Origin of the sequence: Ruegeria sp. HKCCE4148, from assembly GCF_017872495.1 — a bacterium.
GTDB lineage: Bacteria > Pseudomonadota > Alphaproteobacteria > Rhodobacterales > Rhodobacteraceae > Ruegeria.
This window is the reverse complement of the sequence record NZ_JAEDOS010000007.1, coordinates 1-57671: the sequence shown is the minus strand read 5'-3', so window position 1 is coordinate 57671 and position 57671 is coordinate 1. Positions and strand designations below refer to the sequence as shown.

Annotated in this window: 49 protein-coding genes and 1 pseudogene (1 of these 50 running past the window's edge); 23 read left to right on the top strand and 27 right to left on the bottom strand. The window is 56.5% G+C overall.

The features are described 5' to 3' along the window. The 6 genes in view from I9187_RS16940 to I9187_RS16915 are tightly spaced (at most 56 nt apart) and all read right to left on the bottom strand, a layout consistent with a single transcriptional unit that may run on beyond the window. Window positions 1–1184: the 5' portion of a DUF6638 family protein gene (locus I9187_RS16940; protein WP_209940272.1), read on the bottom strand. The gene continues 154 nt to the left of window position 1, outside the view; 1184 of the gene's 1338 nt are visible here — the first part of the coding sequence; its start codon is at window positions 1182–1184; its stop codon lies beyond the left edge, outside the window. A 30-nt stretch (window positions 1185–1214) separates the two neighbouring features. After that, on the bottom strand, window positions 1215–2135 hold the full coding sequence (locus I9187_RS16935; RefSeq protein ID WP_209940271.1) for a restriction endonuclease: 921 nt from the start codon (window positions 2133–2135) through the stop codon (window positions 1215–1217). Then, window positions 2128–4065 carry an ATP-binding protein gene (locus I9187_RS16930; protein ID WP_209509745.1) on the bottom strand — a complete coding sequence of 646 codons (1938 nt, stop codon included), beginning with the start codon at window positions 4063–4065 and terminating at the stop codon, window positions 2128–2130. The genes I9187_RS16935 and I9187_RS16930 overlap by 8 nt, the downstream gene beginning before the upstream one ends. A gap of 56 nt (window positions 4066–4121) precedes the next feature. Continuing rightward, entirely contained in the window at window positions 4122–5240 is a 1119-nt protein-coding gene (locus I9187_RS16925; protein WP_209940270.1) for a hypothetical protein, read from the bottom strand. Between the two features lie 33 nt (window positions 5241–5273). Then, entirely contained in the window at window positions 5274–5648 is a 375-nt protein-coding gene (locus tag I9187_RS16920; RefSeq protein WP_209940269.1) for a hypothetical protein, read from the bottom strand. A gap of 6 nt (window positions 5649–5654) precedes the next feature. Next, window positions 5655–6734 (bottom strand): hypothetical protein, encoded by a 1080-nt coding sequence (locus tag I9187_RS16915; protein ID WP_171238830.1) that lies wholly within the window; start codon window positions 6732–6734, stop codon window positions 5655–5657. Between the two features lie 267 nt (window positions 6735–7001). Between I9187_RS16915 and I9187_RS16910 the strand changes: the two genes are divergently transcribed. From I9187_RS16910 to I9187_RS16900, 3 genes and pseudogenes are all read left to right on the top strand, one after another. Next, a complete protein-coding gene (locus I9187_RS16910) occupies window positions 7002–8477 on the top strand; it encodes an NAD-dependent succinate-semialdehyde dehydrogenase (protein ID WP_171181076.1) in 1476 nt (491 codons plus the stop codon). Between the two features lie 128 nt (window positions 8478–8605). Then, window positions 8606–10789: pseudogene (locus I9187_RS16905) on the top strand (esterase-like activity of phytase family protein). 214 nt (window positions 10790–11003) lie between these two features. After that, a complete protein-coding gene (locus I9187_RS16900) occupies window positions 11004–11360 on the top strand; it encodes a hypothetical protein (RefSeq protein WP_209940268.1) in 357 nt (118 codons plus the stop codon). Between the two features lie 261 nt (window positions 11361–11621). On the opposite strand, the gene I9187_RS16895 is transcribed toward I9187_RS16900, so the two are convergent. The 6 genes from I9187_RS16895 to I9187_RS16870 form a co-directional block, all read right to left on the bottom strand. Then, on the bottom strand, window positions 11622–12089 hold the full coding sequence (locus tag I9187_RS16895) for an Hsp20 family protein (RefSeq protein ID WP_171236348.1): 468 nt from the start codon (window positions 12087–12089) through the stop codon (window positions 11622–11624). A 124-nt stretch (window positions 12090–12213) separates the two neighbouring features. Next, entirely contained in the window at window positions 12214–13029 is an 816-nt protein-coding gene (locus I9187_RS16890; protein WP_171181067.1) for a trypsin-like serine protease, read from the bottom strand. After that, entirely contained in the window at window positions 13026–13817 is a 792-nt protein-coding gene (locus tag I9187_RS16885; protein ID WP_348540128.1) for a trypsin-like peptidase domain-containing protein, read from the bottom strand. Before I9187_RS16885 ends, I9187_RS16890 begins: the two co-directional genes overlap by 4 nt. 118 nt (window positions 13818–13935) lie before the next feature. Next, window positions 13936–15249 carry a glycolate oxidase subunit GlcF gene (gene glcF, locus I9187_RS16880; protein ID WP_171238828.1) on the bottom strand — a complete coding sequence of 438 codons (1314 nt, stop codon included), beginning with the start codon at window positions 15247–15249 and terminating at the stop codon, window positions 13936–13938. A 4-nt stretch (window positions 15250–15253) separates the two neighbouring features. Then, on the bottom strand, window positions 15254–16372 hold the full coding sequence (locus I9187_RS16875; protein WP_171181063.1) for an FAD-binding protein: 1119 nt from the start codon (window positions 16370–16372) through the stop codon (window positions 15254–15256). 61 nt (window positions 16373–16433) lie between these two features. Continuing rightward, entirely contained in the window at window positions 16434–17873 is a 1440-nt protein-coding gene (locus I9187_RS16870) for an FAD-linked oxidase C-terminal domain-containing protein (RefSeq protein ID WP_209940267.1), read from the bottom strand. Between the two features lie 82 nt (window positions 17874–17955). On the opposite strand from I9187_RS16870, the gene I9187_RS16865 reads away from it, so the two are divergent. Both I9187_RS16865 and I9187_RS16860 read left to right on the top strand, forming a co-directional pair. Continuing rightward, window positions 17956–18666, top strand: coding sequence for a DUF599 domain-containing protein (locus I9187_RS16865; protein ID WP_171096663.1), 711 nt, complete (start codon window positions 17956–17958; stop codon window positions 18664–18666). A 35-nt stretch (window positions 18667–18701) separates the two neighbouring features. After that, the gene (locus tag I9187_RS16860) at window positions 18702–19049 is read left to right on the top strand and encodes a hypothetical protein (protein ID WP_171181234.1); all 348 of its coding nucleotides are present in this window, start codon (window positions 18702–18704) and stop codon (window positions 19047–19049) included. Window positions 19050–19052: 3 nt separating this feature from the next. On the opposite strand, the gene I9187_RS16855 is transcribed toward I9187_RS16860, so the two are convergent. The 4 genes from I9187_RS16855 to I9187_RS16840 form a co-directional block, all read right to left on the bottom strand. Further along, a complete protein-coding gene (locus tag I9187_RS16855) occupies window positions 19053–19538 on the bottom strand; it encodes an NAD(P)H-dependent oxidoreductase (protein ID WP_171181058.1) in 486 nt (161 codons plus the stop codon). A 1-nt stretch (window position 19539) separates the two neighbouring features. Next, complete coding sequence (gene rlmH, locus I9187_RS16850; protein WP_171181056.1) at window positions 19540–20010, bottom strand: 23S rRNA (pseudouridine(1915)-N(3))-methyltransferase RlmH; 471 nt, start codon at window positions 20008–20010, stop codon at window positions 19540–19542. A gap of 44 nt (window positions 20011–20054) precedes the next feature. Beyond that, window positions 20055–20414 carry a ribosome silencing factor gene (gene rsfS, locus I9187_RS16845; RefSeq protein WP_171181054.1) on the bottom strand — a complete coding sequence of 120 codons (360 nt, stop codon included), beginning with the start codon at window positions 20412–20414 and terminating at the stop codon, window positions 20055–20057. Between the two features lie 164 nt (window positions 20415–20578). After that, entirely contained in the window at window positions 20579–21931 is a 1353-nt protein-coding gene (locus I9187_RS16840) for a mechanosensitive ion channel domain-containing protein (protein WP_171181043.1), read from the bottom strand. 90 nt (window positions 21932–22021) lie between these two features. Between I9187_RS16840 and I9187_RS16835 the strand changes: the two genes are divergently transcribed. The 7 genes from I9187_RS16835 (at window position 22022) to I9187_RS16805 (ending at window position 29026) form a co-directional block, all read left to right on the top strand. After that, window positions 22022–22129, top strand: a complete 108-nt coding sequence (locus I9187_RS16835) for an isopropylmalate isomerase (RefSeq protein ID WP_171181041.1) — start codon at window positions 22022–22024, stop codon at window positions 22127–22129. A 43-nt stretch (window positions 22130–22172) separates the two neighbouring features. Continuing rightward, entirely contained in the window at window positions 22173–23576 is a 1404-nt protein-coding gene (gene leuC, locus I9187_RS16830) for a 3-isopropylmalate dehydratase large subunit (RefSeq protein WP_171181038.1), read from the top strand. Window positions 23577–23613: 37 nt separating this feature from the next. Continuing rightward, the gene (locus tag I9187_RS16825; protein WP_171181036.1) at window positions 23614–24159 is read left to right on the top strand and encodes a DUF308 domain-containing protein; all 546 of its coding nucleotides are present in this window, start codon (window positions 23614–23616) and stop codon (window positions 24157–24159) included. Window positions 24160–24201: 42 nt separating this feature from the next. Next, window positions 24202–24807, top strand: a complete 606-nt coding sequence (leuD, locus tag I9187_RS16820) for a 3-isopropylmalate dehydratase small subunit (RefSeq protein ID WP_171181033.1) — start codon at window positions 24202–24204, stop codon at window positions 24805–24807. A gap of 333 nt (window positions 24808–25140) precedes the next feature. Continuing rightward, window positions 25141–25971, top strand: a complete 831-nt coding sequence (locus I9187_RS16815) for a hypothetical protein (protein ID WP_209509743.1) — start codon at window positions 25141–25143, stop codon at window positions 25969–25971. After that, window positions 25968–26996: an endonuclease/exonuclease/phosphatase family protein gene (locus I9187_RS16810; protein WP_171712184.1), complete on the top strand. Its 1029-nt coding sequence runs from the start codon at window positions 25968–25970 to the stop codon at window positions 26994–26996. The genes I9187_RS16815 and I9187_RS16810 overlap by 4 nt, the downstream gene beginning before the upstream one ends. A gap of 182 nt (window positions 26997–27178) precedes the next feature. Further along, window positions 27179–29026, top strand: a complete 1848-nt coding sequence (locus tag I9187_RS16805; protein ID WP_348540127.1) for a dihydroxy-acid dehydratase — start codon at window positions 27179–27181, stop codon at window positions 29024–29026. 190 nt (window positions 29027–29216) lie between these two features. On the opposite strand, the gene I9187_RS16800 is transcribed toward I9187_RS16805, so the two are convergent. Next, window positions 29217–30140, bottom strand: coding sequence for an epimerase (locus I9187_RS16800; RefSeq protein ID WP_171236341.1), 924 nt, complete (start codon window positions 30138–30140; stop codon window positions 29217–29219). A gap of 84 nt (window positions 30141–30224) precedes the next feature. Here I9187_RS16800 and I9187_RS16795 point away from each other — a divergent pair, with 84 nt between their 5' ends. Beyond that, complete coding sequence (locus tag I9187_RS16795) at window positions 30225–31118, top strand: LysR family transcriptional regulator (protein WP_171236340.1); 894 nt, start codon at window positions 30225–30227, stop codon at window positions 31116–31118. Window positions 31119–31121: 3 nt separating this feature from the next. On the opposite strand, the gene I9187_RS16790 is transcribed toward I9187_RS16795, so the two are convergent. Beyond that, on the bottom strand, window positions 31122–31649 hold the full coding sequence (locus tag I9187_RS16790; protein ID WP_209509741.1) for a redoxin domain-containing protein: 528 nt from the start codon (window positions 31647–31649) through the stop codon (window positions 31122–31124). Window positions 31650–31740: 91 nt separating this feature from the next. Between I9187_RS16790 and leuB the strand changes: the two genes are divergently transcribed. Beyond that, window positions 31741–32844 (top strand): 3-isopropylmalate dehydrogenase, encoded by a 1104-nt coding sequence (gene leuB / locus I9187_RS16785; protein ID WP_171181021.1) that lies wholly within the window; start codon window positions 31741–31743, stop codon window positions 32842–32844. A gap of 53 nt (window positions 32845–32897) precedes the next feature. On the opposite strand, the gene I9187_RS16780 is transcribed toward leuB, so the two are convergent. Then, on the bottom strand, window positions 32898–35072 hold the full coding sequence (locus I9187_RS16780; RefSeq protein ID WP_209940266.1) for a PBP1A family penicillin-binding protein: 2175 nt from the start codon (window positions 35070–35072) through the stop codon (window positions 32898–32900). A gap of 258 nt (window positions 35073–35330) precedes the next feature. Here I9187_RS16780 and I9187_RS16775 point away from each other — a divergent pair, with 258 nt between their 5' ends. Next, window positions 35331–35669, top strand: coding sequence for a P-II family nitrogen regulator (locus I9187_RS16775; protein ID WP_058273036.1), 339 nt, complete (start codon window positions 35331–35333; stop codon window positions 35667–35669). Between the two features lie 33 nt (window positions 35670–35702). After that, entirely contained in the window at window positions 35703–37013 is a 1311-nt protein-coding gene (locus tag I9187_RS16770; RefSeq protein ID WP_171181017.1) for an ammonium transporter, read from the top strand. A gap of 47 nt (window positions 37014–37060) precedes the next feature. Here the strand turns inward: I9187_RS16770 and I9187_RS16765 are convergent, their stop codons facing one another. From I9187_RS16765 to I9187_RS16745, 5 genes are all read right to left on the bottom strand, one after another. Next, window positions 37061–37357, bottom strand: a complete 297-nt coding sequence (locus I9187_RS16765; RefSeq protein WP_171181015.1) for a YciI family protein — start codon at window positions 37355–37357, stop codon at window positions 37061–37063. 137 nt (window positions 37358–37494) lie between these two features. Next, window positions 37495–38679: an amino acid aminotransferase gene (locus tag I9187_RS16760; protein ID WP_171181013.1), complete on the bottom strand. Its 1185-nt coding sequence runs from the start codon at window positions 38677–38679 to the stop codon at window positions 37495–37497. Beyond that, complete coding sequence (gene sseA / locus I9187_RS16755; protein WP_171181011.1) at window positions 38679–39533, bottom strand: 3-mercaptopyruvate sulfurtransferase; 855 nt, start codon at window positions 39531–39533, stop codon at window positions 38679–38681. The genes I9187_RS16760 and sseA overlap by 1 nt, the downstream gene beginning before the upstream one ends. 93 nt (window positions 39534–39626) lie before the next feature. Then, window positions 39627–39896 carry a hypothetical protein gene (locus I9187_RS16750; RefSeq protein ID WP_171181009.1) on the bottom strand — a complete coding sequence of 90 codons (270 nt, stop codon included), beginning with the start codon at window positions 39894–39896 and terminating at the stop codon, window positions 39627–39629. Further along, window positions 39893–40456, bottom strand: coding sequence for an XRE family transcriptional regulator (locus tag I9187_RS16745; protein ID WP_171181007.1), 564 nt, complete (start codon window positions 40454–40456; stop codon window positions 39893–39895). Before I9187_RS16745 ends, I9187_RS16750 begins: the two co-directional genes overlap by 4 nt. A gap of 108 nt (window positions 40457–40564) precedes the next feature. Here I9187_RS16745 and ilvD point away from each other — a divergent pair, with 108 nt between their 5' ends. After that, complete coding sequence (ilvD, locus tag I9187_RS16740; protein ID WP_171181005.1) at window positions 40565–42397, top strand: dihydroxy-acid dehydratase; 1833 nt, start codon at window positions 40565–40567, stop codon at window positions 42395–42397. Window positions 42398–42502: 105 nt separating this feature from the next. Here the strand turns inward: ilvD and I9187_RS16735 are convergent, their stop codons facing one another. Continuing rightward, window positions 42503–43321: a sulfotransferase family protein gene (locus I9187_RS16735; RefSeq protein WP_171181004.1), complete on the bottom strand. Its 819-nt coding sequence runs from the start codon at window positions 43319–43321 to the stop codon at window positions 42503–42505. A 143-nt stretch (window positions 43322–43464) separates the two neighbouring features. On the opposite strand from I9187_RS16735, the gene I9187_RS16730 reads away from it, so the two are divergent. Both I9187_RS16730 and I9187_RS16725 read left to right on the top strand, forming a co-directional pair. Beyond that, window positions 43465–45042: a DUF5928 domain-containing protein gene (locus tag I9187_RS16730; protein ID WP_171181003.1), complete on the top strand. Its 1578-nt coding sequence runs from the start codon at window positions 43465–43467 to the stop codon at window positions 45040–45042. A gap of 323 nt (window positions 45043–45365) precedes the next feature. Then, on the top strand, window positions 45366–48965 hold the full coding sequence (locus tag I9187_RS16725) for a flavoprotein (RefSeq protein ID WP_171181002.1): 3600 nt from the start codon (window positions 45366–45368) through the stop codon (window positions 48963–48965). Here I9187_RS16725 and I9187_RS16720 read toward each other — a convergent pair. Further along, complete coding sequence (locus I9187_RS16720; protein WP_171727914.1) at window positions 48962–50125, bottom strand: hypothetical protein; 1164 nt, start codon at window positions 50123–50125, stop codon at window positions 48962–48964. The two genes, I9187_RS16725 and I9187_RS16720, sit on opposite strands and share 4 nt — an antisense overlap. Further along, window positions 50126–53413 (bottom strand): adenylate/guanylate cyclase domain-containing protein, encoded by a 3288-nt coding sequence (locus I9187_RS16715; RefSeq protein WP_171238823.1) that lies wholly within the window; start codon window positions 53411–53413, stop codon window positions 50126–50128. A gap of 478 nt (window positions 53414–53891) precedes the next feature. On the opposite strand from I9187_RS16715, the gene I9187_RS16710 reads away from it, so the two are divergent. The 4 genes from I9187_RS16710 to I9187_RS16695 all read left to right on the top strand — a co-directional run bounded on the left by I9187_RS16710 (window position 53892) and on the right by I9187_RS16695 (window position 57479). Beyond that, a complete protein-coding gene (locus I9187_RS16710) occupies window positions 53892–54161 on the top strand; it encodes a potassium channel family protein (protein ID WP_348540126.1) in 270 nt (89 codons plus the stop codon). Window positions 54162–54341: 180 nt separating this feature from the next. Next, window positions 54342–55421, top strand: a complete 1080-nt coding sequence (locus tag I9187_RS16705; RefSeq protein ID WP_171180990.1) for an AI-2E family transporter — start codon at window positions 54342–54344, stop codon at window positions 55419–55421. Then, window positions 55418–56482 carry an HlyD family secretion protein gene (locus tag I9187_RS16700; RefSeq protein WP_171180988.1) on the top strand — a complete coding sequence of 355 codons (1065 nt, stop codon included), beginning with the start codon at window positions 55418–55420 and terminating at the stop codon, window positions 56480–56482. Before I9187_RS16705 ends, I9187_RS16700 begins: the two co-directional genes overlap by 4 nt. Continuing rightward, a complete protein-coding gene (locus I9187_RS16695) occupies window positions 56472–57479 on the top strand; it encodes a DUF2955 domain-containing protein (RefSeq protein ID WP_171180986.1) in 1008 nt (335 codons plus the stop codon). The genes I9187_RS16700 and I9187_RS16695 overlap by 11 nt, the downstream gene beginning before the upstream one ends. The last annotated feature ends 192 nt before the right edge of the window (window positions 57480–57671 follow it).

Below are 57671 nucleotides of genomic sequence, written 5' to 3'. Positions count from 1 at the left end.
TAGGCTTTCTTGCTCTCGGGCCAACCTGAATATGTGCGGTAGAACAGCTCTTTATGGCAGATGAACATCTGGCGCGGGTCCAGCGGGGCCAACTCAGACAGCAGCATGTTCACCAGATCGCGGTTCGGTGTATCCGCCGCGCGCAAAGTATAGAAATAGGCCGGATGGTCCGAGGTGATACGCGGCCATGGCCCCCCATCGCTCGCCCAGCGCAGCAATTGAGCGAGCCCGTGATAAGCCTCGGGCAGGCGATCCGAGTGGTTGCGCGCCAGCCGACGCATGTCGCTGCGATCCAGCCCGGTCAGGTCGACATCTGCATCCGCAGCCGCATCGACGGTCAGGAAATCCATCTTTTGTTGCAGGATCGCGGCGGCATCCACGCCGCGCGCTTTGACAATCGGTTCGACCAGATCGTTGTAGTCCAGAAACTTGGCAATCTGGTTCCGCTGTGACGGGTCGAAGGTGTAATTTATCGGCAGATCATCCGGCTTTTCGCCCATACAGATGGCCGCCGGGTGATCCACATCCGGAAACAGATACAGCCCGCCAAAATGCGCGGTCCAGAAATTGCGCTGCTCAAAATCCGTGTGGCGCAGACGGACCGGATTGCGGGTGACGTCGCCGGTTTCTTTGGCCGTCTCGATCATCTTGGCGATCAATACGTCGTCGAACCACGCATCCTCTTCGGTCTTGAACCGTTCGACCATCCCCGCCAGTTGCTGGGCCTTGCGCAAGGTGCCGCCTGCGGTGTCGGCCTCAATCTCGATTTTGCGCAGGTTCAGCAGGTCGCGCGGTGTGGACAGTTTGAAGACTGAGTTCACCAGCTCTCCGGCCACTGCATCGGTGGCGGTCAGGGCGAACAACTGCGCCTCGTTCATCTCGATGAATTCACGCAGGATATCACGCGAGGTCGAGAATTTGACATTCAACAGCGGCGCGCGTTTCTGTTCGGTCGTCAGCAGGATGAACTGCCGGTTGACCCCGTTGGGATTGAGGTAGAGCGTGTCCTCCAGCTCAATCCCCACCTCCGGCGAATAACCCGAGATATCGACATGGAAATCCGTCAGCGCCGTGGTCTTGCCCGCCAGATGCTGCAGCGCGCGGTTATACCGCTCGACCAGAGCCGGGCTGGAGATGTGGACAAGATTACCGAACATCAGGCCTTTTTCGATGAGGCGGATCACTAAGCGGACCTTCCTTCCTTTGATTTAACACTAAACGCTGGCAAAGAACTTCTCATCTATTGTGACCGACTCAATCATTTCTGTCGCAACCCCAAGGTCGTTTTCTTTGAGCAAATCAAACAGGCGATCCCCATCAATTAGGTCAATCGCGGTAGCCCCATCCCTTGTAGCTTCGTCCGAAGCTTGCGCGGTGAAATTTCCAGTCGTTATGAACAATCCTTTGTCTGCTCGTCCCATCATCGCCCCTTTAAAGTCGCGAATTTCCGATGACCCAACACTTCCTTTGTAGCGTTTGCACTGAAAGAACACCTGGAACGAAACGAGGTTCACCCGAAGAACGCCGACACCGTCGATTCCACCGTCACCGGATTTTCCACGGACTTCGACTTTGGTAAACCCTGCTTCCCGAAGCAAGCGCTGTGCTAAACGTTCAAAGGCGTATGGGTCCATTTGTTTTAGAGTGGTAAGTAACCTTGATTTCCACGTCTCTGTATCAGGCGTCTCTTCGATATTGCCACTCTGATCAGAAGGTGAAAACAACTCGGGCTCATCCCCGTTTTGTTGTTTCTTCTTCCGGCGCTCGCGAGCTCTAGCTTTTTCTTCTTCGTTAACCTGGTCGATTATTCGCTGAGTATCGTCAATTGTATCTATGGTGCTTCCGAACTCAGTTAACGCCCAAATACCACGAGCGGAATTCTCGAGCGCACCACCCTTCTTCAAAAAGGTTCGAGCCCAAGCCAGATAGTAGTTCAATCGTGGTTGGCCTTGGTTAGTTCCGGTCATCATGAAGGATTGTTCTTCCTCAGAAACGCCTTCAAGTTCCGCGACCTTCTCGTCAAGTTCGTAAATACTTGCGGAGCCCCCTACCTGTTTCATAGCCTCGACGGTTACCAGCATCATGCCAGGCATTTCCGGGTAGCCTTCTGCTTCAATAACAAATCTTCTAGTCAAAGTTCATTCCTTTTAAATACCGCCGCTTGGCCTCTTCCATCCGGCCCATCTCACGGACAGCGTTCTCGATGGCGACCTCGTCGCTCTTGTCGGCATAGCGGAACTCGCTGTCGGCGTAGCGGTTGATCTCTTGGATCACCATCTCAACCGTGATCGGCTGGCGCAGGTCTTCGATCATCGCTTTCTTGGTGTCGTAGTCGCGGAACAGGAACAGGTCGGGGTTCTCCATCCACTCGTCGGGCAATTCGAAATCCATCGCGCGGACCTTGACCGCGTCGGTGATGTTCTTGATCGCACGGCCGGTGAACCGCTCATCCGCGGCCTGGATCGCCTTGAGGTAGGTGCCCAGCTTGGCAATCGTGTCCATCTGGCCGATCTCGCCCGAAACCCGGTCATAGACCTGCAACAGGGCGTCCTCATGCGGGCGGGCATGGCTTTCGAAACTGGCGGCGACGGCCTTCTTGATCTCCTGCGCGGCGTGAGCCTCGTGTTCGCCCAGCGGGATGTCGTGGTTGCGGCCCATCAGCAGGTGCAGGATGTCGATGTAATCCTCGCGCGTTTGCGGCCCGTCCACCAGAAACCGCGCGCCGGCCCGCTGTCGCAGGGCGTCGTCCACATTCTCGGGGTAGTTCGAGAACATGCCAAAGGTGCAATTGCCGCGCACGACGGTGTTGGCGCCAGCAAAGCTCTCCATCAGAACAGCGGTGATTTCCAGTTGGCCCGCGCTGGACTGCCGGTCGCCGCGTTTTCCCGCCAGTTGGTCTATATCGTCGATGGTCCCGAAACCGATGACCGAGGGATCAATGATCGTATTGATAAAGGCTTTGGCGTTCTGGCCGGACTTGCCCTGATAGCTGTCGATATTGTCGGTGCTCAGGTTCTGATAGCGGAACGGATAGCCCGCGTTCTGGCAATAGTCATTGATCAGCCCGGCCATCATCTGGATCAGGGTGGTCTTGCCGGTGCCCGGTTTGCCGTCACCCATGAAGGTAAAGATGAACCCGCCGAGTTCCGCAAACGGGTTCAGGCGGCGGTCGAAGTCATAGGCCATCAGCATCTTGGCCAGCTTCATCGCCTGATACTTGGCGATATGGTTGCCCACCACCTCGTTCGGTTTCTTGAACGTCATGGTCAGAGTGGAGGATTTGGCCTTTGAGGCCGGCTCGAACCCTCGGATCGTCAGGTCATCGGCGTCGATATGCCAGGCGGCGTTCTGGAACGGGGCCAGATGGTCCGCCGACTGCGCACGCAGGGCTGCCTTTTCCATCAACTGCTCGGCATAGGCACTTGTGGCGGCGATCAGGTGGGCGTCGTCAGGGGCGTGTTTGGCCAACATTTGGTCCAGCTCCCACAGCGCGCCATGCAGGGCGAGTTGGCCGTTGTCGGTCAGGATCTCTTCGACCTCGCCGATATCGACGGTGGTTTCACTTAGATGTGAGGACATCAGATACGCCAGCGCATTTCCAAGCACATGCGATGAGATAAGCGCCTCCGCGGTCAGCAAACCCGAGAACTCGGCCTTCCGCGCGGCAGGCAGATCCCCGGCTAGGTTCGCACGCTTCAAATCGGCCAGCGGTGTCTGGTCCGCATAAGCCTCGGCCACAGCCAAAGCGATTGCGATGGCGCGGCGAATGGCCTGTTGCGTGGTGGCCTGCGGCGGCGAGACCAGCGTATCGCCGTCATCGGATGCCTCAATCCGTTCAACCAGATGCACCCCGTCTGCGCGTACAGTGCGCCGCGTCACCAAACCGGGTGTGGTGGATCGAAACCGCCTCCCGGTCGTGACACCCGGAGATCGCTCGACCGCCACTTCAACCGGTTTCGCAATCCGCGGCGCGTGTTCGAACCCATTCAGCAAGGCGGTCGCCGCCGGGTAATGTTTGCGAATATCGTCTTCGCGCAATTCCATCTGATCTGACGTCAAACTCATTTGCTCAACCCTGCATCTTCTTCTCGTCCAAAATACGGTCGCCGAAGGCGAAAAACTCAATAGCGCAACACCTGTCCTGCCTTGCTAACGACGAATTTGCGCACATCGGCAAACCCCGGCGGGTTGCGCTCGGCCAGCACCTGAAAGGGGCGTTGGGGCAGGATGATCGACCGCTGCGTCCGCGTGGCCCCGGTCTCAGCGCCCTGCCCGCCAAACGGATCCAGCGCGAAAATCTCGCGCTCGACGGTTGAAAACCATCCGGCGCGTTCTTCGATGACCTCTTCGCTTTCCAGCTCCTCGGTGGTCCAGGCCAGTGCCCAATCTTGACCTTCGGGTGCCTGTGCGTCCTCCAGCACCTGCCGCAAAGGACCCGATTGCTCGGTATAGGCCGAGGAATACATTGGCCCCACATGAATGCGGCGCAGGTGTTTGGGATGCAGGTCGTCAAAATCCTGGTCGAAGCCCTTGGCGATGGTCACCAGTTTCAAACCGCCCAAAGACTGCGCCATCAGATGCGCCTGCACCTCGGGCCAGCGGCGCTGGTCCTTGGGCAGGGCCGTCTTGCCGCTGTCCTCAAGCTGCATCAAGTAGATGACCGGCAGGTTGATCTGGCTGTCATAGACCGCCCAGTGGATCATGAACTTGCGCCGATCCCCCTCATTCCCGATCCAATGGCATTCGGGATCGTTGCGGGCCCAGAACAGCTGACCTTTCAGTAATTCTTCATAAAAGAGCCTTTGTGACAGGGCGAATTGCAGCTTGGTGGGGATCTCCCGGTCGCCAATAATTGTCCGAACCATGTCGGTTTTCAGATCGTCTTCCGACGGCATATTCGCCAGATGCACCTGCGCCTGCTGCGCGTCATTGGCCATGGTCAACAATTCGGCCGCCACCGGAAACCCGCTGTCGCGCTTGTCCATGGCCAGGCTGCCAAAGAACCGCCCAGTATCGCGCCCGACCAGCAGGTATTTCATGGACAGTGCGCGGAAGGTATAGAGCAACCCCGAGAGATACCGCGACACGATCCGCACCTCTTGCTTGCTGATCGCGCCCTCCGCCTCCATCGTCGCGGCCACGCGCAGGAGGTGGACAGTGATCACCTCAAATTTGCAGAAATAGCGGCGCGAGGCGAAGGTGTCGGTCAGGCCGACATGGTCTTGGGTGGGGTCAGTCATTTGCGGTTCTCGGCAGCATTTCAACTTCTGAAATCACTGCCCTTCATCCTTGACAGAAAGCACTCTTCCAAATGCATCAAGTTCAAAGAAGCTAAAGAGCATATTGGCCTCCGATTGGCGCACATTGAAGAATTGTGGCTCGCGGCTCCGAATGGTGTGAGCAGTCATTGAAAACAGCGCGCGGGCTAGATTTCCAAGACACCCAACCAAGATGAAAATAATTGCCAGAAAAAGTGCTGCGAACACAATTCCGTTTACTGCCTCTTGGCTGGCAACCTGAAAGGGCGCATCGGCACCAATTTTCGACAACGAAACACCGACACCAGAGAGAAAGGAGACTAATCCCCCTGCAATCGTGAAAAAAATGCCCAAGAGGCCAAACCTGCAAAATACTTTCCAGCTCCACATCAGGGTTTAACCCCCATACAAATTTTTATCATGCTTCTCGACAATAGACGCAAACCGGCGGGCAAAGCGTTCGTCCGCCTTGGCCTTTTTCTCCAGCACGTCGCGGGCAAAAACCATGTGGTCCTCGTGCGCTTCAAGCATATCGGCCATTTTCTGGTTGGTCGCGGTGCCGATGGCGGCCATTGCGGTTTGCGCCTCTTGGTCGGTCTGCACGCCGATTTCGTTGATGCGGTGCGCCACGTCCTGCTGCTGCGCGGTTTTCAGCGATTTGGTCAGCGCGTCATACAGCACCACGCGCTGCTGCGTGTCTGTCTGCAGCTTGTTGATCAGCACCATCTGAGTCGCCGCCTGGTTCTGCAGTGAGTCGACCCAGGTCTTGCCCTTTTCGATATAGCGCTCCAGCGTCTGAGACTTGGCCAGCTTGACCTGCTCTTCCTGAACCTTGGCGTTGTATTGCTTGTTCAGCTCGGCCAATTCAGTCTCTAACTGGGTCCGTGCAGCGGCGTCCTGTTCAACGCTGATCTTGTTTTCCAGCGTGATAATGGTCGGATCCATGCCTTGGATCTCGGCGCGCAACGCCTCAAGCTCGGCCACGGTCGCCTCACGGTCATCCAGTGTGCCGGTCAAGTTGTCCTCAACTTTGACGCGCTGCTCTTCCAGTACGGACAGCTGCCCCTGCAACAATTGCACGATCACATCTGATTTAGCGATCAGGTCCTGCAGCTTGTCGTCGATATTGGCCGTGCGCATCCGTTCCTGCCGCATCGACTCGGACTTACCTTTCGAGAAGATGCCAACAAACGCCTCCCACCCGGTTTTCGAGCGCATTTCGTCGAAATCTTTGGAAAACGCGTTTGTAACGTCGTCCAGCCCCATGATCAGCTCGGCGATATTGGCATTCATCACCTCGGTATGGGCGTGAACATCCTCGAGCGTTGCGTTCTCAATGTCGATATCCGCCTCGGCGGTGCCGATCTTGGCCCGCGCAGCCTCAATCCGTGAGGTCAGCCCTTCGATTTGTGACTGAGACTCACGCACTTTTGCCTGAGTTTCTTCTATAAGGGCTTCGAATTGCTGGTTCGACATCTCTGGTGTCCCTTTTTGTCTGTTTAACCAATAAGATAGGGAATGTTACACCGATTTACATCCCCCTGCGCTAATTTTTCCACCAGACTTTTGCAAACTCGGGGCAAAAAAGATAGGCGGCTGGCTGCAGCTTAACGTGGATCGGTATACGAAAATCACACACTATTCAGCCAAATCTGGATTGATTTAGGGGGCGAAGTGGCCATAGACAGTTTCGAACCCGCTGATTGGGTGCGCGCAAACATTATTCCTGCCGGAGGCTGGCCCATGCTGGACGCAACTACAGACCTGAAGTCGATTTTGAAGAACCCTGAACTGCTGGCGACGAAAGCCTATATAGGCGGCCAATGGGTGGACGGGGATAACGGGACGTTTGACGTGACCAACCCCGCACGCGGTGACGTAGTCGCTGAAGTGGCCGATGTCAGCCGTGCCCAGGTTGCCGGAGCGGTTGCACAAGCTGAAGCCGCGCAAAAGGAATGGGCCAAACTGACCGGCAAGGAACGTGCGGTGATCCTGCGCCGCTGGTTCGATCTGATGATGGAAAACGCTGAGGATCTGGGCAAAATCCTGACGGCCGAGCAAGGCAAACCACTTGCCGAGGCGATTGGTGAGATCGGCTATGGCGCGTCCTTCATCGAATTCTTCGGCGAAGAAGCCAAGCGTGTCTACGGTGAGATGATCCCGGGGCATCAGCGTGACAAGCGGATCATGGTGCTGAAACAACCGATTGGTGTTGCGGCGTCGATCACACCATGGAACTTCCCCAACGCAATGATCACCCGCAAAGCCGGTCCTGCCCTGGCCGCTGGGTGTGCGTTTGTTGCGCGCCCGGCCAAGGAAACACCCTTGTCCGCTCTGGTTCTGGCCGTTTTGGCCGAAAAGGCTGGCATTCCGGCTGGTGTGTTCAACGTGGTTCCGTCGTCGCGCGCCAGCGAAATCGGCAAGGAATTCTGCGAAAACCCCGGCGTGCGCAAGCTGACCTTCACCGGTTCAACCGAGGTCGGTCGCATCTTGCTGAAACAGGCTGCCGATCAGGTGATGAAATGCTCGATGGAATTGGGCGGCAATGCTCCGTTTATCGTGTTCGACGACGCCGATCTGGATGCAGCGGTCGAAGGCGCGATGATGTGCAAGTTCCGCAACAACGGTCAGACCTGCGTCTGCGCCAATCGTATCTACGTGCAGGCTGGCGTTTACGACGCCTTCGCAGCCAAGCTGAAAGCCGCCACCGAGGCGCTCAAGGTAGGTGACGGTCTGACCGACGGAACCACAACCGGCCCGCTGATCAATGCTGAAGCTGTCGCCAAAGTTGAAGAGCATATCAAGGACGTCACCGACAAGGGCGGCGCGGTTTTGACCGGTGGCCTGCCGCATGATCTGGGTGGCACGTTCTTCCAGCCGACCATTGTGACCGGTGTGACCCAGGATATGTTGGTCGCGCAGGACGAAACCTTTGGCCCGTTGGCGCCTTTGTTCAAGTTTGAAGATGAGGACGATGTCATCGCCATGGCCAATGACACGATCTTTGGTCTGGCCTCTTACTTCTACGCCAAGGACCTGAGCCGCGTCTACAAAGTGGCCGAGGCGCTGGAATATGGCATCGTAGGCGTGAACACGGGCATCATCTCAACCGAGCTGGGCCCGTTCGGTGGCGTCAAGCAATCCGGTCTGGGCCGTGAGGGCAGCCACCACGGTATGGAAGACTATTTGGAAATGAAATACGTCTGCATGTCGGTTTAATCTGACCTGGCCCCGGTGCAAAGCGCCGGGGCCATTCGGTTTGTCATAAAACTGCAAATAAACCGTCACATCCCTGCAATGACCTGCGTTCATCCCCCTCTCATCCAACTGAGAGGGGATACTCAACGATGTCTTTGCGTTTTGCCTGCCTGACATCTGCCCTTGCCCTGACCGCCGGTCAGGCCGTGGCAGAGATGAACTTCAACCGAATTGCGTCTTTTCCAGTCGTCAAGAACATAGCCGAAGGGGCCGACACCACCCGAGAAACCTCGCCCGAGATCATCGCGGCCACCGCGGATGGTATGACGCTGGTTTATACCGACAGCCCATTGGCCGTGATCGGCATGATCGACATCACTAACCCCGCGAACCCGGCCCCGCTGGGCGCGATGGAAGTGGGCGGCGAACCGACCTCCGTGGGCATTGTTGGCACGACGGCTTTTGTCGGCGTGAACACGTCGGAAAGCTATACCGCCCCGTCCGGCAAACTGATCTCAGTCGATATCGCAAGCAAGGCCGAAACCGGTGCCTGTGATCTGGGCGGTCAGCCTGACAGCGTCGCCATCGCACCGGATGGCAGCTTTGTTGCCGTTGCGATCGAAAACGAACGCGACGAAGACCTGAACGATGGCATAATCCCACAATTGCCCGCCGGATCGCTAGCACTGGTGCCACTGAAAGACGGCGCGCTGGAGTGCGCGGGTATGACGATGGCCTCGCTAACCGGTTTGGCAGAGGTCGCGCCCACCGACCCCGAGCCCGAGTTCGTTGACATCAACGCTCTGGGTGAAATTGTCGTCACATTGCAGGAAAACAACCACATCGCAGTGGTCGACAGGGACGGCAACGTGGTCAGCCATTTCTCGGCAGGCGCGGTTGATCTGGAAAGCATCGACGCCACTGATGAGCGCGGCGCGCTGATCTTCACCGAAAGCCAGCCGGGTCGTTTGCGCGAACCGGACGCGGTGAAATGGATTGACGACAATCATTTCGCGACCGCCAATGAAGGTGACTATGAAGGCGGGTCGCGCGGTTGGACGATCTTCCACAAAGACGGCACGGTTGTTTACGAGAACGGCACCGATTTCGAGAAGGCCATCATTAAGATCGGCCACTACCCTGACAAGCGTTCAGACAGCAAAGGCGTTGAGCCGGAAAGTGTAACCGCGGCCACCTTTGGCGGCACACCAATGATCTTTGTCGGGGCCGAGCGCGCCTAGGTCGTGGGTGTCTATGACGCCACCGAACCAGCCAACCCAGTGCTGAAACAACTGCTGCCTTCAGGCGTTGGACCGGAAGGCTATGTTGCAATCCCCGAACGCAACCTTCTGATCTCGGCCAACGAGAAAGACCTGATCGAAGATGGCGGCCCACGCGCGCATGTTTCGATCTTCGAATATCAGGACGCCCCGGCCAACTATCCGCATCTAACCTCGGAAGGTGCGGATGAACTGATCGGATGGGGGGCTCTGTCCGGCTTGGTCGCGGATGAGGACGGCATGATCTATGCGGTCAATGACAGCTTTTATGGCTTCCAGCCGTCGATCTTCAAGATCGACCCCAGCCAGAGCCCGGCACGGATCGTGGACGTGATCCGCATCCACCGTCAGGACGGTAATCCGGCGCAGAAGCTGGATCTGGAGGGCATCACGCTGGACGGCCAAGGTGGTTTCTACGTCGTCTCCGAAGGCCGCACCGACCGCGTCATCCCCCATGCGATCTATCACGTCTCGGCAGATGGTCTGATCAAGGACCGCAAGGGCGAGATCGGCCTGCCGCCGGAACTGATGGCAGTTGAGAAACGCTTTGGTTTCGAAGGCATCACCAAGGTGGGCAATACCCTGTGGATGGCAGTTCAGCGCGAATGGAAGGATGATCCGGAAAACCACGTGAAACTGGTGGCCTACAACCTTGAGACTAAGGAGTGGGGTGCCGTGCATTACCCCAAGGCAGACCCGCAAAAGGGCTGGGTCGGTCTGTCGGAAATCGTGGCCTTTGGTGATCATGTCTATGTCATCGAGCGCGACAACCAACATGACCACCGCGCCGTAACCAAAAAGGTCTACCGCATCCCGCTGTCGGAAATGACACCGTCCCCGCTGGGTAGCGCTCTGCCCGTGGTCAGCAAGCAAGAGGTCCGTGACCTGTTGCCCGACCTGACCTCGACGGGTGGTTATGTTTTGGACAAGATCGAAGGTCTGGCCATCCTGCCCTCGGGCGAGGCGTTTGTGATGACCGACAATGACGGCGTTGACGATGCCTCGGGCGAGACGATGTTCTGGTCGATCGGGTCAGTGACGGCTGGGAACTAATTTATTTGCAAGACGTCAATGGGCCCCGCACGAAATTGTGCGGGGTCATTTTGATTCTAGCGTCAGCTTTGAGCCCATATTGACCGATGCTGCGCCAGGCACGAACGATCGGTTTGAGAAATTGGAATGATAGAAACTTCAGGGGCTAATGGAACCAAGGCCAATCATGCACTAACACTCAATTAGGACCCCTCAATACGGAGACTGTTTCACCATGGTCACGCATATTTTCGTCGTAGAATCCAATTGCGTCGATCCTTCTCGTGAGGATGAGTACAATCAGTGGTATGACGACATCGACCTGCCGGATGTCCTCGCCATCAAAGGAATCCTGCGTGCCACACGATACATCTGTGAAGCTGATTTGAATTCACGCTATGAACGTGCCGAAGTGTGTGAGGGCAAGGGAAAGTACTTAACAGTTTACGAAATTGAAACGCCTGACATTGATTCAGTGCTTCGATCGTTGGACGCGGGCGTTTTGCAAATGGAGAAGCGCGGAAGGCTTACGGATTTGATCGAAGTCACTGCGCGACGACTTTATAAAACCGGAAAGATGCTTTCAAAATAAAGAAAACTCCATGATTGACGCTAACGTCAATGACCCACCCAGTACCAAAGTTGCGTCTAAGCACAAAAGGTACTGTAAGCGTTCTGTATCAAGTTTACCGACGACCAATAGCCGACACTCGTTCCGATATGCCAAATGGCAGAATTGTCCGCCTACCGAAGGTCCCGATGACGAAAAAACATCGCCCCGCGTCTGGAGGAACGCGGGGCGGGTGTTGCGGCAGTCAGGGAGGAGGCGACTGCCGCGGAACGTTAAGGCGCGTTAGTTGACAGCTTTGGCGTCAACGACGTCCTTCTCGATGGCCTTGGCCGAAGTGATCTCGATACGGCGTGGTTTCAGCGCCTCGGGTACTTCACGCTTCAGGTCGATGTTCAGCATGCCGTTTTCGTGGCTTGCGCCCGTGACGCGGACGTGGTCAGCCAGCGCAAAACGACGCTCGAACGCGCGGGTGGCGATGCCGCGGTGCAGATAGCTGCGATCCTTTTCCTCGGCGGCTTTCTTGCCAGCGACAATCAGCGAATTCTCTTTCACTTCGACGGACAGGTCATTTTCCGAAAAACCGGCAACAGCGACCGAAATGCGATAGGTGTCGGCGTCAGTTTTTTCGATATTGTATGGTGGGTAGCTCGGCTGAGCCACATCATTGGTCAGAACGCGATCCATCATATCGGCGATCTGATCAAAGCCAATGGTCGCGCGGTGCAGCGGTGCAAAGTCAAATGTACGCATGTGTCGTATCCTCATCCTTGAGCGATTTACGAAATTTTGCCCTCCGACTGGACGGGCAGTGGTTCATACCGGACCCCGTTGTGGCGATCCGATATTCATCACATGGGTAGCGATTTGACCGAGTTCAACCCCCGCCAGAGCTGATGAATTTTGCACCAGACGCGGACTTGCCTGACCCCACCTGCAGCCTGCGGATTGACGCTTTGGGTTGCGGCGCATCGCGTCGCATGATTGCCTTTAGCTCGGCGACAATTTCACCAAGCTCCATACCAAAGCCAACCTTTCGGCTGCCATTTGTACCAACCGCCGAAACCACCGACAGAATCTGCCATCGCGATCCCTTCTTCGTCAGAATGGCGGACCCGGACGAGCCAAACGTGATGTCACAATTGAACAGGATCAGGCCCTGACGACGATCAATGATCCGGCAGGAGCGTTCTCGTGTGATCGCCTCGGACCGGCCGCGCCCATACGAAGCGATACTGACCTCATCCCCCAGAACACGCCCACTGTACAGCGCAAAGGGATCTGCGACGGAATAGGGGATGGGCTTATCAAGTCGCAACAGCGCAACGTCAATCCGAACGCTTTCGCTCGAAAGCGGCGGTCTAGAGCCGTAGTTGGGGTGGATCGCAACCTGTGTGACCTGACGTTCTGCCAGGGCTTTCCCGTTGCTCAGCCCTGCACGAAAAGTGATGTCCTCGCCGGCAAACGCTGTTCCGGTACTTTGGTCCACGGCACAATGGGCAGCTGTCAGCACCATGTCTTGCGCGATCAGCGTACCGGTGCAAAAGGATCCGTCCCCCATGTCCAGACGCCCAACCGCCTCCCATCCGTAAAGATCGTCGCGATCCGTCAGCTTACGCTTGTTTGATTGAGCGTGGGACGTGGTTGCCAAAACACTCAGTCCGACAATGAGGCTGAAGAAAACTCTGATCATGGTCTGATAAACCTTGCGCCGATGTTCTTCCCTGCCCCCGGCCCAGGCGTTGACAGCCCAAACCCTCGCCCTGCAGAAAGCTCGTCGCGCAGCAGTTGCAGCGAGTGTTCAACCGCAGTGCCTATTGCTACGTTCTGGCCGTCCAGACTGGCCTTGGCCGCCACAACCGACACGATCTGAGGGCGCGCGCCTGCAAAGGAAAAGACCGGCGCACCTGATGAGCCAAAATCAACGTCACAGGACATGATCATGACACCCTGCTGCCGGTTCATGACTGAGCAGACCTGCTGCAGCGAAGGGACCTCGGACCGGTCATGCGCATAAGAGACCACGCCAACTTCGGCACCTCTGCGGGGCTGATTCCCTGACTCAAAAGGAATGACGGCGGTATTTCTGATCGGTTGCCACAGCTCGATCAAAGCCACGTCTGCGCTGACCCTGTCGGCCGTGGATTCTGCACCAAATTGATAGTCGGGATGGACCACAGCTTGCCGCGCAGTCCGATAGGCCAGGGCACGGCCTAAACGCCACCCGGCCAGAAACTCAATTTCCGACGGATTGATCCGTTGCCCGGACACCTTGTCAAACAGGCAATGCGCTGCTGTCAGCACCAGTGTTGGCGACACCAGCGTTCCGGTGCAAAACCCTCTGCCTGCTATGTCCAGCCGCCCCACGGCCATCCAATCGCGCCCGGAATCCGAGGTGTCCAGACTTTCCAGCCCGGTATCCTGCGCTGTGGCCGCCATCGGCATGACACAGAGCACAATAGCCTTGATCCAGTTGCGCACGCGGTTCTCCGGGACTCACTCTGACCTTTTTGTCCTACGGGTTACGTTGGGCGAAAATAGGGCAATCAGGGGTTATAAGAAATTCCGGGCAAGTGATGCGCGTCGGCACCAAAGCGAATTACTTCAGGATCGGTACAGCGTCCCTGGGGTGTTGCAACGACGGCGGCCTTGGTCCGCCGGTCGCCCAGTCCAACAATTCAACCGTGTGCACGACCGGCACTTGGGTACCCGACCCGATCTGCATCATGCATCCGATGTTTCCGGCTGAGATCAGGTCCGGCTTCTTCGCCTCCAGCGTTTTGACCTTGCGCTTTTTCAATTGGCCCGAAATCTCGGGCTGCATCAGGTTGTAGGTGCCTGCGCTGCCACAGCACAGATGGCTATCTGCAGGCTCAACAACTTGGAACCCTGCCCGTTTCAGCAAGTCCTTAGGATAGGTCTTAATCTTTTGTCCGTGCTGCAACGAACAGGCCGCGTGATAAGCGACCGTAAGGTCTTGGTCGCGCCCTTCAGGAAGGTCCAGTTGCATGACCAACTCGCTGATATCCATGGCAATACCCGCGACACGCGCCGCGTCCTTGGCCAGAGAGTCATTGCGGAACATGTGCCCATAGTCTTTCACCGTCGTGCCACAACCAGACGTATTGATGACGATGGCGTCCAAGCCGTCACCATCCATTTCGCGCGCCCAGGCCTTGATATTGGCTGCGGCAGCCGCGTGGCTTTCACGACTTTTACCCATGTGGTGCGTCAAGGCTCCACAACATCCGGCGCCTTCGGCCACCACAACCTCGCACCCCAAACGCGTCAGTAACCGGATCGTAGCATCGTTAATGTCGGTATTTAGAGCCTTCTGTGCGCAGCCGGTCATCAGCGCGACACGCTTTCTTCGTTCTCCCTTGGGCGCAAAGCTCTGAGGGTCGTCGTTGCGACTGACCGGCGGGATGTGCTTTGGGGCCATGTCCAGCATCGCCCGCAACCGGGCGTCGGGCATCAGAAACCGAAACGGACGGCCCAACTTTGCTCCGATCAAGGCCCAGCGAAATCGCATCGGGTAGGGTAGGATTTGGGCAAGAATCGAACGCAGGATACGGTCCGTCAAAGGACGTTTGTAATTCGCCTCGATATATTCGCGCGCATGATCGACCAGGTGCATGTAATGCACGCCCGAAGGGCAAGTGGTCATGCAAGCCAGGCAGGACAAGCAGCGATCAATATGCTTGACCGTCTTTTCATCCGGTACACGTTCGTTTTCCAGCATGTCCTTGATCAGGTAAATACGACCGCGCGGGCTGTCCAATTCATCCCCCAACACCTGATAGGTTGGGCATGTCGCAGTGCAAAACCCACAATGGACACAGCTGCGCAAAATCTCATTCGAACGCTGAATGGCCGGATCTTCCAGCTGTTTTTTCGTAAATGTTGTCTGCATCGCGCTATCCCATGAGTCCCGGATTGAACACAGATCGCGGGTCGAATCTTGCCCGTATCCCCTGTGTTAGAGCCGAAACAGCAGCATTTTCCGGCTGAAACCGCCCCAGATTCTGTATGTCTTCCGGGGTCGCGCGCACCAGGGTCGAATGTCCCTCGAGATCACTTAGTTCAGATCGCAGATCAGTGCCTTCCGTTGCTAAAGTCCAGATCAGACCCCCACCCCAGTCCACGACCCTGTTCGGGTTGGCGTCACCGACCACACGAATCATGTCAGTCGGTTTGACAGAGGTTTTCCAGACATTGCCCGGTCTGTCGGCAAAAGGCTCAATATCACGCACTTCGCGCCAAATGGCGGTGTTTTCGGCCGCATCAGTGACAACCTGATCCGGATTCGTTTCCGCAAAGAGCTCTTGCAACTTGGAAACGCGATATTCGACCGATTGGTCAAACCCTTCAATCCGCAGCACCGTCCGGGACGGCTTGCCGCCGCCCTCGGGCAACCGAGCCGCACCGTTGACTTCGTATGGCGATCCCAACGCGTCACAAAACAACTTGGACGTCACGACCCATCCGCGATCCTCCCAAACAAGCGTCGCAACGGCCTCTGGCTTGGGTAGCACTTTCAGCGAAACCTCGGTCAACACGCCCAAAGTGCCCCAGGACCCAGCCATCAACTTCACCAGATCATAACCGGTGACGTTCTTCATCACCCGTCCGCCATTCTTGACCACTTGACCGCGCCCATCGACAAAGCGAACGCCCAACAGAAAATCCCGGCACGCCCCGGCCTGTATCCGCCTCGGCCCAGATACGTTTGCCGCCACAACACCACCGATGGTCGGTTCGCCCGAAGTTCCAAGCAATCCACGATGGTCCATCGGCTCGAACGCCAGTTGTTGCCCCTCCGCGTCCAGCGCGGCTTCAATCTCGGCCAACGGCGTGCCTGACTTAGCCACAAGTGTTAGGGCTCCGGGTTCGTAAAGGGTGATACCGCTCAGCCCGGAAACGTTCAGTTCAGGCTCCGGCCCGGTCACACCACGCGTTCCGCCCCCGGCTATGCGCACTGGCTCGGTCAGCCCGGCCACCAGATCCGCCAATTCGTCTTCCGTTTCAGGTCTCATGTGCTTCATCTTTTCACAAAAACTCCGGGGAAACCGCGCCTGCGCAATTGGGGCAGAGCCCCTATTCCGCCGCAAGGCGCCTCGCCTCGGATGCGTCCAAGGGGAACACCTTCGCGGGATTCAACAACCACTGCGGATCGAACACATCTTTAATCGCCATCTGCGCCTCAAGATCCGCTGGCGCGTACTGGTGTGCCATCAGATCACGCTTTTCGATGCCGACACCATGTTCTCCGGTCAGGCACCCGCCTACGTCGACACACAGCTTCAGAATATCAGCACCAAATGCTTCGCATTTCTCCAGATCGCCCGGTTTGTTGGCGTCAAACAGGATCAAGGGGTGCATGTTGCCGTCACCCGCGTGGAAGACATTGCCAACGGGCAGGCCGTATTCCTCGCTCAACTCACCGATGCGGCGCAGGACTTCGGGTAAGGAGGATACCGGGATGGTGCCGTCCAGACACATGTAATCGTTCATTTGACCCATCGCGCCAAAAGCCGATTTGCGACCCAGCCAAATCTTCGCGCTTTCTTCGGCAGACTGGCTCTCACGCAATTCAACAGGATTGTGGCGCTTGGCGATTTCTATGATCTTCGCCAACTGATAGTCGATCTCAGCCTCCGAGCCTTCGACCTCGACAATCAGCAAGGCGGTGCAATCGGGATACCCGGCATGCGCAAAATTCTCGCAGGCTTGAATGCACAGGGTGTCCATGAACTCGATCGCAACCGGCAAGATGCCCGATTTGATAATGTCAGAGACACATTGGCCCGCGACCTCATTGTCGTCGAACCCCATCAGAACCGGTCGCGCCCCTTCGGGTTTACGCAGAATGCGCAGCGTGGCCTCGGTCACCACGCCCAGCTGCCCCTCTGAGCCACAAATAACACCCAGCAGGTCCAGGCCAGAGGCATCCAGATGCGCGCCGCCGATTTCCACAACACTGCCGTCCATCATCACCATGGTCACGCCCAGCAGGTTGTTCGTGGTCACACCGTATTTCAGGCAATGCGCGCCACCCGAATTCATCGCGATATTGCCCGCAATGGCACAGGCCAATTGCGAAGACGGATCGGGCGCATAAAAGAAATCCTCTTCCTCGACCGCGCCTGTCACGCTCAGATTGGTCCGTCCGGTCTGCACCTTTATGAAGCGGTTGTCATAATCGACCTCCAGCACCTCATTCATCCGCGCCACGCCCAGAATGACGCAATCCGCAGTCGGCAAGGCCCCACCCGCCAGTGACGTGCCGGAGCCACGTGGCACCACAGGAACCCCTTCTTCATAGCAGATTCGCAGGACATCAGACACGTCCTGCGTCGTTGACGGAAGTACTGCCAGCATCGGCGGGCAGCGATAAGCGGTCAGCGCGTCACACTCATAGGCCCGCGTCTCAGCCGGATCGTGAAACACAGCATCCTCAGGCAATACCTGCAGCAATCGCGCCAGAACGGCTTGCTTTCGCGCCAGAACATCGGGATTTGGCCGGGGCATTTCCATCGCTGATCCTCCAATTTGGTAAAATAATATTACCAATTTCATGATCTGGCAAGTTCTTCCGTTCAGTTTTACTGTCACGCCCATGACCTGGATCGAACGTGCCGCTTTGTTTGCCCCTTTGGATTACGCCGCCCTCGGCTTGCTGCTGGGCGCATGGCTGTGGATAGGGTGGAAGATCGAACATCCGTCGCCACAGAGGCGATCTGTCTCGCAAATGATGGACAATTACCGCCGCGACTGGATGCGCGAGATGGTGACGCGCCAACCGCGCATGTTTGACGCGCAGGTTGTGGCCGCCATGCGGCAGGGCAGCACGTTCTTTGCATCCACCACGATGATTGCCATCGGCGGCGGGCTGGCCCTGCTGGGCAATACCGAGCGACTTGCCGGGGTGGCCAGCGACCTTGCCATTGGAAGCGCACCCGCTTTGGTGTGGGAAATCAAGATACTTGTCGTCGTACTTCTGCTGGCCAACGCATTCCTGAAATATGTCTGGGCGCATCGCTTGTTTGGCTATTGTGCTGTGTTGATGGCCTCGGTCCCGAACGATCCCGAAGACCCGCAGGCGTACCCGCGCGCCGCTCAGTCGGCCGAAATTTGCGTCACAGCCGCCCGCAGCTTTAACCGTGGCCTGCGCGCCACCTATTTTGCATTGGCCTCGCTGGCATGGTTCCTCGGGCCAATCGCTTTGATGCTGAGCACCATAATCACGTTCGGTGTTTTGTATCGACGCGAGTTTGCTTCGCAGTCCCGAACAATCCTGATATCCCAATCCCCTTACACAGAGACGTGATCCCGATGCGCCGCGATAACCCGTACATTCGCGCCATGCGATATGTGATTCTCAGCGCCTTCCTGGCCAGCCCTGCCTTTGCCGACCCCCCAACGATCGAGAAGGTCGCGGCCACCCGCGGCGGCGACACATGGCGCTTCGATGTCACGATCCGGCACCCGGACACCGGATGGGATGACTACGCCGATGGCTGGCGCGTTTTGGACATGAATGGCAATGAACTAGGGATGCGTGTCCTGCATCATCCGCATGTGGATGAGCAGCCGTTCACCCGCTCGCTGAGCGGTGTAGCGATACCCGAAGGCACAACCCAGGTCCAGATTCAGGCACGAGACAATGTCGGTGGCTGGGGTGAAGACACAACGGTGATTGACCTGTACTGAAGTTCAGAACACCCCAAGGGCCAAGCCTGCCGCCATCGCTGCACCGATCTCGCGGCATTTCTCAAGTTGTCCTTCGGGGATGGTCTTTTCGGCCAGAATCGCTTCGGACGTTTGTGAATGAGTGCAGAGGATCAGAGGCGGCTGCACTTCTTTCAACCGCCAGCCGGTTGCAATGCGCGCGGTTTGGCGCGCGGCGTTGGCACCATCTGATCCTGCACAAACCATTTGCGCATAAGGGCGACCTTCGATCTTACCCAGAACCGGATAGTAGCTGCGGTCGAAAAACTCTTTCATCAGACCTGAAATTGCGGCCAGATTTTCCGGGGCACAGAAGATATAGCCATCCGCGCCCAACAAATCCTCAGGACCGGCCTGATCAGCGGTTTTCAGAACAATGTCTGCCTCGTCGTGACCCGCCGCAGCCGCCGCTTCGGCCATTTGCCGGGCGCCACCAGTGCGCGAATGGTAAACGATCAGAAGCTGCGCCATGTCAGACCCGGTGATAAGGGCCGCCCGACAGGATGGTTGCGGCCCGGTAAAGTTGCTCGGCCAGCATCACACGGACCAGCATATGGGGCCAGACCATTGACCCGAATGAGATGGAAAAATCGGCCTCGGCCCGCAGATTAGGGTCTATTCCGTCCGCTCCGCCAATAACCAGCGCCAAATCCTGCCGCCCGGCATCACGCCAGCCGCCCAGCTTCTTGGCAAAATCGGGTGAGGACATGACCCGTCCGCGCTCATCCAATGTACAGATCACCGCGCCTTTGGGCAGCGCTTTGCGCAGAAGAGCAGCCTCGGCCCCCATGCCTGCATTTTTCTTGTCTTCGACCTCGATCACGCGGGCGGGACCAAGGCCCAAGCCGCGGCCGGTCCGGTCAAATCGGTTCACGTAATCATCAAGCAGGGACTTTTCCGGTCCAGCGCGCAATCGCCCGACCGCAACTATGCTGATACGCATATCTCTCTCGCCTCCGGCCCCTCAATGCGGGCCAGGATGGCGCCTCAGTTCGCCGAGGCGCTGCCGCCCTGAGGCAGCCACATCTTTTCCAGCTGATAGAATTCACGCACTTCGGGGCGGAAGATATGGACGATCACGTCGCCCGTATCGATCAACACCCAGTCGCCGGCATCCTTGCCTTCAACCTTCGAAGTGAAACCGAATTCCTGCTTGATGCGATCCGTCAACTTTTCCGCCATGGCCGATACCTGACGGGTCGACCGACCCGAGGCAATCACCATGTGATCCGCAACAGAAGACTTACCTTGCAGGTTGATCTGCACGACGTCTTCGGCCTTGTCATCGGTAAGTGAGGAAAGGATACGCTCAAGCAGCTTGTCGCTGATTGACTGAGAGTGGGCCATTACACTGGCCCCATCATCGGCGGGCAAACCCGCCTGAGTATGTAGAGACAGGACATAGTCCTCCTTTGCTGCGCGCCGTGAAACCCCGGCGCAGGGGTACTAATAAGGTAACAAGGGGATTGCAACATTTCAATGAATGCAAACCAAAGGTCGCGTACGCGTGTTCACTCTTCAACGATCTGTTGCGCGGTTACGCCGTCTGGCAGTAACCGAACCTCGCGCTGCGGGAACGGGATCGAGATGCCTTCTTCCTTGAAAGCGTCCCAAAGCGCCAGATAGACATTGCCGCGAATATTGGTCAGCCCTTTGGTCGGATCGCTGATCCAAAAGCGCAACACATAGTCAACGCTGCTGTCGCCAAAGCCGGTGATGTGGCAAACCGGCTCATGGGACCCTCCGCTCAGAACCCGTGTCACCGCTTTCACCGCCCGGATCGCCGTGGAACGAACCTTGTGAGGGTCATCGTCATAGCTGGTGCCAAAATCCAGATCCAAACGCACGAACTTGTCGGAATGCGACCAGTTCACCACTTGATTGGTGATCAGATCCTCGTTCGGGATCAGGTATTCCCGCCCATCCCGAGTGACCACCGAGACGTATCGCGCACCCAATGCGTTGATCCAACCGAACGTGTCGCCCAGCGAAATAACGTCGCCGGGCTTGATCGAGCGGTCCATCAGAATGATGATCCCGGAAATCAGGTTTGACACCACTTTTTGCAGGCCAAACCCGATGCCCACACCGATCGCCCCCGACAGCAGCGCGATACCTGTCAGATCAAACCCTAGCGTGCGGATGGCGGTCAAAAAGACTGCGCCATAAAGCAGAACCTGAATGCCCTTGGCTAAAAGCACCTGCATTGACGGCGTGATGTCATCATTGCTCTGCAACCCCTGCTCAGCCGCCCGGGTGCCGATGCGCGCCAACGTCAGCAGAACGCCAATCAGCAGAATCGCCTTGAGAATGCCCAGCGCCGAAATGTGCAGATCGCCGATGGAAATCGCCACGCCATCCAGAAAACCTGCCACGTCATCCGTCAGGTTCAATGCAACGAGCGTTGCATAGACCCACATGGCCCATTTGAAGATGCGCCGCAGTGTGCGGTTTCGTACAAGTCTGGCGATCAGCGCAATAGCCAGCCAAGCCGCTGCCAATGTTGCAAGCACACCAATAAAATAGCTGCGAGACGGCCAGGTGACGTGCTGCATAATCAAATACAGCGACCAGGATAAAATCACGAAATAAACCAGTGTCAGCCGCCGCATCAGCTGGACGAGCACGCGCAGGCGCCACTTTGGCCATCCGCTTCGCGCTCGTGCCCAAGCTTCCCATCTGGACTGCGTCAGAGCTTTTAGCAGGAAGGCCAGCGCCCACAGGAACAGGATGATAATCAACTGGTATTGCCGCCAGCCCGGTGTAACGACCAATTCGACCATTTTTCCAAACTGAACAGAAAAAGCCCCGACCATGTTGTTGTATAGGTCCGACAACGTGCTGGGGATCAGGTCTTGGTTCATGATCACAGCTTGGACAGCAACGCCGGGTGATGCAAGCCTGACACCGGATTGAACCTTGATTGACAGTCAAGCCCGATATATCTGGACCGCATGAGACTCAACTTGGCCCCTGCTCCGAAACTGCAAGACCGCACGCGCCTGCGTGAACGGTTCTTTGGGGCCGCCCGCACGGTTCTGGCCCGCCTATCTGCGGCCTGAGCCAACTCGCCAGCCATTTCTCATTACATACGGGAGAGGACCGATGTCCCCCAAAACACTCTATGACAAGATCTGGGATGCCCATGTCGCGCACGAAGCCGATGATGGCACCTGTTTGCTTTATATCGACCGCCATCTGGTGCACGAAGTGACCAGCCCGCAAGCCTTTGAAGGGCTGCGGATGGCCGGTCGCAAGGTGCGCGCGCCGGAAAAAACTATCGCTGTGCCGGATCACAACGTGCCCACTACACCGGACCGCGTGAACGGAATTGAAAACCCGGAATCGCGCATCCAGGTCGAAGCACTGGACAAGAACGCCAAGGATTTCGGTATTCACTACTACCCCGTGAACGATGTGCGTCAGGGCATTGTGCACATCGTTGGCCCTGAACAGGGTTGGACCCTGCCCGGCATGACCGTTGTTTGCGGCGACAGCCACACGGCGACTCACGGCGCGTTCGGTGCGTTGGCCCACGGCATCGGCACCTCTGAGGTCGAGCATGTTCTGGCCACGCAAACGCTGATCCAGAAGAAATCCAAGAACATGAAGGTGGAAATCACCGGCAAACTGCAGCCGGGTGTGACCGCCAAAGACATCACTTTGGCCGTGATCGGTGAAACCGGCACAGCCGGTGGCACGGGTTATGTGATAGAGTATTGCGGCGAAGCGATCCGTGATCTGTCGATGGAAGGTCGTATGACCGTCTGTAACATGGCCATCGAAGGCGGCGCGCGCGCTGGCCTGATCGCGCCGGATGAAACCACCTTTGAATACGTCAAAGGCCGCCCGCACGCCCCCAAGGGCGCGCAGTGGGAAGCCGCTTTGAACTGGTGGAAAACGCTTTACACAGACGAAAACGCGCATTTTGACAAGGTCATCACCCTGCGTGGCGAGGATATTGCTCCGGTTGTGACTTGGGGCACCAGCCCTGAAGATGTTCTGCCGATCACCGCATCTGTACCTCACCCTGAAGACTTCGAAGGAGGCAAGGTCGACGCGGCCCGCCGTTCGATCGAATACATGGGTCTGGAAGCCGGTCAGAAGCTCAGCGATGTGGAAATCGACACAGTGTTCATCGGGTCCTGCACCAATGGCCGCATCGAAGACCTGCGCGCCGCGGCCGAAATTCTGAAGGGCAAAAAGATCAAGGACGGAATGCGCGCCATGGTCGTGCCCGGTTCGGGTCTGGTTCGTGCGCAGGCCGAGGAAGAAGGTCTGGCGGACATCTTCAAAGAGGCCGGGTTCGAATGGCGTCTGGCCGGATGTTCGATGTGTCTGGCGATGAACCCGGATCAGTTGCAACCGGGCGAGCGCTGTGCCGCGACCTCGAACCGCAACTTCGAAGGTCGTCAGGGCCGTGGTGGTCGGACCCATTTGCTGAGCCCGGCAATGGCTGCCGCAGCGGCAATCACAGGACGGCTGACAGACGTCCGTGAATTGATGTAAGCTTCCCTCATATCTAGATATTTGAGGGATTGAAAACATGAGTGACTGGATCAAATGGCTCCTGCTGGGGCTTCTGTCCATAGCGTTCGGTATCTTTGTGCTGGGCGCGCCAGTTGTGGCGTCTGTGGCCGTCACGGTCGTGACCGGAGCGTTGCTTCTGATCTCGGGCGCGTTGCAGGTGGTCGGCGGTTTCACCGTTGAAGGCACCGGCAACAAGATCCTGTCGCTCATCATGGGTGCGGTCATGCTGTTTCTGGGCTGGTCCTTTCTGGGTCACCCATTGCAGGGTACGCTGACGCTGGCGACCGTGATGCTGATCCTGTTCATGGCAGGCGGCATCGCGCGGGTCATTCTGTCGTTCCAGATGAAAGGAACACAGTTTTTCTGGCCCACCATGATCTCGGGCATCTTGTCGATCATCCTTGCCGGTATCATCTGGAGCTATGTCGGGCAGGAGCCACAGGCATTGCTGAGTATACTGGGGATCTTCTTGGGCATCGAGATGCTGTTCAACGGGTTCGGATTGGTCTTCATGGCGTTCTTCGTCAAGAACGCACCCAAAGACGAAACAAAAGAAGCTTAAACGCGGGGCATGGGCGCGGCCCTCTCCCGCAGGAGTGTGAACATGGAAAAGTTTGACAAAGTCCACGGGGTGGCCGCCCCAATGCCGCTGATCAATATCGACACCGATATGATCATTCCGAAAGTGCACCTGAAAACTATCAAGCGGTCCGGCCTGGGCGTCGTTCTGTTTGACGAGATGCGCTATCACGATGACGGGCAGGAGAACGAGGAATTCGTCCTGAACAAACCCGCCTATCGCGAGGCCGAGATTCTGGTGGCTGGCGACAATTTCGGCTGCGGCTCATCGCGCGAGCACGCGCCTTGGGCGATCAAGGATTTCGGCATCAAGGTTGTGATCTCGACCAGCTTTGCCGACATCTTCTTCAACAACTGCTTCAAGAACGGTATCCTGCCCATCGTGGTCGAGGAAGAGCATCATGCAGTCCTGATGGAAGACGCGCACAAAGGCGAGAACGCCCGCATGACCGTTCATCTGGAAGATCAGCAGATCACAACCTCGGATGGTGTTGTCATCGAATTCGACATCGACCCACACCGCAAGCACTGCTTGCTGAACGGTTTGGACGATATCGGCCTGACAATGGAAAAAGACCACCACATCGACAAATTCGAAGATCACGCCGGTCAAGCCCGCCCTTGGGTCTGATTCTGGGGTCGAATCTGTGGATACTCAACCTAACGGGGTCGCCTAGGTGGCCCCGCTCTCATTCTTGGGGTTGATTTTCCAACAACCACAACATCTTGGTCTCAAATTGAGATACACGTCGAATTTGCGCCCAAAATGATGCAATCCCGCACCAGTTGCGCCATCATTTTGCCCGAAATCACGTGTTTTCTGCACCCTGTCTTGAGCGAAATGCCGCTTATCGTTCATCTTGGCGCTAACGAGGCATCCGTCGCAAAGACGAGATTGGACGGGCACAAGTTGGATACAAGTCGGCAAAGATCGGCTGGTCCGGTTTGAAAAAGGGTTCGGAATGTGATTGCACGCACAACAGGGGCGGCGATACGCGGAGTACTTGTGGCACTGATGGTGCTGACACCCGCGTTGTATCTGCCTGTATCATCGACGAACGGGACCGAAATACTGGTCTTCCTCGCGATCCTCGCGTTCATACTGACGTTCGCCGAGTATAACTCGGCCTTTCCCAGCTTTATAGAATTTCGCGATGCCCCACCGGTCAACCGCCTGCGTTTTGTTGGCCTTATGTCGATGGTCACGTTTTTGACGCTAATCTGCAAAAACGTTTATACTCCAACAGAACTGACAACCTTTTCTTACGGCGTTGGTCTGGCCGTCGCCAACGTGGTGGACTTTCCCTATTCTCCGGTGCGCCTGATCGTGTTGATGCTGCCAGCGGATGCCAGCCAGTCGCTGATCGAACTGATTAGGGTTACAGCCAGCGTAGCCTACGTCGCGGCTTTGGTGACGATCGCCAGTTTTGCCTATGCCGTCAAAGTCCGGGGGTGGCCCACAGGAAACGGTGCCTTCAATGTATGGACCAATCTTCCTTTGTTTGACCCCACCAAGGGCGGAGATGTCGTTATTCGGTTGCAACGTGATGGCCGCCTGAACATCTGTATCGGTATTTTGCTACCGTTCCTCATACCGGCCGTCATAAAACTGATGAACAGTGTGATCGCTCCGATTTCGCTGAACAATCCACAGACACTGATCTGGATGATGAGCGCCTGGGCCTTCCTGCCCGCCAGCATGATCATGCGCGGTGTGGCCACCCTGCGTATCGCCGGGCTGATCGTGGAAAAACGGCGCGCCTATTCAACAAGCGAGACGACTCAGGCCGCATGATCCGCCTGCTTATCCTGCTTCTGCTGCCCATTGCGGCGCAGGCAGAAGTCGTGCGCATCGCCACCTACAACACCGAGCTGAGCCGAAAAGGCCCGGCGCTGTTGCTGCGGGACATAGACCGGGATGACGCCCAGGTTCTTGCAGCCATCGACGTGGTTTCAGCCGCCCGCCCCGACATTATCGCGCTTCAGGGTATCGACTGGGATCTGGAGGGAGCCGCAGTCAACGCTCTGTCTCAAAAGCTGCGCGCCGCTGGTCTGGACTATGGTTACTTTTATGCCGCTCAGCCCAATGCTGGCTTGGAAACACCGTTGGATCTGGATGGTGATGGACGCACACAAGGCCCCGGTGACGCGCAGGGCTGGGGCCGTTTCACCGGACAGGGCGGGCTGGCAATTCTGTCCCGCTATGAAATCGTCACCGAAGAGATTTTGAACTTTTCAGAGCTGCTCTGGCAAGATCTTCCGGGGGCAGCATTACCTTTCGTGGATGACCGCCCTTTTCCGTCTGAAGAAGCACACCAAATACAGCGCCTGTCCTCAACAGCGCATTGGGTGGTGCCCATTGAAACACCTTTGGGGCGGCTCAACCTGATGACCTTTCACGCAGCCCCACCGGTGTTCGATGGGCCCGAGGATCGCAACGGACTGCGCAATCGGGATGAGATTAGGTTTTGGTCTGTCCTGCTGAGCGGTGATCTGGGGCCGGTTCCAAATGGTCCCTTCGTCATTGCGGGTGATGCCAACCTCGATCCCGAGCGCGGGGAAGGTCACAAACGGGCCATTCGCACCCTTCTGACCGATCCTCGCCTTCAAGATCCGGTACCGACAGACCCATCAGGCTCGTCCGCAACAGTTGACTGGAAAGCGACGGGTGAAATGCGCGTCGATTACGTTTTACCGTCTCGCGATCTGCGTGTCTTGGATTCAGGTGTTCTATGGCCCAAAGATGGTGAACCTTTGTGGGACAATGCGCATCGTGCAAGCAGGCACCGGCTGGTCTGGGTCGACGTGGCGCTGCCATAGCTCTTTGCCCCGAGAATACGTTTAAAAAAACCCCAATTTGAGTTTCATTGACGGAACCGCGTCTTTGAGTTTCACTGATCTGGAACCCTCATACCTGCCTGCGCGCAAGGTTTTGCGCCCACAGTTTCCCTCAGAGGTGATGGCGGTCGATTGAGTTCTGAAATCCATTTTGGAGGTATCTCGTGGCTAAGAATCCTGTACTGATCGACGACCATCCTGGACGCAACTCTCAGGCCTATGGAATTGCGCGCGAACTTGGCACGGACGAAGATCTGATCCACGCGCCTTCTGTTGGTGTTGTCGGCACAAAAGGCGATAGTCAGTGCTATCTTGGCGTGCAGCCCAAGGTCGAAGCAATACATGCAGCACTGCGAGACCAGATTGGCAAAGACGCAGGCAAAATCGCCATGCGTCTGGTTCAGCCTGAATACTCCATCGCAACATCTGACGGCATCCGCAATGGAACGCGCGAAATGCGCTATTCACTCATCGGGCGCGAAGTGACCAACGACGTGTTTTCCGAACATCTCTCAGCCTCCGGCCTGGGGGGCACAATTGCTGTGGTGGCATGTGACAAGCCACCGGTTGGTACGCTGGCTGCTTTGCTTGAACACAACCAGCCTGCGATCATGATGTCCGATGGGTCCATTCATCCCTCGAAAGACCCGGAAACCGGCGAAATGCTGGACATCATCGCCGCCTATCAAGTTGCCGGGAGCGAGGACGCAGCATACCGCAAACGCATCGCTTGCCTTGCCTGCCCCGGTATTGGATCGTGCGGTGGGATTTTCACCTACAATACGATGCAGACCTTTATTGGCGTTGTGGGCATGCAGCCATTGCATATGGTGGCACCGCCTTCGGACGACCCGCGCCGCATGGAAGAGTTTCCGTCGCAGTTGGTAGGCTACCTTGCCAAGTTGATTGAAGACGGCACGCGACCGCGCGACATCGTCGGGCGCGACTCACTGCGCAACGCGTTGACTGTTGCGATGGCGATCGGCGGCTCGACCAACGTGGTTCTGCACGTGCCCGAGATTGCCCGTGCCGCAGGTTACGCGAATTTCTGGAAAGACATCGTCACACCAGAAGAGTTCAATGAATGGTCTCAGAAAATTGTTCCGGTCCTGACAGACGCACGACCCTACGGCCGCTATTCGATGGTGGACATCGACAGGGTCGGTGGTGTGCAGGTGATCGTCAAGGAACTGATCGACGCTGGCATGGTCAATGGCGACGCGCCGACGTGCACTGGCGAAACTCTGGCGGAACAGGTCCAACGTCTGGGCGCTGCCGCGCCGGACGGTACGGTGATCTATCCTGTGTCAGCGCCCTTTAAAGAAACGGGCGGCCTGCGCCTTCTGGGCGGTAATCTGTCACCGGAATTCAGCGCCATTTTGAAGCTTGCAGGTGTCGAGCGCGGACTTGAGGACAACGTGTTCCGAGGTAAAGCGAGGGTGTTCGAGGGCGAAGCCCGCCTGCTTGAGATGCTCGACACCAACCCAATGGGATTTGAAGACAATGATATGATCATTGTTCGATACGAAGGGCCGTCAGGTGCACCAGGCATGCCCGAGATGTTGGACGCAACGGCACGGATCACGACCCTGTGCCGCGAACGGGGGATCACAGTTGCTCTGATGACCGACGCGCGTTTTTCGGGCGGATCGGTCGGGCTGGTTATTGGGCATGTCGGACCTGAGGCTGCTTTGGGTGGCCCGATTGCTTTGGTTGAGGACGGAGATGAGATTATTGCCGATTTGAATGTGAACGAGCTAAACGCGCCGGTTTTGGACGACCCAAATGTTGTTGCTGAACGCAAGGCACGCTGGGAGGCCGAGGTGGCTGGAAACGGCGGCGTACATCCAAATTGCGGTACAGCGGATACCCGCCTTTTGCACCGGATGCGGTCATCCGCCGTGCCCGCTGTGCGCGGCGGCGGTATGCACCCGGACCGTGAGCTGTGGGTCAACACGCCTCGTGAGCCTCAGCTATCAGGGTTTTTGCCAACAAACCGGTGGAGGTCGTGAAACCTCGGGCGACGCGATAGTTGGTCCCGAAGGGGCGTGGCGCACCCGTTGAAGGATCAGATCCAATAAACAGAAAAATTGTTCGCGGCGGCATCCGTCGCTCCGCCGCAGCCAATTGGATTAGCAGCGCGAGGTCTGGCCTCTTATTGAACCGGGTAACCTTCACCGTCCAAAGTAAACGCAACGAAGGTCAGTTGTTGGCAGGTTTCAACAGACCGCCGCCGACGGACCGGATCGCAGGCGATGGGGCTACAAGTTGCGTTGGAATCGCAGAACATAGGGCAACATCCAAATCAGTCCGCGGCACCGCGCCTAGCAACTCGGTAAGGTATGTGCCGTCCAACTGATGGGGCACTTGCCAAAGATACCGCATCTCAAGCAAGTGCGCGGCCATACGCCAAAACGGTCGAGCCAATTTCAAGGGCCACCAGTGCATCGGCTTCACGGAAATGTCCTGCCCAGTGACCTTCGACAGAGCATGAGCAAATTGTGATCCGGTCAGGGTGTAACCTTCGAATGGGACATCGCAAAACCGGGGCAACTCATGGCGCTTTTCGGCCAGCAGCACTGCAACGCGGGCCAGATCTGGTAGATAAGCCCACGCATGCGGGATGTCCGGGTTGCCGGGATAGACCAACCGCCCCTTAGCAAGATCTTTGATCATGACCTGATCAAACCAGTTGCCCGAGGCACATGTGTCAATGAAATCCCCGGCACGCAGAATAATGGTACGCGCGGTCGAGCGGCGATAGGCTTCCTCCATCTCTATTCTGACACGACCCAAAGGGTTGCGCGCCTTGTGCGGTGTTCCACCATACCAGGGACCCGGTGCTTCAGGTCCAAAGACATAGACGTTTCCCGGCACCAAAACCGTTGCCCCGGTCTCCTCCGCTACCTTAATCACCTGTTGGTGCAGGCCCGGTACAAGACCTGCCCAATCGGGGTAGGGTGGATTCCAGCCATTGACGATAACGTCCATTCCGCGCGCCTCTTGTTCCAGCGTGTCGCGCGTGCGGTCAAAGCTGTGCACGGTCCACCCGGCGTTGCGAAACGCCAGCGCAGCGTTGCGACCAAATCGGCCCGTGGCCCCCAGAATAAGTACGGATTGCGGCATGGTTCCCTCCTGTTGGGGCAGAGATTACCCTAAGGAAAGCAATAGGGAATTGCCCCAAATTGCAGATCATGTATTCATTTTTGAATGGACAAAGCCCTTACACATGCCGACTGGTCCCTGATCCAAAGCTTTCTTGCGGTGGCCGAAACCGGGTCTCTTTCTGCCGCAGCCCGACAGTTGGACCGCAGCCAGCCCACCTTGGGACGGCAGATTCAGACGCTGGAAGCCGAGCTGGAGGTTTCTCTTTTTGAACGACACGCAAGAGGGCTGAAGCTAAGCGATGTGGGCCATCAATTGCTGCCCATGGCCCAACAGATGCACACGGCCATGAACGCTTTTAGCATGACAGCAGCCGGTCAGTCGCAACAACTGGAAGGATCAGTGCGCATTACCGCGTCGGTCTTTGCATCGAACCACATCCTGCCGCCGATTTTGGCACATATCCGGCAACAGGAACCTGCGATTCAGTTGGAACTGGTTGCCACCGATGCCACCGAAAACCTGCTGTTCCGAGAAGCCGATATTGCCGTGCGCATGTACCGCCCCGAACAGATGGACATTCTGACCCGGCATTTGGGTGAGATCTCGTTATGTTTTTGCGCCGCTAAAAGCTATTTGGATCGCGCAGGTCGCCCGACCTCACCAGAAGAGGTGTTCCAACACGACCTTGTGGGATTTGACACGGATGACCGCATCATTGCTTCGATGCAGGAAAGGGGCTGGAACGTTGGGCGCGATGCCTTTGCCACACGATGCGACCACCAGACCGTGTATTGGGAACTGATCAGAGCAGGCTGCGGACTGGGATTCAGTCAGATTCAGGTGGCCGAGGCCGATCCGCTGGTCGAAATTCTGGATATTGGGGTCGAGATCAAGAAAATGCCGGTGTGGCTGGCCGCGCCGCAAGCCATGCGCCAGACCCCGCGCATTCGCAGGGTCTGGGACCTTTTGGCCGAAGGGCTCAAGGCTAGTCTTTGACGGTCAAAGCGGCCCTGTATAAGTCCCGCGCGCAGGGTAATTGTTGCCAAGGGTAAACTTCAGACCACCCGCAATATCCGACATCGACGGGCGCCCAAATGGCGTGGTTTGCTGCCACGCGTAATAGAGCGTCTGATCGGGTGCGATATAGAAATGACCGGGCTCTGCGAAAAAATCGGGTTCTGCACTGCCTTCGCGCTTGGTTGAGATGTTCAGCCCCCAATCCTCGCGGGCGGCAGCCAGCGGCAGGCTGTGACCCACGCGCAGTCGTTTTGCCCCGGCTTTCTCGGCTGTTTCGGCGGCACGTTCGGCGGTATCGGTTGTGATCATGATGACCTCGACGCCCAGCGCCGCAAAATCGTCCAGCGCCGCCTCGACCTCGGTCATCTGCTTGATGCAGATCGGGCAATGAAGTCCGCGATATTGAATCAGCAGAGTCCCGTTTTCGCCCTTGTCTGCCTCAAGATCGAAGCTGCCATGCGCCACGGTTTCGATTTTCAGCGCAGGAACCGGATTTCCAGGTGTCAGCATGTGTTTTCCTCGTGTTTTGACGGGTTCGTCTCATTGACCCGATGCACCGCAGACGCTAGGGCCTGTGCAACAAAACGCAAGGAGACCCTTCATGTCCAACCCCTCGCTCCTCATCCTGCCCGGAGACGGAATTGGCCCGGAAGTTATGGCCGAAGTGCGCAGAATCATCGATTGGTTCGGCACCAATCGCGGTCTTCAATTTGACGTGAGCGAGGATCTGGTAGGCGGTGCGGCCTATGACGCCCACGGCAAGCCGCTGTCTGATGAGACGATGGCCAAAGCGCAAGAGGTGGACGCGGTTCTGCTGGGTGCTGTTGGCGGCCCGAAATACGACGATCTGGATTTCAGCCTCAAGCCCGAGCGCGGTCTGCTGCGCCTGCGCAAGGAAATGGACCTGTATTCCAACCTGCGCCCGGCCCAGTGCTTTGACGCGCTGGCCGATTTCTCGTCGCTGAAAAAAGACATCGTTGCCGGTCTGGATATCATGATCGTGCGCGAGCTGACCTCGGGCGTCTATTTCGGCGAACCGCGCGGCATCTTCGAAGAAGGCAATGAACGCGTCGGCATCAACACCCAGCGTTACACCGAATCCGAGATTGAACGCGCCGCACGCTCGGCCTTTGAACTGGCGATGCGCCGGAACAAAAAGCTGTGCTCGATGGAAAAAGCCAACGTCATGGAATCCGGCATCCTGTGGCGTGAAGTCGTGAATCGTGTCGCCGCCGACTATCCCGAGGTTGAGCTGAGCCATATGTATGCCGACAACGGCGCCATGCAGTTGGTGCGCGCGCCGAAGCAGTTCGACGTGATCCTGACCGACAACCTGTTCGGTGACATCCTGTCCGACTGTGCCGCGATGCTGACGGGCTCTCTGGGCATGTTGCCTTCAGCTTCGCTGGGCGCGCCTATGGCCAATGGCCGCCCCAAGGCGATGTACGAACCGGTCCACGGCTCGGCCCCTGATATCGCGGGTCAGGGCAAAGCAAACCCGATCGCCTGTATCCTCAGCTTTGCCATGGCGCTGCGCTATAGCTTCGATCAGGGCGAAGAGGCAGACCGCCTTGAAGCCGCGATCGAGAAAGTTCTGGCTGAAGGCGTCCGCACCGGCGACCTGCTGGCGGATGAAGGCGTCACACCGGTGTCCACCACCGAAATGGGTGATGCGATCCTGGCAGCTTTGGATGCCAGCGTCTAAACCACGCAAGAAACGAACGACAAAAGGCGGTACCCAGTGCACCGCCTTTTTTGTTAGTTGCCGCCGAATATATTTCTCAGCAGGTTATTGATGTCTTCCGCAAAACCGCCCTGCCTACGACGGGGCTGTGGCTGCGCAACTTGCACCGGCGGTTCAGGTGCCATCATCGGCAGGGGCGTAGGCGTCATCCCTTCGGTGACGCGCAGCATGGTCTCTTTCCAGATTTCAGCAGGCAGCCCGCCCCCGGTTACGCCAGACAGCGGCGTGTTGTCGTCATACCCCATCCAGACGCCGGTCACATAATCAGCCGTAAAGCCGATGAACCACGCATCCCGCGCGGCCTGAGTTGTCCCGGTTTTGCCTGCCACCTGCCAACCCGGCAGCTTGGCGCGTCCGCCGGTGCCTTCGGACACCACACGCTCCATCATCCAGGTCAGTTGCTTGGCGGCCGAGTCGTTGATCACCCGTTCACCAATACCTGTCGTCGTGACCATGACGGGAGTTTCATCCCCCAGCAGCTTCAGCTCGGTTAAGCCATAAGGCTCCACTGCCGATCCACCGTTCAGGATTCCTGCGTAAGCTCCGGTCATCTCGATCAGCGTGCTTTCCGACGCGCCCAGCGCCAAGGCCGGACCCTGCGCCAGATCGCTGGCAATACCAAAGCCGCTTGCGACAGTGCGGACGTTTTCCAAACCCGAAATCTCCGCCACTTTCACAGCCGGAATGTTCAAAGAGTTCATCAACGCATCTGCCAACGTCACCTGCCCATAGAACTTGTTGGTGTAGTTTTTGGGGCACCATTGACCTGAACCGGGAATGTTCACGCAGTAAGGCTCATCCATCACCGTATCCAGCGGCGAATACCCAAGTTCCAGCGCGGTGGCGTAAACGAACGGCTTGAAGGACGACCCTGTCTGACGCAACGCCTGCGTCGCCCGGTTAAACGCACCAGACACCCTTGTCTTGCGCCCACCAACCATGCCGCGCACTGCACCGTCCGCAGACATCACGACAATCGCGGCCTGCGCCTCGGACCCTTCGCGCACCTTTTCCTGAAAGATGAACTTCAGCGCTTCTTCGGCAGAGGTTTGGATGCGCTGATCCAGAGTGGTACGGATCACCACATCCTCGGTGGTGTTGCGCGTAAAGAACTCGGGCCCACTTGCCATGACCCAATCCGCGAAATATCCGCCTGCGCGCGCAGCGGCAGCTTCTGAAAGCTCGGCCGGTCTGGTGCGTGCTTCGCTGGCTTGTGCCGCGGTCAAATAGCCCTGGTCCTCCATCAAACCAATCACAAGCCGTGCCCGGTCCTGAGAACGTTGCAGGTTATTCGTTGGCGCATACCGCGTGGGTGCCACCAGCAGACCGGCCAGCATCGCAGCCTCAGCTGGGGAAACTTCTGCGGCAGACTTTCCAAAGTATCGCTGGCTGGCCGCTTCAAACCCGCGCGCGCCTGCACCCAAGAAGGCCCGGTTCAGGTAGATCGTCAGAACCTCGTTCTTGGAGTATTTGACCTCCATCGCCATTGCATAAACGGCTTCCTTGGCCTTGCGCCAAAGCGAGCCCTGGCGGCAATCGGCCTCGTAAGTGGCTTCAGAGTCCCATTCAGACGGATCATACGGCTCTCCCAGACACAGCAGTTTGGCTGTCTGTTGGGTGATGGTTGACCCGCCATGGCCAGACAAAGGCCCGCGTCCTTCGCTCAGGTTGATGCGCACGGCACTTGCAACGCCGCGCGGGCTGACACCGAAATGACGGTAGAATCGCTTGTCCTCGGTCGCGATCACGGCGTTCTTCAGATGGGGCGACACCGTATCCGCCGTGATCACCCCGCCAAACTGATCCCCGCGCCAGGCAAAAACCTTGCCATCGCGATCCAACAAGGTCACTGACCCGCGCGCGCGCCCGTCCAGTAAGGCATCTACATTGGGCAGAGTTGTATACACGATGCCGACCGCCAATGCGATCAGGGCGGCGACAATTGCCCCCACGCGCCACGTCAAACCCCAGATCAACCTCCAGATCCAGCGGAAGAGTCGACGGAAAATACCGCCTCCGTTTCCGCCGGTGCGTTTGCGCTTTGTCTTGCGCGTGGTTTTGCGGGCGGTCGTCTTGCGTGCGGTCGATTTCTTGCCCGCCGGGCGCTTGGAGGCCGACGGTTTACGCCCTTTGGAGGGGTATCTTTTGTCCGCAACCAATCGCGGCTTTCGGCGCTTGGACTCAGTCATGCTCAAACTCTGCCCGTTATACTTTTGCGCCACCATACCCCGGAGACCCGTCTATGTAGAGGTCCGAATTTCCGTAATTTCCCCTCATCAATCTGCTCATTTTTTAGCCACTTCGTACTTTTTGTGCAAAAAATGTGCAACAATACGCCATTTTGGTATGCAATTACGACCCGTAACCGTTTCTTACGACGTTCTGTCACGCTCTTTTTCTGCAGGTGCAAACAAACCGGTCCCACCGGACAATCAGAGGGGAAAGACGTGAAACTGATCATTGCGACAATCAAGCCGTTCAAGCTGGAGGAGGTGCGCGAAGCACTGACCGAAGCTGGCGTGCGCGGCATGATGGTGACCGAAATCAAGGGCTTCGGCTCGCAGTCCGGTCACACCGAAATCTACCGTGGGGCCGAATATGCGGTGAACTTCGTGCCCAAGATCAAGCTCGAGATCGTGGTGCCCGCCACAATGGCCGACCAGATCGTCGAGACCATCACCAAAACCGCCAAAACCGGGAAAATCGGTGACGGCAAGATTTTCGTCCTCGATGTCGAGCAGGCTCTGCGCGTGCGAACCGGGGAAACCAACGAGGAAGCGCTGTAAGCGCGGCCACTCACACTCATTCGAGGAAGTAAAATGAACCTGATGAAATCTCTCATCCCTGCCGCTGCACTTGTCGTGCTGCCGCAGATGGGTCTGGCGCAAGAGGCCGCTGAAGGCGAGGCTGCGCTGCACACCCAGTATATCTTCACCACCTTGCTGTTCCTGATGGCGGGCTTTCTGGTTTTCTTCATGGCTGCAGGCTTTGCCATGCTGGAAGGCGGTCTGGTGCGGTCCAAGAACGTCGCCATGCAGATGATCAAGAACATTGCGCTCTTTTCCATTGCCGCGATCATGTACTGGCTGGTTGGCTTCAACACGATGTATCCGGGCGACTTCAATGGTTTCCTTGCCATTGGTGGTCCGACCGTGCTTGATCCAGTCGGCGTTGACCCTGCCGAGGCTGCTTTGGACTACGCCTCGATCGGGTCGGACTTCTTCTTCCAGTTGGTCTTTGTGGCGGCAACCGCGTCGATCGTGTCGGGTGCCGTAGCGGAGCGTATCAAGCTTTGGCCCTTCCTGATCTTCGTCGTCGTGCTGACCGGTATCCTGTACCCGATCTCGGGGTCTTGGAAATGGGGCGGCGGCTGGCTGGACGCCATGGGCTTTTCCGACTTCGCCGGTTCGACCGTTGTACACTCGGTCGGTGGCTGGGCCGCTCTGGCTGGCTGTCTGATCCTTGGCCCGCGGATTGGCAAGTACAAGGACGGCAAGGTTCACCCGATGCCCGGTTCAAATCTGGCGCTGGCGACCTTGGGTACCTTCATCCTGTGGCTGGGGTGGTTCGGTTTCAACGGCGGCTCGCAGCTGGCGATGGGCACCGTGGGTGACGTAACCGACGTATCGCGCATCTTCGCCAACACCAACATGGCCGCCGCATCCGGTGCTGTCGCAGCCCTGATCATGACACAGGTCCTGTACAAAAAGCCTGACCTGACCATGGTGCTGAACGGCGCGCTGGCCGGTCTGGTGTCAATCACCGCTGAACCTCTGGCCCCGACCCTGTTCGGCGCGCTTTGGATCGGTGCTGTGGGCGGTATCATCGTGGTCTTCGCGGTTCCGATGCTGGACAAGTTCAAGATCGACGATGTGGTCGGTGCCATCCCGGTCCACCTGTTCGCAGGCATCTGGGGCACCATCGCCGTCATCTTCTACGGTGAAGCCAGCCTGATAACCCAGTTGACCGGTGTAGTGGCCTACGGTGTCTTCACCTTCGTGGCCGCTTTGATCCTTTGGACGATCCTGAAAGCCACCCTTGGCATTCGCGTCAGCGAAGAAGACGAGATCAACGGCCTCGATATGGCAGAGCTGGGCATGGAAGCCTACCCCGAATTCTCGAAGGGCTAAAGCCTGAGATATTAGAGCCTAAGCCGGGCGTTCGCGCCCGGCTTTTTTTATAAAACCGCCATCTGATCTTCGAGCAATTTTCCCCAAGTGAAAATTTCAAAGCTACGATATTGCGGCACATAAAAAGGGTCTTTTTCGATCAAACCGACGACATCCGCTCTGCTGTCGGCCTCAACAACCCAAAGCGCGCCGCAAAAGTCTTCATCTGTATCAGGCTTCAAGCCGCCGCCGATCAACAACTCGGGATGGGCCTTGGCATATGCGACATGCGCATCGCGAAGGTCGCGCCGTGCGCGAACTTGAAGCATGTCCTCTGTGTCTTTGAAGATAACAGCCCAGCGCATTCCTAACCTCGTATTCAGTACCTCTATGAGGTTAGGGGCGGTTGTTTGTTGGCGATAGGGCCAGTCGGACCGAATGCCATATTCCAGAAAAAAGCCGCGCTGGTTGGCGCGGCTTCTGTTATTTGATGGTGACCCGGTCAGACACCCACGGCGATAATCGCCTGTGCCAGAATCGGCACCGTCGCCGCATTCAGACCTGCGATGTTCAGGCGGCTGTCACCAACCATGTAAATGCCGTGATCTACGCGCAGTTTCTCGACCAGTTCCGGTGCCGCACCCAGGCGTGAGAACATACCCCTGTGCTGGGCAATGAAACCGAAACGGTCCGAACCGCTCAGACGCTGCAACTCGTCGGCCATTTGCTGGCGCAGTCCCAGCATGGACAGGCGGACTTCTTCCAGCTCTGCTGCCCAATCCGCGCGCAGGGCCTCATCCATCAGGATGGTTGTCACGACGCGCGCGCCATGATCCGGCGGGAAGGAATAGTTCTGGCGGTTCAGAAACGCCAGTGTTCCCTGATTTAAAGCGGTTTGTCCGGCGTCCGCGCTGATCGCCATCAACAAACCAGTACGCTCTCGGTAGACACCGAAATTCTTCGAGCAAGACGCGGCAATCAGGCATTCCTTGACCGATGAGGCAACCAGGCGTGCCGCCTGTGCGTCTTCTTCCAAACCGTCACCAAATCCCTGGTAGGCGATGTCGATCATCGCCACGAGGCCAAGCTCGTTGATCAGGTTCACGACCTCTTGCCATTGCACCATGTTCAGGTTGGCACCGGTCGGGTTGTGACAGCAGCCATGCAACAGAACTACGTCACCTGCTTTGGCGGTTTTCAGGTCGGCCATCATCCCGTCGAAATCAACGCCGCGGGTTTCGCCATCGAAATACCGGTACTGAACGGTCTCTATCCCCAGATAGTTCAAGATCGACAGGTGGTTCGGCCAGGTCGGGTTCGAAACAAACACACGCGCCGAAGGGTTCGCCATGCGGATCATCTCGAACGCCTGTCGGCAAGCGCCCGTGCCGCCGGGTGTCGCCACAGCGGCAATGTTGGCACGCGGAACCGATGTGCCCAGAACCAAGCCGATCATCGCGTCTGCAAAAGCCGGATCACCCGCCAGACCGGTGTAAGCTTTGGTTTCCTGCTCTTCCAAAATGCGTCGCTCGGCAGCTTTGACTGCACGCATCACTGGAGTCACGCCATCGGCGTTCTTGTAGACGCCCACACCCAAGTCGATCTTCTGATCGCGCGGGTCTTCGCGGTACATCTGCATCAAGGCCAGAATCTTGTCGGCAGGCTGCGGCTTGAGGTTCTCGAACATCAGTTCTCTCCGGTTGCGACGGGCAGGGTTGGGAAGGCACCCCATTCAGCCCAGGAGCCGTCATAAAGCGAGTGGTCTTTCTTGCCCATGCGTTCAAGCGCAAGGCTCAGAATCGCGGCAGTGACGCCCGACCCGCATGAGGTGATTGCAGGTTTGGACAGATCAACGCCAGCGGCCTGGAAAATGGCACGACAGTCCTCGGGCGATTTCATTGTGCCATCTGCATTGAGCAACTGGCCGAACGGGACGTTGCGGGACCCGGGGATATGGCCCGAACGCAATCCTTCGCGCGGCTCGGCTTCCGCGCCGGTAAACCGACCGGCAGAGCGGGCATCGATGATCTCATGATCAGCCAACTTGGCTGCAGCGGAAACTTGCGTGACGTCCCGGACAAGTTGGTTTTGAACGCGCACAGTCATGTGACGATCACGGATGACCGGCGGCAGATCCTCGATCTCGCGATCTTCGGCTTGCCACTTGGGCAAACCGCCATCCAGAACCGCGATGTTTTCCTGGCCCATCAGACGGAACAACCACCAGACACGTGCCGCTGACATCAGCCCAGCGCCGTCATAGACGACAACCTGATGACCATCGCCCACGCCCATCGCCCGAAGGCGTGACATGAATTTCTCGACCGGAGGAGCCATATGCGGCAGTTCCGATCGGTGATCCGAGATTTCGTCAATATCGAAGAACCGCGCCCCGGGGATGTGGCCGGCATCATATTCGGCTTTGGCGTCGCGGTTCTGCGCGGGCAGATACCAAGACCCATCCAGAATCCGCAGATCCGGGTCTTTCATATGCGCGGCCAGCCATTCAGTCGAAACGAGGGTTTTTGGATCGTCCTGCATCAAAGCCTCCCCTAAGCGAGCTTGGATTTTCCCTATACCCCGCGTCTTTTAGGTTCAAGTGTGGATAGCGCTAGCGCCTGATACCCACTTGATTTATCGCGCCCCGCGCGGGCGAAAGTGCTGAATGATGCCGATGATACTGATCAAAATCCAGAACCCTTCGATCAGCATTGAAGCCAAGTTGAAATTCTCAAGCAAGGAATAGACGATCAGCACCGACCCCAGCAGGTTGACGACAGGAAAGGCCAGGTCGTCAGAGTTCATCATCCGCATTTGTGTCGCGAAATAGGCCGCAACCACAATAAGGGCTCCGAACGAGCCGATGGCGTCAACGATGGTGAGGCTGTCGAAAAATGCGGTCATGACTCTGCCTTGGTCGTCTGTGAATATTCGGTGTGTTGGGCGTAGTGATGCATGTTCAGAAACGCTGCCCCCTGCGGACCTGCGCGATAGCCATGCGGCAAATCAGCAGCAAATCGCACGCCCTGGCCTGCTTGCAAGGGTACCCAGTCCCCGTTGCGCAGAATGTCGAGAGAACCTTCAAGAACAAAGACTTCTTCTGTTACACCCGTTGCGTGCGCTGGTGACTCGTGACTTTGGTTCGGGGTCAGACTGACGTGAAACGTCTCGGCCCTCAGAACGGGATCGAAAGGGAAGACGATCTTGACTTCGATACTGCCGGGAAAGGTGACAGTCTGAAAGACTGAGGGGTCGCCATTGGCCGTGTCGATCAACGCACTCAGCGGCACCTGAAAGCCTTTGGCGATCTTCCACAGTGTTGCAATTGTCGGGCTGGATTCACCACGCTCGATCTGACCCAGCATGGCCTTGCTGACGCCCGTCAACTCAGCCGCTTTCGACAGGCTCAGACCCGAAGCCGACCGCACATCTCGCAACCTAAGCGTAATGTCATCAGCATCCATTTTAGCGCTCCGCGAATCCTCTTGTACGTTATAACGCACATGTGCTACGTGCGCTATAACGTACGACCCCAAAGACATGCAACCCGAGGAAATAGGGAAAACAGCATCATGCCATTGTACCGATCCAGAACCTCTACCCATGGCCGCAACATGGCCGGTGCCCGCGGATTGTGGCGCGCCACAGGCATGGGCGATGATGATTTCGGCAAGCCGATCATCGCCATCGTCAATTCGTTCACCCAGTTTGTGCCCGGCCACGTGCACCTGAAAGATCTGGGTCAGATGGTGGCGCGTGAAGTCGAGGCCGCAGGTGGCGTTGCAAAAGAGTTCAATACCATCGCGGTGGATGACGGCATTGCCATGGGCCATGACGGGATGCTCTATTCGCTTCCCTCGCGTGAAGTGATCGCGGATTCTGTGGAATACATGGTCAATGCGCATTGCGCTGACGCCATGGTCTGCATTTCGAACTGTGACAAGATCACGCCAGGCATGCTAATGGCTGCCATGCGCCTGAACATTCCTGCGATCTTTGTGTCAGGTGGGCCAATGGAGGCGGGCAAGATCGACATCGCCGATCTGGACGCGAAGAAAATCGACCTTGTGGACGCCATGGTCGCCGCAGCGGATGACAAATTCACCGACGAGCAGGTTCAGCACATCGAAGAAAACGCCTGCCCGACCTGCGGATCATGCTCGGGGATGTTCACGGCCAACTCGATGAACTGTCTGGCCGAAGCGCTGGGTCTGGCCTTGCCGGGCAACGGTTCGACACTGGCAACACATGCCGACCGCAAAGAGCTGTTCCTGGAAGCGGGTCGCCGTATCGTTGAGATCACCAAGCGACATTACGATCTGGACGAAAAAGGCTTCCTGCCGCGTGAGATCGCAACTTTTGACGCGTTTGAGAACGCCATGAGCCTCGACATCGCCATGGGTGGGTCGACCAATACCGTTCTGCACCTGCTGGCCATCGCACATGAGGGCGAGGTCGATTTCACCATGACCGACATGGATCGCCTCAGCCGTAGGGTGCCGTGCTTGTGCAAAGTCGCGCCCAACACTGAGAACGTGCATATGGAAGATGTTCACCGCGCTGGCGGAATCTTCTCGATCCTCGGCGAACTCAGCCGAGCGGGCCTGCTGCACGAAGACTGCAGCACGGTGCACTCGGCCACGATGGGCGAGGCGATTGCCAACTGGGACATCAAGGTCGCCAACAACCCCAGGGCGCAAGAGCTGTTCAGGGCCGCTCCTGGCGGTGTGCGCACAACGCAGGCGTTCAGCCAGTCGAACCGGTTCAAAGAATTGGATACCGACCGCGAAGGCGGCGTGATCCGCGCGAAAGAGCACGCTTTCAGCCAGGATGGCGGCCTTGCGGTTCTGTTCGGAAACATCGCCCGCGACGGCTGTATCGTGAAAACAGCTGGTGTGGATGAAAACATCCTGAAATTCACCGGTTCTGCTTACGTTTGCGAAAGTCAGGATCAGGCCGTCAGTGACATCCTGACCGGCAAGGTGAAAGAGGGTGACGTGGTTGTCATCCGCTATGAAGGCCCGCGCGGCGGGCCCGGCATGCAGGAAATGCTCTACCCCACCTCCTATCTGAAATCCAAAGGGCTGGGCAAAGCCTGCGCCTTGCTGACCGATGGCCGCTTCTCGGGCGGCACGTCCGGATTGTCGATTGGCCACGTCTCGCCCGAGGCAGCCGAGGGTGGTGAAATTGGACTGGTCAAGAACGGCGATAAAATTGAGATTGATATCCCCAACCGCTCGATCCACCTGGCTGTGTCCGATGAAGAGCTAGCAGAGCGCCGCCAGGAGCAAGACGCCAAGGGGTGGGAACCTGCCGCGCCGCGCAAACGCAAGGTCTCTACTGCGTTGAAAGCTTATGCCAAGCTGACCACCAGCGCGGCAAAAGGAGCTGTACGCCAGCTTTGATCTGGTAACGGCCAGCCTTTTCAGCTGGCCGTTAATCGACCCTTTCTAGGCTAATACTTGGAAGTATTTGGCAGGAAACAGTGAGGATAGGCGGAGGCCCTGCCCTCAATCGCCCAGTTTGGCGTGAATTTCATCCAGATCGATTTCGCCGATCGGCATCTTGTTGGCCGGGTTTTCGAAATCGTATTTGAACAGCTCAAAATCCTGTTTGTAGATTTCATAGACCAGATGCATCGACAGATCGTCGAAGTAATCCTCGACCGGATGCGCGCGTTTGGGGCCGTGGCCTTCGGATTCGTTGAACCGCGGAATATCGGCCAATGCGACTGGGTGCTTCAATTCGACATGATCCAGAACACCCTGCATTCCGTCGTTGAAGGCCTCGGTCCAGAAAATCTGGTCGTAACGCCCGCCATTCACAATGAAGGTCGATACATGACCTGACATGGCTGACCAGTGAATGTCCGGGTCCATCGGACGCCGCCAGCGGATCGTATCACGGGCAAACAGCAGGAACCGGCGGAAGCTGGCAATCTGATCGAATTCGCCCTTTCCGTCATCGCCACCCACTTCGATCCCGTAGTTGTAGATCAGCGTCGGCACCAGATTGCCCCGGTATCGCTTGCCGTTTCGCTGGATGCCGCAGATCTTGTCAAAGAACGAGCTAAGTATGCGGGTGTAAGGGTTGCGCACACAGGTGAAAGAGTACGAGGCGTGGCTGCGCACATTATTGGTAATCAGGCCCTGACTCTGGTCAAAAGCCCATTTGTGCATTCCGTCCTTTGCATCGTGGATGTCGCCATCAAAAAACTGACCGTGATCCGAGTAATACATGATCTGGCCAATGGTCGAGCACGCACATTTGGGCACCACACGGTACACCATGCTTTCACTCTCGGTCATCCAGGTACCGGGAAACCCCATCTGCTGTGCCTCCTTCGCTGGTCAGAACTCGATCCGATACGCCAGCGTTTGGTCTTAAAGAACCAAAATTATTCTGTTTATTCAATCGCGCATCCTCAGTATCACGGTTGAAACCGGGCAGAAATGGAAATTACCTGATACCAATGGCAAAGATTGCCTACATATTGCTGTGCCATAAGGACCCCGAGGCGATCATCGCACAGGCCGAACAGCTAACTGCAGCGGGCGATTGCATGGCGATCCACTTCGATGCGCGTGCAAGCTCTGACGCCTATGACCGGATCCGAACCGCGCTGCGCGAAAATCCCAACGTGGCCTTTGCCGCCAAGCGCATCAAATGCGGCTGGGGAGAATGGTCGCTGGTGCACGCCACGCTGAACGCCGTGAAGGCCGCGGTCGAGGCATTTCCGCGCGCCACGCATTTCTACATGCTTTCTGGCGATTGCATGGCCATAAAAACTGCCGAATACACCCACCGTTTTCTGGACGATCGCGATAAGGATTTCATCGAAAGCCACGATTTCTTTGAAAGCAACTGGATCAAGACCGGCATGAAAGAAGACCGGCTGATCTATCGCCATCATTTCAACGAACGCACTCAGCCCAAACTGTTTTACACCGCCTATGAGATGCAGAAGCGGTTTGGTCTGACGCGGGAAATTCCCGAAGATCTGCAAATCATGATCGGCAGCCAGTGGTGGTGCTTGCGCCGCCGCACGGTTGAGATGATCCTGGACTTCTTGCGCCAGCGACGAGATGTGATCCGGTTTTTCTCAACCACATGGATCCCGGACGAGACCTTCTTTCAGACGCTGGTACGCCACCTGATTCCGAAGGGTGAGATCGAAAACCGCACACCGACTTTCCTTATGTTTTCTGACTATGGAATGCCGGTCACATTCTACAACGACCACTATGACATGCTTTTGGGGCAGGATTACCTGTTTGCTCGTAAGATCAGCCCCGAAGCGCACGAGCTTAAAGATCGCCTGGGGTCGCTTTATGCCAGCGAGGGCATTGATTTTCCGGTCTCGAATGAAGGGCCTAACCTTTACGCATTTCTGACCGGACGCGGGCGGATCGGTCGCCGCTTTGGGCAACGCTTCTGGGAATCCGGTCGGGCCTTGGGCCCTGAACGCGAGCTTTTCGTGATCGTGTGCAAGAAATGGCATGTTGCCAAACGGCTGGTCAGTCAGATCGCGTCTGAGACGGATATCCCCTGTGTTGAGTACCTGTTTAACGAAGAGGACACCTACCTGCCCGACTTGGGTGGGATAGAAGCGAGCCTTACCAAGCGGTCACGCCATAGGCGGGCGGTTGTACGCATGCTGTTTGACAGTTTCCGGTCGGATCAATTGGTTCTGTGCCTCGACCCAGCCAATTTGGATGTGCTTGAAGATTTCTGCGGGGATCAGGCCAAAACCCATGTGCTTGAAGTCGAATGCGAGTATTCCGACGACTATCTTATCGGACATGCCCGCCGCGTCGGGCTGGCGGGTGAAAACAGCCCGAGGGAAAACGTAGCGCGCCTAGTGCCGACGCTGCGAAACGATCTGAGTTATGAATCGCAACAGATCCGAGCGGCGCGGATTGAGAATTGTTTGCGTCTGCGGGAAACGGCCGACCGCAGTGAAAACGAAGCCGTCATCTCAAGGTTCCTTGGCGTGAATCAGGAAAAGGCCAGCGCCGTGATGCGCCTAGATTACCTCTTCCTCGATTAGGCAGAAACTCTGCGCGACAAACGAAAAATGGCTCTGGCAGGGTACGCGCCGTGCACTGATTCAGACCGCAGCCGACCCAAGCATCAACGCCATTGAAATCAAACTCATAGTATTCGTGATTTTTGTCTAAAAATCGGATATTGTTCGGCCAATTGGGCCGATTTGTTCATACTTTTTAAATCAACAGATCAGCCTCGATCAGAGAAAAAGCTCCGACCCGGGTGGTCTTTGTTGCGCGAAGATAAGTTCCCACCCGAACAACAAACAAACATTCTGCTGGTCGAAATTCAAAATTTGAAACGCAGCTCCGGGGGGACATAGTTTTGACCACAGACCAAATTGCCAATGCCAGATCATACATCCCAAATGACGCAGACTGGAGCCAGATTTACAAAGTGCTGCCCGGCGAGGCCGAAGTGGCCGAGCCTGCTGTTATCAACCCTCATTTCGAGTGTATCGAGGTAACCGGAAACACGGTCCTGCCCGCGAACGGCATGTATGTTGTGTTGCGTGGTGTCGTTCAATTGCGGCAAAACGGCCACCCTCTGGCCAGCGCAGATGTGGGTGATTATTTCTACGAAGAACATCTTCAGATCTCGGATATCCCTGTCAGCCTCGAAGCGCTTGCGCTGGACGGAACCCGGTTGGCATACCTGTCCAGCGAGAGCTGGCGGAATATACCCAAAGACATCAGAAAACGCTGTTTCGCTACAATGTTCGGCGACCTTGTCAGTGTACAGTTGGAGAATTTCCAGCAGCCGATCAATTGTTGCAGCGTGACGGCTGCCGCGCTCAGCATGTCGGCTCTGGGTTTCAGCTGCGAGGTGAATGACATATTCCGCGAATGCGCGCTGCCGTCATCCTTTGTGGTGAATGACGGCATCTCGTTGGGTGAACTGTTTGACGTCGCCTGCACCTATATTCATTCGCAAGGGCTTAGGGACCGGGTTCAGGTTCAGGCCTATTTCATGGACGAAGACACAACAAGCGTGCCGCTGCTGCTTGAGGCAATCGACGAGTCCAATCAGTTGGGCGGAGAAAACGATATTCTGGTGGCGAATTTTCAAGTCGGCGTCGCCCATGGCAAAGAAAACATGCCGGGCGGACATTTTGCCGTCATTGCCAAGTGCAACCCAAGCACCGGGCTGATCCACATGATGGATGTGCATCCAGAAAAATACGGCAAGCTTTGGGTCACTACGATCGAACGGCTGTGGAAGGCCATGTCGGACCGTGACGGAACCTCGATGCGGTCTCGTGGCATACTGCGGTTCTCGGCGCGTGCCGCGGTCAAAACCCATCTGAAAACGTTCAAACAGCGGTGCAACTATGTCGACAGTACGCTCTATTTGGCAAAAGACCCAAAGAAGCGCCGCAACCTGTTCCGTCGGGCCACACCCAATATGAACTCACTCGGTGTGTTGGCGGAAAGTTTGGCCATTCACGGCGACAACCGCGTGGACGAGGATGAGCTTTTGCGGGCCACCGAGGCGTCGTTCACAGAAGCTGTCAGCCGGGTCGCCACCGCCAAAGACATGCACGAGATGGCGGAAAAATACCTCAGCCAGTCTGAAAACGTGCATTTGGGCAGTACGTTCCAAAGCTTTGCAACCCGCAAGGACAGATCGATCCAAACCCCGCAGGATTGGTTCAAGGAACAGCTAAAGAGCCTGAATACGAACAAAGATCGTCACCTGATGATCAATATCGACTTCAACCGCGTCACCGGGATTGAAGCAATCCGCCCACCGGAAAACGTCTATCGGGAAACTGCCCTGCTGGAAGAGTTCTGGTGTCTTTGCATCGCCTATGACGAAGACACAGATGTTGTCACCATTGTCGACATGAGCCCCGCGACCTCTCAGGTCTGGCAAGCGCCACGCGGCAATATTTTCCGCGGGTTGCGCGATCTGGAAGACCCCGCATTGGTGATGATCGAAGAAATCGACCCGCCCGAGGACCCGAGCGATGTTGTCAGTATTCTCAAGCACAACACGATGGTTCTGTTTTATGAGGATGAAGACCCCTGGTCCTATATGCTGCGCAGCATTCTGTCGAATATCGGCGCGACAACCGTCAAGCAGATCGACGTAGGCGGACGCGATCCCAATATGATCAGGATGCGGCGGCAATTGGTAACGCTTGGTGAACGACCGGACGTGCCGTATTTGTTTTTCCAGGGCGAATGCATCAGTAAAAGCGAAGAGCTGGAAGACATCGTGGACATGATCCGGGCCGGTGAATTGCAGGCCAGGATGCGCCAGGAAGGGCTGCCTGTTTCCGAACTGAACGAAACCCCAAGCCTGGAAAAGAACCCGTTCGGCTATCCCAAAGGGGTGATGAATCAGGTCAACGCGGGCAAGCGCAACGTATTGTTGTGTGCTTGCGGCTCGTCTGCAGCAGACAAAATCCCTGAACTTGTCGAGCGCATCGTCGATGCCGGGCACAATGTGAAACTTATCCCCTCAGTCTCAGCCGAAAAGTTCTTCCGCGATTTCGGGGCGGAGAGGATCGACGCCAAAATTACCCACAATGACTATTACCGCGACGATGATGAGTGGAATTTCCGCTATATGAAATTCGACATGCCAGTGCGGGCTTCGCATCTGGCGCTGTGCGACTGGGCCGATTGCGTCATCGTGGCTCCCATCACCTGCAACACGATGGGCAAGGTGGCCAACGGTATTGCTGACAACCTTCTGACCTCAGTCTTTGTGGCGTGGCAGTACCAGAAGAAACCGGTGATCCTTTGCCCCGCTTGCAATACGAATATGTGGAACAACATCACTACGCAGAACAATGTCGAAAAGCTGAAGACGCTGGGCGTTGATTTCATCGGGCCGCGCGAGGGTCGCCTGTCAAACGGGCGGATGGGTATCGGAATGATGGCAACTCCGGACCAGATCATGGAGGCTTTGGCCGACGCCTTCGAGGAGTTGGACGATCAAAAATACCGTGTTTGCAAATGGGCGCGCGAAGCTGCCGCCGCCGATGACATCAACGAATGGAAGCGGGTGTTCCGCGCCATCGACGAAGATATTGTCGGCATCAACATCGTGGACGAGGCCCATGGTGATTCATTGCTACATTATGCAGCCGGTGGTGAAGGTGAGTTGAACGAAAGCGGTCACAATCTGGGCAAGCCGGATTACGAGGCTGCGCAGAATCTGATCGACCGCGAGATCGACGTCAACATCGTCAATGACCACGGGTTTACGGCCTTGCACGTGGCGGTGATGAACAAAGCGCCCAGGATGGTGGAAATCCTGCTGGGGGCAAAGGGCATGGATGCAACATCATGCATCGAGTTTGTCCAGGGCATGACAATCGAACCCGAAATCCAAGCCATGCTGGACGCCTGGGCACGCGATCATGACGTGAAGATCGCTGAACCAGAACAGGGGCGCGACGAGAGCTTTGTGGCCGTGCAAGAGCCAACATATCTTTATTTCACCTACGGTTCGCTGAAACAGGGATTCCCGAACCACGCCGCGCACAGCAAAGTTCTAAACGACTTCGTGGGTCCGGCCCGCACCCGGCAACCCATGCCGCTGATCGTCCCGAACGAGCCATTCTGTGACAATCCGAACTGCGGATACCTGCACCGTATGGCCACGCTTGTGGATCAACAAGGTATGGGCAAACAGGTCAGTGGTGAGGTCTATCGCGTGACGGAATCCGGCTTGCACGAGCTGGATAAGCTGGAAGGTTACCACGGCCCAAACTCATCTGAAAACGTGTATATCCGCAAGAAGATCAATGTGGTTGTGAACGGCGTGATGAAGCCCGCATACGCCTATGTGATCGCAGACCCACAGAAATACCTGAAGAACTTGCGCGATGGTACTTCAGAGATGGTCAGCGATTACACGCTGGACATGGCGCAGGGCGAGCCAAAACCGGGGTTTGAACCTGTAGCTTAACCGTCTTGTGTGATGATCGGCGGCGATTCATGGCTTTCCTTCAGGCTAAGGTTATAAGCCGTGATCGTCACCATGCACAGCAGCACAAATGGCCAGAAACTTGCCTTGGGAATAAGGTTGTCCCGGTAGTGGATGATCCGCAGCGACGGCACCGCCTCGGAGGCGAATAGATAGGTGTTGATCGAGACTGCCAGCAGCATGAAATACATCAGAAAAAAGAACGACTCCATGTAGATTACGGGCGAGCCGGCAAAGCCTTCGCGCAGCTGCACGTGCGCCAGCAGGATCACAAAGAACAGAACCGAACAGGTGCCGATCACGCTGGACGTGCTGAAATCATGCCTCTCGGCCAAGCCCTCGCGGCGGGTGACTGTCATGACCGCACCGAACAGCAACATCATCACAACGAGCAAAGGGACCATATGAACGATAAACGCATTGCCAAAATTGCGTTTGATGACGAAATTATAGTGCAACTCGGGCGCGTTAGTTTGATACGCATTCTGTCCGATGCCCAGCGTTGTATCCAAATTTGACAGCTTGTAGTCGAAATAAGTGTTTTCCCGTTCCCAGGTACCCATCACGATCTGATTGTCGATTCCAAAAATATCGTCCGGTCCGGTCGCTGGATATGCCTCGAAATCAGGAACCAAAGCGACGGCGTCGTGAAACGATGCCGGCCAGAACCGCACCCAGACCGTTTTGTGATCAAAGGGGTAGCTTGTGTAATCAAAGCTCTGGCGCAGGGTTTGTTCGAAATACCACCCAATCAGAACACCGTCAGGCTGCGGCAGTCGATACGCCTCGGCAATCAGGCCGCTTGCGGTGTCCACCGCCTCGGGCAGAAGAAATCCGACCTCGCCCTCTGCCGGGATAATCTTATCATGCTCGCCCGTCTTGTAGTGCTGCCAGATATAGCCCGTGACCTGAACATCACTGGCCCCCATAAAGTTGAATGACTTTATGAATATCCCTGTCCGCACGTAGTAGTCTGGAACAACATCCAGCTTACCCAGATATGAGTCTACGGCGGCCTGATCTGGCAACTGCGTCGGATCACCTTCGAAATGGTTCAGTTCGATCCATAGTTTCAGCAAAAGACCTGCCAACCCTAGGGTCAGCAGGCCAGAGATAAGCCAAACCTTCTTCTCGACGCTCATTCAGCCCCCTGCCTGTTCCGTCAGAAAATCAGCGCGCCCCAGCAGGGATTGAGTAATTCCCATCTCGGCAAACTCGGCTTGAAGGGTGGTAAATCTCTCATGTTCGCTTGGCACGATACCCTTTTGCCCGCATTCCGCCAGAAAGCGCGTCTGGCGGATGGACAAATTAACCAGTGGCAAAGGTTCCCCGGCCGTAAAGGCCGCCAGCCCATCCGCATAGTCATTTGCAGCTTGCCAATCACCTCGCGCCAACATGACTGCGCTGGCATCGGGGTAGAAGTGCAGATGGCTATGACCGACACATCCTTCCGCAATGATTTCGGCCCCCAAATTCAACAGGTGTATTTGCTCGTCCGGGTCAGTTTCGGCCATCGCCAGAGCCGACAAGGCCTTGGGCCCCACAAAATTCCGACCATGTTCCAATGCAATCTCAACCGCACGGCGGCCCGTTTCCAAAGCCTGATCCATTTGCCCGGCATAAACCTGGGTGCGGGCGAGATGTTCCAACGCCTGCGCCTCTAGCCGCTTAGCCCCCACACGCTCGGCGATCTCGGCCGAAACCCGGAATGCCTCAAGCGCCTGATCAAGATCGCCCAAAAAGGTATCGGCCACACCCAGGCAGGTCTGAGCCACACATTCGGGCACAAAAGCAAAATACTTCTGCGAAACTTCGATGGCTTCGTTTGCGTCTGCGCGCCCTTGTTCGACATCCCCCATGTAACTGCGCGCAACGCTCAGGTTGTGCAGATTGGCCGCCAGGTCCCGAACCAGACCCTTTTCGCGCGCCCGATCAACCGCCTGCGTGTAGAACCCAGTCGCTGTCCTCATTGTGGCCTTCATGAAGTTGGCATCACCAAACCCGCTGAGCGCCCCCACTTCAAGGCGCACGGAGTCCAGTTTGCGGGCCAAAGTAAGCGCTCGTTCATTGGCGCTCAACGCTTCCTTGTCTCGGCCCAAGGGGAAATACACGTTGCCGCGCACATAGTTGATCTGGGCCACGTCCCGTTCGGAGCCAGCACGCTCGGCCGCAGCTTCAGCCGTATCCAGCGCCTCAAGCGCGTCCTGATACAAGCTGGCCTGTCGCGCAGCCTGTGCAAGACCAATATGCGCCCGGCTGATTTGCTCATCTGTCTCTGCAAGTCGCGCTGCGTCTCGAAATTCCTGCAAGGCTTCGTTGGACAAACCCTGCAGCCGGTGCGTCTCACCCCGTGCACACAGCAGGTCAAACCGGACGCCTGCGGGCGACGGCAGTTCCAAAGCACGTTCGATCAACGGGCTGGCGTCGTCGAACCGGAACGCGTGGATCAGCTTGTCGGCAGCTTCAAGATAGGCTTGCGCCGCATTGTTGGCACCCGCCCGGTCCAGATGCTGCGCGCGCAGGGTTGCATCACGATCTTCGAACCATTTGGCCGCCTGGCGATGCAGGCGCGCGCGCTCGGATTTGACCAACGTAGCATATGATCCATCCCGGATCAGCGCGTGGGCAAACATCAGATCAGCCCCGGCCTCTCGGATCAGGGCCGAACGGATCAGATTGGTGGTGTCCAGATGCCCTTCCCCGAGAATGTAATTCAGAACCTCGGGTGAGAACCTCTGCCCCAGCACTGACGCCGCCTGAATGGCGGTGCGGCTGGCGCGGTCCAGCGCATCCAAACGCGACTGGACGATGCCTTGAATGCTTCCAGGCACGGTTTCCTGCTTGAGAATGTCAATGTTGCGCAGCAACTGTTCCAGAAAAAGCGGGTTGCCACCCGCACGTTTGACACAAGTTTCCAAAAGCTCGGGGTCGATGGCCGTAAACTCCTCGACCAATTGCCGTGCCTGATCTTCCCCCATCGGTGCCAATTCCAACTTGGAGACAAGCGCGCCATCCGTGGCTGTTTGCCAGTCTCGGTCGATCGGGTCTCCTTCGACCCGGCTGGTCATCATCAAGACGCAGGGGATTTGCCGCGTTGCTGCGGCGATATGTGCGCAGGCTGCAAGAATGTCGGGTGACGCCCAATGGATATCTTCGATCTGGATCAGCAAAGGCGCGTCCTGACTGCGGGCAAGCAGCAACTCATCAATGACCTGCCTGCGCCCACGCAACCGGGTCTTGTTATCCATTACGGCATAGACCTCAGCCAAACCGGGATCCTGCTCAAGTTCAAGCAGTGCGTTGAGATGCGCGGCGTTCGAAGGGCTGACCCAGCCTTTGGCGATCGCGTCTTTGGCCAGGGCCGTACCTGTTTCCGCGCCATCCGACGGATCAAGGCCCAAAACACTGCGGGCCACGGTCTGAATAGCCGAGTGCCCCTCGCGCGCTCCGAAATCCATAACCACGCCATTGTGGGTTGAATAGGACAGGCTCTTGGCCAACTCGGCCACCTGTTCGGACAAATGCGTCTTGCCGATCCCAGGCTCACCCAACACCACATGAACCTCGCCTTCTCCGTGTCGCTTGCATCGGTCAAATGTCGCCGAAAACAACGACATCTCGCGGTCGCGCCCGATGAACTTATGTCGTCTTGTCCGAATGTTCCGGGCCAAACGGTCCAAGCGCCAGACTTCGACAGGGTCATTCAGGCCTTTTATCGCCTGCACACCAATAGACTCGCCCACGAAAAGCGGACCCAGAGCGCGTTGAATGTCATGTGAAACCAATGTTTCACCGCCCTTTGAAATATCGGTCAAGCGCGAGGCCAGATTCACCCCGTCTCCGGTGACGGTATATTCCGTATGCGCCAAGCTGCCTGTTGTACTGGCAATGACCTGACCCGAAGCGATACCGATATGACAAGACAATGGTGGCGTCAGTGTTGGCAATACCGCATGTATCTCGGCCGCTGCTCTGGCCGCCCGTTCTGTATCGTTGGTATGTGAGATAGGTGCACCGAAAACCGCCATGACAGCATCGCCGATATGCTTGTCTATGCGCCCGCCGAATTTCTCAACCACGCTGTCAACTTTGCCAAAGAACTGGTTGAGCAGCGCGTGCAGATCCTCGGCATCCAAACCACTGGACATTTCTGTAAACCCCGTGAGGTCAACAAACATCACAGTCACTTGGCGCCGTGCAGGTTCAATTGGATCGGAGGATTCAGATGCCTCGGACGTTTCCGTCACGTCGAGTTTTTCTATAGCACGCAGCAACCGCCGACGATCCCCGACCGCAGTTACCCCAATTTCTATAAGATCTTCAGCCGTCAAATCTGGCAGTATGGAAAAATCGATCTTGTTATCTAGGAAGGCCTGCGCGTAGTCAGATAATCCAATTGCGCTTAGCCACTTGCTCAGGTCCCGAGACATGTTGCCCCTCTGAAGTCCCCTTACTTCAACTTTATTCCTAACATGGGTTTCAGGGTTGAGTCTGCAAAAACCAAATTAATTTGCGTATATGTCTATATTTATCCAAGTTTGCTCCGTTGGATTTGTGTCTTCAAACATCGGCGGGACGCAAATTTGAACGCAATATTCTTGGCACGTCAGCAACCATCAAACCGTTTGCATGGATTCGACTTAAAGCCGCCTTTGGTACGCGTCGCGGGTCAGTGTTTAAGCCCTGCTAAATTGCCGGTTCAGATATCCAATATGCTTTCGCTTGAGGGGTTTTCCCATCCGTCCTTTGAACACACCTTGTAACCCTGTGCACGACCGTCCGCCAAAATGCTTCGAATTTTCGAGTTCTTTGTTAATAGTATATATGAATTTGTTTACCAGTGAGGGCTCGTTGAATTCACTAACCAGAATAACACGAGGGATAAGTGTCGCCTTCAAGGACGGTCGAGTGAAAGGCTTACTTGCCTTCACAATCGGAATGATTTTGTGGGCTTCGGTCTTCTACCGCTTTGTCGAAGGATGGAGTTGGCTTGACTCCATCTACTTTTCTGTCGTGACGATTTCGACCGTAGGCTTTGGTGACTTTTCACCTGAAACTGCGGCGGGAAAGATATTCACGATGGTATACATCATTGTGGGCCTCGGCGTCTTCGTGACTGCGGCAACCACGGTCGCGGACACGATCTTGTCTCAAAGCGACGAGAAAAAAGAGAAATAGCCGTATCGTCCCCGGCTAAGCAAATCCTCGTGCTGACGAGGCGTCAACATGACGACACAGGCTCTGACCGGGATTCATACGTGTCTTCAAAATGATAGGTGACCCCCAAAGGTCAAAAAAATACACATATAGTGTTTTTTTGAATGTAATATTCAAAAAAACGGATAGCGGAGGGATGGAATGGAAAAGACTCAGGACGCCAAAATTGTCGACCTCGCAATACGATTACTCTTTCTCGGATTATTCCTCTATAGCGCGCTGGTCATGGTTGCGCCGCTTGCCAGCGTGGTCATCTGGGCCACGATCCTGTGCGTCGCACTTTATCCTGTTTTCGATTGGTTGCAGTCCAAGCTGGGCGGGCGGAAGAAACTTGCCGCAACAATCCTGGTGTTGCTGGGTCTTGTACTAACCCTTGGTCCGGTGGCAACGGCGGTATCGGGCGCTGCAGAGCTTGGGTCCGAGTTTGCAGAACAGGCTGACAAAGGTGAGTTGAAAATTCCACCTGCGCCAGAGGGTATCAAAGAGCTACCTCTGGTTGGAGGCAAGATTGCCGACGTTTGGGGGATGTTCGAGCGGAATTTGGACGGAGCGTTGGCGAAATACGGCGCGCAGATCCTTGAGATCACAAAGTCCCTTTTCGGTAAGGTTCTGGGAATCGGAATTGGGCTGTTGGGACTTGCTCTGTCCGTTTTGATCATGGGGGCGTTGTTCAGCCCTGGACCAACTATGGTTCAAGGTTTGCAACGTTTTGCGAACCGTGTTTTCGCACCACGTGGCGGGGAATTCGTCACTCTGGCTGGAGCAACGATTCGAAACGTAACAAAAGGCGTGATCGGCGTGGCGGCCATTCAGGCGGTCGTCGTCTGGATATTGCTTGTGCTGTTCGGGATCAACTCGGCCGCGACGCTGGCATTTGTCTGCCTGATACTTTCGATCATCCAGATTGGCCCCGGCTTGGTTCTTCTGCCGGTGATCATATACGCATGGAGCTCGATGTCCGGCGGCACCGCCTTGATCTTCACGATACTGGCCGTTCCCGTCACAATAATGGATAGCTTCCTAAGACCCGTGTTCATCTCGAAAGGGCTCGAGACACCCATGCTGGTTATCCTCATCGGTGTTCTTGGGGGCATGATGGCTTATGGCTTGATCGGTATTTTCATGGGGCCGGTTCTGTTCGCTGTCTTTTACGAGCTGTTCAAAGTCTGGATTGATGCTTCGCCCGAAGCCGAGAGTGCTGCGGCAGGAGAAGCAGAATGAGAAAGACGATATGGACCACGCTGGGCATCATCCTGATCTTCCTCGTCTGGTACCTCGTCGCCGACCGAAAGACGCCATTTACTGGAAACGCCAGAGTAAAGGCCGTCGCGACCCAGATCGTTCCTCAGGTCACCGGAACAGTCACCGAAGTCCTTGTTGCAAACGGTCAGGTCGTCTCGGCAGGGGAAATACTGGTTCGGATTGATCCCAGGCCGTATGAAATCGATCGCAACAAGGCAGAAGCTGATCTGGAAGCAGCCACGCAGGAAGTTGGTGCATCTTCGGCAGAGGTGAGTGCCGCGCAGGCCAAACTGGCGCGGGCGCAAAGTGATCTCGACACGATGCGCATTCAAACCGAACGTGTGTTTGCCCTTGAAAAGAAAGGGTTGATCGCCGTCTCAAAGGCTGATGACGCACGCGGGCAACTGGCCGAGTCTGAAGCAAACTTTGAGAATGCCAAAGCTGATCTGGAAAAAGCCAAGCAAAGGCTGGGCGATGACGGTATCGAAAACCCGAAAATTCAGCGCGCATTGGCCGCTTTGGCAGACGCAGAACTGAACCTTGAATGGACGGAACTGCGCGCACCAGCAACAGGTGTCATATCCAATCTGCTGATCGCCCCTGGTACATATGCACGATCCGGTCAGGACCTGTTGACGTTTTTAGATGCAACCGACGTCTGGATCGAGGCGTACTTTACCGAGAACAACATCGGCCGCGCTTCGGTGGGATCGCCGGTTGACGTCGTGTTGGACATGCACCCCGGCAAGATTGTTCCCGGCGTGATTGAGAGCTTCAGCGCAGCCGTCTCACTCAGCGGTGGGGATGAACCGGGTCAGTTGGCCAGCCCACCAAGCACCAAGGGCTTTCTGCGTGAACCAGAACGGTTTCCCGTACGGATAGTTCTGCCGGGATATGAGGCTGGAGACGCTGAAGATGATCTTCGCTTCCAGCTCAACGGACAGGCCGATGTGATCATGTATCTCAGCGACAATTCCCTGCTGAACATGGTCGGCCGGACCTATATCCGTCTGGTTTCAATCCTGTCCTATGCGTATTGAGGACCGAAACTCGGTTATGCGACTGGCGCTGGGTGTGACTGGCGTCTTCGCCTTGGGCCTGTTTCTGGGGTGGCCACTTGCCGTGGTCGGGTCGGTTTTCACAGCCCTGTTCCTTCAGGCACCTGCAGCACTACCGTTGGCAGCCTTCGGAAAACTGTTCATTTTTTCGATTGGATTGATGTTCATTTCCTTCTTTCTGTCGTCTGTGCTTGCACCCTATCCTCTCGTGTTCCTCATACTGGTGGCCATCGGAATAATCCTGTCCTTCATGTGGTCGGTTTCCGGAGCAGGCGTTCTGCCCGGTGTCATCGCTCTTATGGGCGCATTGATGATTCCAAACCTTGTTTTACAATCCCAGGATTTGGCGTTGGTGCTTGTGTTCTGGATACCGTTGAACCTGCTATTTGCAGGGTTTGTTTCAACGTTGATGTTTGTTCTGATACCATCGACCCCGCAAACGGCATCGGGCAGCAAAGCCGCAGCATCGACAGATTTTGACCCTCATCGACGAATTGTCAGAATGTCGCTTGTAACAGTGCCCTTTGCTTTGGCATTCTTCGTATCTGGTGCCTCAGCTTTGCTGGTTTTGTTTTTTGTGGCCCTTCTCAGCCAACAACTCGCAGCAATGCCTGCAGCAGGAAAAACCGTGGCAAAGGCGATGCTCACGTCAAACCTGCTCGGAGCCGCAATATCAATCATTTGTTATGAGATTAACGTCATAGCCCCAGTCATTCTGACATCAATTCTGCTTTGCTTTTTCTTTTGCTTGGCACTTGGTGCTCTTGGAAAGTCCCAATTCCCTCTGGCCGCAGCAGCCGGGTCTGCAATTACAACAGCGTTGATTGTGTATGGTGGATCAATTGCACCATTCTCCGACGAGGCAGATGTCAAAAGCATTACGCGCGTTCTGCAGGTCGCCAGCGCTGCGTTCTTTGTAATCGCAGCCTATGTCGTAGTAGATGAGTTCTGGCCGGAAAAGAAACGTCAGACCGTTTGAGCAACCTAGCTTCGTGTTGGTCTCGGGAATGTGACTAGTCGTATTTGCGTCTGTTGTCCTGAGCTTCGGCGGCTCGGTTCATGGCTTGAAGTGTTGGCCCAGTAGTATTTTGGGTTGTTTTTTTGTGTTTCTGACGCTGTTTACGTGATTAGGGTTTGCACCTCTGAGCTTCGGGTTACGAGGCTGACGGTG

Coding starts and splice junctions, on each gene's coding strand:
- I9187_RS16925 (WP_209940270.1), bottom strand. CDS start 5,240: ATGACTGACCCCACCCAAGACCATGTCGGCCTGACCGACACCTTCGCC.
- sseA (WP_171181011.1), bottom strand. CDS start 39,533: ATGCAGGACGATCCAAAAACCCTCGTTTCGACTGAATGGCTGGCCGCG.
- I9187_RS16800 (WP_171236341.1), bottom strand. CDS start 30,140: ATGCCGCAATCCGTACTTATTCTGGGGGCCACGGGCCGATTTGGTCGC.
- rsfS (WP_171181054.1), bottom strand. CDS start 20,414: ATGGCCCACTCTCAGTCAATCAGCGACAAGCTGCTTGAGCGTATCCTT.
- I9187_RS16720 (WP_171727914.1), bottom strand. CDS start 50,125: ATGAGCGTCGAGAAGAAGGTTTGGCTTATCTCTGGCCTGCTGACCCTA.
- I9187_RS16700 (WP_171180988.1), top strand. CDS start 55,418: ATGAGAAAGACGATATGGACCACGCTGGGCATCATCCTGATCTTCCTC.
- I9187_RS16795 (WP_171236340.1), top strand. CDS start 30,225: ATGGACAAAGCCCTTACACATGCCGACTGGTCCCTGATCCAAAGCTTT.
- leuD (WP_171181033.1), top strand. CDS start 24,202: ATGGAAAAGTTTGACAAAGTCCACGGGGTGGCCGCCCCAATGCCGCTG.
- I9187_RS16825 (WP_171181036.1), top strand. CDS start 23,614: ATGAGTGACTGGATCAAATGGCTCCTGCTGGGGCTTCTGTCCATAGCG.
- I9187_RS16745 (WP_171181007.1), bottom strand. CDS start 40,456: ATGGATGCTGATGACATTACGCTTAGGTTGCGAGATGTGCGGTCGGCT.
- I9187_RS16810 (WP_171712184.1), top strand. CDS start 25,968: ATGATCCGCCTGCTTATCCTGCTTCTGCTGCCCATTGCGGCGCAGGCA.
- I9187_RS16855 (WP_171181058.1), bottom strand. CDS start 19,538: ATGGCGCAGCTTCTGATCGTTTACCATTCGCGCACTGGTGGCGCCCGG.
- glcF (WP_171238828.1), bottom strand. CDS start 15,249: ATGCAGACAACATTTACGAAAAAACAGCTGGAAGATCCGGCCATTCAG.
- leuB (WP_171181021.1), top strand. CDS start 31,741: ATGTCCAACCCCTCGCTCCTCATCCTGCCCGGAGACGGAATTGGCCCG.
- I9187_RS16760 (WP_171181013.1), bottom strand. CDS start 38,679: ATGTTCGAGAACCTCAAGCCGCAGCCTGCCGACAAGATTCTGGCCTTG.
- I9187_RS16860 (WP_171181234.1), top strand. CDS start 18,702: ATGCGATATGTGATTCTCAGCGCCTTCCTGGCCAGCCCTGCCTTTGCC.
- I9187_RS16835 (WP_171181041.1), top strand. CDS start 22,022: ATGAGACTCAACTTGGCCCCTGCTCCGAAACTGCAAGACCGCACGCGC.
- I9187_RS16735 (WP_171181004.1), bottom strand. CDS start 43,321: ATGGGGTTTCCCGGTACCTGGATGACCGAGAGTGAAAGCATGGTGTAC.
- I9187_RS16920 (WP_209940269.1), bottom strand. CDS start 5,648: ATGTGGAGCTGGAAAGTATTTTGCAGGTTTGGCCTCTTGGGCATTTTT.
- I9187_RS16910 (WP_171181076.1), top strand. CDS start 7,002: ATGCTGGACGCAACTACAGACCTGAAGTCGATTTTGAAGAACCCTGAA.
- I9187_RS16875 (WP_171181063.1), bottom strand. CDS start 16,372: ATGAGACCTGAAACGGAAGACGAATTGGCGGATCTGGTGGCCGGGCTG.
- I9187_RS16750 (WP_171181009.1), bottom strand. CDS start 39,896: ATGACCGCATTTTTCGACAGCCTCACCATCGTTGACGCCATCGGCTCG.
- I9187_RS16695 (WP_171180986.1), top strand. CDS start 56,472: ATGCGTATTGAGGACCGAAACTCGGTTATGCGACTGGCGCTGGGTGTG.
- I9187_RS16705 (WP_171180990.1), top strand. CDS start 54,342: ATGGAAAAGACTCAGGACGCCAAAATTGTCGACCTCGCAATACGATTA.
- I9187_RS16890 (WP_171181067.1), bottom strand. CDS start 13,029: ATGATCAGAGTTTTCTTCAGCCTCATTGTCGGACTGAGTGTTTTGGCA.
- I9187_RS16780 (WP_209940266.1), bottom strand. CDS start 35,072: ATGACTGAGTCCAAGCGCCGAAAGCCGCGATTGGTTGCGGACAAAAGA.
- leuC (WP_171181038.1), top strand. CDS start 22,173: ATGTCCCCCAAAACACTCTATGACAAGATCTGGGATGCCCATGTCGCG.
- I9187_RS16915 (WP_171238830.1), bottom strand. CDS start 6,734: ATGTCGAACCAGCAATTCGAAGCCCTTATAGAAGAAACTCAGGCAAAA.
- I9187_RS16770 (WP_171181017.1), top strand. CDS start 35,703: ATGAACCTGATGAAATCTCTCATCCCTGCCGCTGCACTTGTCGTGCTG.
- I9187_RS16900 (WP_209940268.1), top strand. CDS start 11,004: ATGGTCACGCATATTTTCGTCGTAGAATCCAATTGCGTCGATCCTTCT.
- I9187_RS16930 (WP_209509745.1), bottom strand. CDS start 4,065: ATGAGTTTGACGTCAGATCAGATGGAATTGCGCGAAGACGATATTCGC.
- I9187_RS16840 (WP_171181043.1), bottom strand. CDS start 21,931: ATGAACCAAGACCTGATCCCCAGCACGTTGTCGGACCTATACAACAAC.
- I9187_RS16895 (WP_171236348.1), bottom strand. CDS start 12,089: ATGCGTACATTTGACTTTGCACCGCTGCACCGCGCGACCATTGGCTTT.
- rlmH (WP_171181056.1), bottom strand. CDS start 20,010: ATGCGTATCAGCATAGTTGCGGTCGGGCGATTGCGCGCTGGACCGGAA.
- I9187_RS16865 (WP_171096663.1), top strand. CDS start 17,956: ATGACCTGGATCGAACGTGCCGCTTTGTTTGCCCCTTTGGATTACGCC.
- I9187_RS16715 (WP_171238823.1), bottom strand. CDS start 53,413: ATGTCTCGGGACCTGAGCAAGTGGCTAAGCGCAATTGGATTATCTGAC.
- I9187_RS16765 (WP_171181015.1), bottom strand. CDS start 37,357: ATGCGCTGGGCTGTTATCTTCAAAGACACAGAGGACATGCTTCAAGTT.
- I9187_RS16870 (WP_209940267.1), bottom strand. CDS start 17,873: ATGGAAATGCCCCGGCCAAATCCCGATGTTCTGGCGCGAAAGCAAGCC.
- I9187_RS16790 (WP_209509741.1), bottom strand. CDS start 31,649: ATGCTGACACCTGGAAATCCGGTTCCTGCGCTGAAAATCGAAACCGTG.
- ilvD (WP_171181005.1), top strand. CDS start 40,565: ATGCCATTGTACCGATCCAGAACCTCTACCCATGGCCGCAACATGGCC.
- I9187_RS16730 (WP_171181003.1), top strand. CDS start 43,465: ATGGCAAAGATTGCCTACATATTGCTGTGCCATAAGGACCCCGAGGCG.